Consider the following 57,413-nt stretch of genomic DNA (forward strand, 5'->3'; position numbering starts at 1 on the left):
TCGGCGCGCATTGCCCCATCCTCTCAGCAATACATGACAGGAGATGTCGTGATTAGGGACGAGAGTGGGCGCGGTCCGCACACGTGCACTCGATCGAAAGGCCCCACCATGACCGACATCACCGATCCCCGCCCCCTGTACCGCGAGGCCCTGGCCTGGGTGACCGCCTTGATTGCCGAGGTGCGGCCGGACCAGCTGACGGATCAGACGCCGTGCGACGAGTTCGACGTCGCGACCCTGATGGGCCACCTGGTCGCTACCGTCGACCGGGCGCGCGTCATCGGGGAGGGCGGCGACCCGACCACCGTGCCGTTGGTCGCGATCGCCGTCGACGGCGATCGGTGCGCCGCGTACCGGATCGCCGGCGAGAGGATGTGGGCCGTCTGGAGCGACGACGCGCTGCTCGACGTCACCGTCACCGCGCCGTGGGGCCGCGTACCCGGCCGCGCCGCGATCTGGGGATACCTCAACGAGACGCTGGTCCACGGCTGGGATCTGGCCGCCGCGACCGGGCAACCCACCGAGACCGACTCCGCACTCGCCGAATCGGCACTCGCGGTGGCCCGCCGCGCGATCCCCGCCAACCCCCGCGGTGGGCACGTGCCGTTCGGCGCGGTGGTCGAGCCGGCCGAGGGAGCGGGACCGACGGAACGCCTCGCCAACTGGTCCGGCCGGACCGGCATCGGCCGGCCCACGATCTCGGCCTGACACACGACGACGCCCCGCACGCTGCTGCGTGCGGGGCGTCGTCGTGCCTGTGAACCTACTCGGCGGAGCCACCCTCGGACGGGGCGTCGCCGGCACCGGCCAGCGCCTCGGCGGGCGAGTCCGGCACCTTGACCGGCTTCGGGTTGGGCGTGAACGTGAACTTCGCGTCCTCGCCCGCGCTCTCGCCGTCCCAACCCTCGACGTCGACGAGCACGATCTGACCGGGGCCGACCTCGTTGAAGAGGATCTTCTCCGACAGCTGGTCCTCGATCTCGCGCTGGATGGTGCGACGCAGCGGCCGCGCGCCGAGCACCGGATCGAACCCGCGCTTGGCGAGCAGCGACTTGGCCTGCTCGGTCAGCTCGATGTCCATGTCCTTGTTCTTCAGCTGCTTCTCGACGCGGCCGATCATCAGGTCCACCATCTGGATGATCTGATCCTTGGTCAGCTGGTGGAAGACGATGATGTCGTCGATGCGGTTGAGGAACTCGGGGCGGAAGTGCTTCTTGAGCTCGTCGTTGACCTTGAGCTTCATCCGCTCGTAGTTCGACTCGCTGCCCGTTCCGGCGGAGAAGCCCAGACCCACGGCCTTCGAGATGTCGGAGGTGCCCAGGTTCGAGGTGAAGATCAGCACGGTGTTCTTGAAGTCGACCGTACGACCCTGACCGTCGGTGAGACGGCCGTCCTCGAGCACCTGCAGGAGGGTGTTGTAGATCTCCTGGTGAGCCTTCTCGATCTCGTCGAACAGGACCACCGAGAACGGCTTGCGGCGCACCTTCTCGGTGAGCTGGCCGCCCTCTTCGTAGCCGACGTAGCCGGGAGGGGCACCGAACAGACGCGACGCGGTGAACCGGTCGTGGAACTCGCCCATGTCGATCTGGATGAGCGCGTCGTCGTCGCCGAACAGGAAGTTCGCGAGCGCCTTGGACAGCTCGGTCTTACCGACACCGGACGGACCGGCGAAGATGAACGAACCGGACGGACGCTTCGGATCCTTCAGGCCGGCGCGGGTGCGGCGGATCGCCTTGGAGACGGCCTTGACGGCGTCCTCCTGGCCGATGATCCGCTTGTGCAGCTCCTCCTCCATGCGGAGCAGACGCGTGGTCTCCTCCTCGGTGAGCTTGAAGACCGGGATACCGGTCCAGTTGCCCAGCACCTCGGCGATCTGCTCGTCGTCGACCTCGGCGATGACGTCCAGGTCACCCGAACGCCACTGCTTCTCGCGCTCGGCACGCTGTGCGACGAGGGTCTTCTCCTTGTCGCGCAGGTTCGCGGCCTTCTCGAAGTCCTGCGCGTCGATCGCGGACTCCTTCTCGCGACGGGCGTCGGCGATCTTGTCGTCGAACTCGCGCAGGTCCGGCGGTGCGGTCATCCGACGGATGCGCATCCGGGCGCCTGCCTCGTCGATGAGGTCGATGGCCTTGTCCGGCAGGAAGCGGTCGTTGATGTAGCGGTCGGCCAGGGTGGCCGCCGCGACCAGCGCACTGTCGGTGATCGAGACACGGTGGTGCGCCTCGTAGCGATCGCGCAGACCCTTGAGGATCTCGATGGTGTGCTCGACCGTCGGCTCGCCGACCTGGACCGGCTGGAACCGGCGCTCGAGGGCGGCGTCCTTCTCGATGTACTTGCGGTACTCGTCGAGCGTGGTGGCACCGATGGTCTGCAGCTCGCCGCGGGCCAGCTTCGGCTTGAGGATCGAGGCCGCATCGATGGCGCCCTCGGCCGCGCCGGCACCGACGAGGGTGTGCAGCTCGTCGATGAACAGGATGATGTCGCCGCGGGTGTTGATCTCCTTGAGCACCTTCTTGAGGCGTTCCTCGAAGTCACCGCGGTAACGGCTGCCGGCCACCAGGGAGCCCAGGTCCAGCGTGTAGAGCTGCTTGTCCTTGAGGGTCTCCGGGACCTCGCCGTTGACGATGGCCTGTGCGAGGCCCTCGACCACGGCGGTCTTACCGACGCCCGGCTCACCGATGAGGACAGGGTTGTTCTTGGTGCGGCGGCTCAGCACCTGCATGACGCGCTCGATTTCCTTCGAGCGGCCGATGACCGGGTCGAGTTTGCCTTCGAGGGCGGCCTGGGTGAGGTTGCGGCCGAACTGGTCGAGGACCAGCGACGTCGACGGGGTGCCCGCCTCGCCACGGCTGCCGCCGGCCTCGGCCGGCTCCTTGCCCTGGTAGCCCGAGAGCAGCTGGATGACCTGCTGACGGACACGGTTGAGGTCGGCGCCCAGCTTGACGAGCACCTGAGCCGCGACACCCTCGCCCTCGCGGATCAGGCCGAGCAGGATGTGCTCGGTGCCGATGTAGTTGTGGCCGAGCTGCAGCGCCTCGCGCAGGCTGAGCTCGAGGACCTTCTTGGCACGGGGGGTGAACGGAATGTGGCCGGACGGGGCCTGCTGGCCCTGGCCGATGATCTCCTCGACCTGGCTACGGACACCTTCGAGGGAGATACCCAACGACTCCAGCGACTTCGCCGCCACGCCCTCACCCTCGTGGATGAGACCGAGCAGGATGTGTTCCGTGCCGATGTAGTTGTGGTTGAGCATCCTGGCTTCTTCTTGCGCCAGGACAACAACGCGCCGCGCGCGATCGGTGAACCTCTCGAACATCGCTCTCCCTCACACTCTCCGGCGGTCCAGGTCCGAGGCCCCGCTTGTCACAGTGTCTCGTACCCGCCCGCCGCGTTTCGCTCCGGCACAACAGGCTGACGGCCTCCGGAACCGACGAAGGTTCCACGACCCCACCTCATACTCTAGTGGGCTGCCATTCGACCCGCCGCTCCTCCACCCGTCAAACGTGCGGAGTCAACCTGCTCGAAGTCTTCAACGCCGCAGGTGGCGGAATCGTTTCCCGCCGGCTGTACGCCTGAAGCGAACACTTCCGCAATGACCGCCGACACAGGGAATCGGCGAGGTTCGTAACGGTGATCCCGCTGGACGGCGCGTCGCGGCACCGTCAATCGACTCGACTGGGAGTAGCCCGGGTCGCCGCCGCGTCGACGTCGGGCACCGCCGAGTCCACGACGGATGCGCGCCGGGTGACGGTCATCGCCCGCCGCTCCGCCCGCGGGCCGGTGGGCAGCACGCGTTCCAGCGTCCGGTGCAACACCCACGCGATGGGGACGGAGAAGGCGACGGTGACGATGAAGACGCCCACGGTCGAGCCCTGGAAGGTGCGGTAGCCGAGCATCTCCATCACGAACTCCATCACCACGAGGTGCACCAGGAACAGTTCGTACGAGATCTCGCCCAGCCACACCATCGGTCCGGACGCGCACAGCTTGCCGAGGGGACCGGGCCGGTCGCCGATCACCAGTGGCGCCATCAGCGACATCGCGAACAGCAGGTAGAGCGTCGATTTGGTGACGGCCTCGGTGACGTCCATCGGGATGATCGTCGCCTCGCCCGCCAGCGGCGTGCATGCCAGCAGCAGGAAGTACAGCGCCAGCAGACCCATCGCGTACGGGTTGCACCGCTTCACCGTCAGCGACGCCACCGCGAGCAGCATGCCGCCCGCGAACCACGCGATGAATCCCGGCAGCCACAGCCGTGCGGTGTACGTGAGGTCGGTGTTGTGCGTGATCAGCGTCCACAACGGCGTGATCGCGACGACCACGAGCAGCGCGATCGCGAGCCGGACCGGATGCCACGAGCGGCGGCAGACGACCACGACGAGGAACCACCCGAGCACCGGCAGCAGCAGATAGAACGTGGCCTCCACCGCCAGGCTCCACATCTGGGTGAGCCCGGTGTGCAGGTGCCCGGTCCCGTAGATCTGGGTGAGCGTCATGTTCCGCGCGAACCCCGACCAGCCCAGACCCGTCTCCCCCGGCTCCCGGAACAGATAGATCACGTAGGTCGCGACGACGGTGATCCAGTACGCCGGCAGGATCCGTCGGACCCGGTGCCACAGGTACGTGCGCGCCGACGGCAACTCCTGCTGCCCGGCCGCCGCCCGTAGCCACGGACGGAAGAGCAGAAAGCCCGACAGCGCGAAGAACACCGCGACGCCGATCTCGAGGCGGGAGAACGCGCCGCCCGCCAGGTCGTTCGTGTACCGGCCGGTCCAGAACGCGGCGTGCGCGCCGACCACGAGCAGCGCGGCGACCGCGCGCAGGCCGGTGAGCGACGCCAGATACCCGGCGTCCCCGTCCGTTCTCACGAGCCGGACCCCGCAGCCGGGACGACGGCACCGACCGGACCGGCTCCGACGCACAGCGCCAGTCCAGGATTCACCGGTTGCACGCGCACCGCGGTGCCGGGGCCGAAAAGCCGCACGAACACCTGGTTCAGCCCGGCCTGGACGGGGACAGTCACAGCGTCGGCAGCCGGGCCGCTGCCGCTGAGCCCGACCTCGATCGTCCCGTCGGCGCTCGCGAAGTAGTTGAGCTGGGCGGTCCACTCCCAGTCGATCAGCGGGCCGTCGAGCGGGATGTCGGTGGCGCCGTCCTCGACGCGGTAGCCACAGCCCGGCACCGGCCCCTGACCGATGTTGCGGATCGACGTCACGGCGGCGGGGATCAGCCGGCCGGAGTCGTCGAGGAGTTGCAGGTAGTTGGTGGACCGGCCGAACTCGGGGCGCTCGTCCAACGGGGCGAAGATGTGGCTGGTCGTGTTGTGCGGGTACGCGACGGGCAGCAGCACCCAGATGGACACCGGCTGATCCAGCAGCGGCGAGCCCTGATTCGCGGCCAGCGAGGCGCGGGCGTTCGCGAGGTAGTCGACGGTGGGGTTGTCGCGCCACCGCTGGACGAACGTGAACGTCGACCACACACTGCTCACGACGAACAGGACGGTCAGGGCCAGCGCGACGACCGCTCGTCTCTCCGGCTTCTGGAGCGCAGCCGGGGTGCGCAGCCGAGGATTCTCGCGACGCGGTGCGCGGACGATCAACGCCCAGCCGATCGCGATGACGACGGCACTGTCGGCGACGTAACGGAGCGTCTGCGCCAGCTCGTAGGCGGTACCGGGACCGGACCGGGTCAGCACCATCGCCGCCTCCGACGCCGCGACGTAGGCCACCAGCGCCAGCCACACCGCACCCGTGCGCTTCCGGCACAGCAGCGACCACGCCAGCGCCGCCAGCAGCACCGCCCAGGCGAGCACGACCAGGACGGTCGGCGGCGTCGCCCACGGCGGGCTCGGCGGCCACCGATCCCACGCCCACGGTCCGCCGAGCAGTGTCGGCACCAGGCCCAGCGACGTGCCGTGGTGGGCGAGGCCGACGGTCTGCGCCGGACTCGGGACGACGAACCTCGACTCGGTGAAGTACAGGTACGCCGCCGCCCACAGCGCGGTGACGGCGACCAACGGAATCCACAGCACCCGACCCCGGCGCCACGCCGAACGCAGCGGCCGCTCGATTCCGTCCAGCCGGAACAGCAGCACCACGGTCGCGAACGCGACGATCGGCACCAGCACCGATTTCTCGAAGAACGCCAGCGACAGCGCGGTCACCACGGAACCGGACACCGCGAACCGGACGCGTCCGGTCCGACAGAGCCGGATCGCGTCGCCCGCCACCCAGGCGAGGGCGATCTGCATCGGCAGCGAGTTCAGTCCCGCGGCCCACCACGCGAACGACGGCAGGGTCAGCGGAGAGAACAGGTAGAACGCGAGCGGCAGCAGCACGATCGGGCGCATCCCGAGCAGCAACCGCAGGACGCGAAGGACCGCGAGCGACGCCAGCAGTTGCAGAAACAGCAACATCAACGCAGGGACCGCCCAGGTCAGCGGTGCCACCGTGGTCGCGAACCAGGCCGCCAGGAACGCGGCAGGCATGAAGTGACCGTCGTGGTCGTAGAACAGGAACTGCCCCGACAACGCCGGGTACTGCCCCGAGCGGCTGATGAGGATCAGGTCGTCCCAGTAGAAGTCGCCCGAGAAGGCGACGATGCCCCGCACCACCATCTGCAGGGCGACCATTGCGGCGGCCACCGCAACGACTCGTCGGGAATCGAGCAGCCACCTGGGATTCCGCGTCGGTGTGGGCGAGTCGATCTCGTCGCCGAGGCCCGCCTCCGGAACTGCTCGCACCCGCACACGCTCCTTCCCGTCGGCCCGATCGCCGGAGCGGAACCTTACTGACGCAAATTAATGCGAGTCTGAGGAGCCGCCGGAGTGCTGTGCGAGGTGCTTCAGCCTCCTGTGATCGGTGCGACGAACTGGCACGGAATCGGACGCGGGCGGCCGCGGTCCAGCGCATTGAGCATGCGCGCCGCCATCGACTCCGCGGCGATCGCCGCATGCCCACCGTAATCGGTGCCCCGCCGGCGTGTCCTCTGCTCGATCGGCTTCATTCCGTCGAACGCCGGAATCGACCAGGAGAGATCGGCGAATGGAACGGGAGGAAGCGAGAAGACGCAATATTCCTCGGTCGCCGGGGGCGGGGCATACGTGGCCCCATTGTCCGGGCCGGTTCCCCCCGGTGCCGTGTACCGGCACAACCGGATTCGGATGACTGTCGAGCGGATTACGCGACGAGTGGTTCGATCCCGGCCCGGACCCACCCGGATTGTCCAATATCGAAGGCACTGCGTCGGTAAACAATCGCCTCAGCCGCACATCGCGGACACTAGCAGCGCGCCTTTACACGCGGGGCCGAATCGGCGGAGGCGACGTCCGGCCGTAATCAGTGCGCCTTGTTGTACGCCTCGGTGATTTCCGCCGAGATTCGACCGCGAGAGGACACCGGATAACCGTTCCGGCGTGCCCATTCGCGAATCGCCGCACTCTGCTCGCGGTCTACCGAAACACGCGACGAGGTCGCACTGCTACTGGAAGTACCCTTGCCGCCACGACGACGAGCCGTCGCCTTGCGGGCATGCGAAACCCAAACATCCAACTGTTCACGAAGCTTCGCGGCATTCTCCGAAGACAGATCGATCTCGTACAGAACCCCATCCAGGCCGAACTCGACCGTTTCATCGGCAGTGGCGTCCTGATCGACGTCGTCGATGAGCGTTACAGTGACCTTCTTTGCCATGGGGTCAATTCCTTCCGAATGACGCGACGTTGCTCAGACGCGATGCGCCCCAGCCGGTAACACGAATGCAATCGTACCCCTGAATCACCAAAAGTGATGACTCGGCAATAGGAGCGAATTGAAACTCCCGGTCAGCGCGCGCTCGGTCGGACAATTGGGAACAAGATGGTTTCCCTGATTCCCAATCCGGTGAGTGCCATCAGCAGACGGTCGATTCCCATGCCGGTTCCGGTCGTCGGCGGCATACCCTGCTCCATCGCCGCCAGGAACTCCTCGTCGAGAGCCATCGCCTCGTCGTCGCCGGCCGAGGCGAGACGCGCCTGATCGACGAAACGCTCACGCTGAATGATCGGATCGACCAACTCCGAATATCCGGTGGCGAGTTCGAATCCGCGGATGTACAGATCCCACTTCTCCGTGACACCCGGCAGGGTGCGGTGCTGGCGGGTCAGCGGCGACGTCTCGACCGGGAAGTTCCGCACGAACGTCGGCGCGTACAACTGGTCACCGCACTGGTGCTCCCACAGTTCCTCGACGAGCTTGCCGTGGCCGTATCCCTTGTCCTTCGGGACCTCGAGACCCACCTTGGCGGCCAGCGCCAGCAGCTCCTCGACCGTGGTGTCCGGGGTGACCTGCACGCCGATGGCCTCGGACAGCGACGGATACATGTCCATCGTCTTCCACTCGCCACTGAGGTCGTACTCGGTGCCGTCCGCGAGGGTGACCACCTGCGTGCCGAACGCCGCCTGCGCGACCTCCTGGACCAGCTCGCGGATCATCTTCGCGGAATCGTCGTAGGTGCCGTAGGCCTCGTACGTCTCGAGCATCGCGAACTCCGGCGAATGCGTCGAGTCGACGCCCTCGTTGCGGAAGTTGCGATTGATCTCGAAGACCTTCTCGATGCCGCCGACCACGCAGCGCTTGAGGAACAGCTCGGGCGCGATACGCAGGTACAGGTCGATGTCGAGCGCGTTGGAATGCGTCACGAACGGGCGGGCCGCGGCGCCGCCGTGCAGCGTCTGCAGCATCGGCGTCTCGACCTCGAGGAACCCGCGCCGCTCGAGGGCATTGCGCAGCTCACGAACGACGGCAACACGCTTGCGGGCGTTGTCCCGGGCCTCGGGGCGGACGATGAGGTCCGCGTAGCGCTGACGCACGCGGGACTCCTCACTCATCTCCTTGTGCGCGACGGGCAGCGGACGCAGCGACTTGGCCGCCATCTGCCACGAGTCGGCCATGACGCTGAGCTCACCGCGACGGGAGCTGATGACCTCACCCTGCACGAACACGAAGTCGCCGAGGTCGACGTCGGACTTCCACGCGGCCAGGGCCTCTTCGCCGACGTTGGCCAGGCTCAGCATCGCCTGCAGCTGGGTGCCGTCGCCTTCCTGCAGCGTCGCGAAGCAGAGCTTGCCCGTGTTGCGCACGAAGATGACACGGCCCACGACGCCGGCCTGCTCACCGGTAGCGGTGTCGGGCTCCAGATCGGGGTACTTCGCGCGCACCTCCGCGAGGCTGTGAGTGCGGGGAACGGACACCGGGTACGGCTCCTGCCCCTGGGCAAGCAGACGCTCCCGCTTCTCGCGGCGGATCCGGAGCTGCTCGGGGGTGTCGTCTACTGGCTGGGCGGGTGCTTCACTCACGGGATACAAGACTATAGGGCGGCATCTGCCGAGCGTGTGGCCGGTAGCGCGGCAGCGATCGCGAGCACCACGCCGGATGCGAAGTAGAGGCCGACCCGGACGTGATTCCAGAGCGTCCATCCGGTTCGGTAGCTCTGCCAGGCGGCCGCGTCGGCCAGGTCCGCCGACGCGAACGCGTCGTTGCGCGGAACGTGGTAAATCGCGGTGACGGCGAAGGCCGCGATCGTCCCGACGACACCCACCAGCACCAGGACCCATCCTGCGGGGCGGGCGATCACAGCCCACACGCCGCAGACCGCGGCGGTGAGCGCGGATCCCATCAGCGGAACCATCAGTGCACTGCGCGGAGCCGCGACGTTGATCGCCTGCATCGACTCGATCGCCGAGGGCACGGGGATCGAACTCAGCGCGGGCATCACGAACGCGGAGAACGCGAACAGGGCCCCGCCGGCGATCACGGCGCCCAGCGCGGTCACTCCGACGAGGATCTCGAAGGCGACTGCTCCCGACGACGACGTGCTGTCCGCTGTTGTGGTCATGAATCGATACCACCGCAACAATGCGAGACGATCCATGGCGCAGCGTCGCAGAAACATACTCGAGCGTCTACCGTCGCGGGCATGGACGCACTGTCGATGGTGCTCTCCGACTCTCGGGCGGAGGGGGCATTCCTACTGCGCTCGGTGCTCGCTCCGCCGTGGTCGCTGCGCATCGAGGACCACGCGCCGGTGACGGTAGTGGCACTGCTCCGGGGATCCGCGGTCGTCGTCTCGGATACCGGCGCCGGCGCGACTCTCACACCGGGCGACATCGCACTCGTGCGCGGACCCGACGCCTACACGGTCGCCGACCGCCCGGACACGCCGCCGCACGTGATCATCGACGAGAACCAGGCCTGCCACACTGCCGCCGGAGCACCGGCCATGAGGATGACCGACCTCGGCGTCCGAACCTGGGGCAACGCGCTCGACGGCCCGACCGTGATGCTGACCGGCACGTACCGGCTCGACAGCTACCTCAGCCGGCAACTGCTCGACTGCCTCACCCCGATCGCGGTGGTACCGCGCAGCACCGACACCGAACCGATGACCGCCCTGCTGGCGCAACAGATCACCTTGGACAGTCCCGGCCAGAGCGTACTGCTCGATCGGCTGCTGGACCTCGTCCTGATCGCATCGCTTCGGGAATGGTTGGCCCACAACTCATCACGGTCACCGAACTGGATCGCAGCCTACGACGACCCGATCATCGGGAACGCCCTGCGGCTGATCCACAACCAGCCGGAGCAGCCGTGGACCGTCGAGGGCCTGGCCCGCGAATGCAACTGTTCCCGAGCCGCTTTCGCACGACGGTTCTCGGCGCGCATGGGCGTCGGGCCGGTCGGCTACCTGACCGGATGGCGCCTGTCCGTCGCCGCGGACCTGCTGTCGGATCCCGGGCGGACGGTGTCGTCGATAGCCGCCGCGGTGGGCTACTCCAGTCCGTTCGCGCTCACCGCAGCGTTCACCAGACACCACGGTGTGAGCCCACGCGAGTTCCGCCGCCGGCCGAATGTCACACGCGTTCAGTCCAACTGAACGTATGTGACATTCGGCCGAGCGGCCGGTGACCTCAGTGGGCGGAGACCGTCGCCAGCTCGCGGGCGCAGTGACGCTCCCCCATCAGCGCGCCGAGCAGACCGGCCGACTTGATCGCCTTGTAGCCGCCGACGAGGTCGGTGGCCTTGTTCAGCCCGAGCTGCCGCAGCGACGCCGCAGCCAGGCTGGAGGTGTACCCCTCGGAGCACACGATCACCCATTCGACGTCGTGGTCGACCGCGAGCGCCAGGTGCGCGCTGCTGGTGGGGTCGAGTCGCCATTCGAGGACGTTGCGTTCGATCGCCAACGCGCCGGGCAGCGTGCCCTCGAGCGCGCGCTGCGCCTGCGGGCGGATGTCCACGAAGATGGCGCCGCGCCGGTAGGCCTCGGTGAGTTCGAAGACGTACATGCGGTCGATCTGCGAACGAGCGTCGTCGAGCATCTGGTCGATGGTCACTTGGAGCCCCCTTCGGGCAGATCGGTCAGCTCGGTGCGGGTGCGGCGCAACGCCCCGCGATCGGTGACCTCGTAATAGGAGATGGCGGTGAGCGGCGGCGAGTACGCGTGCACGCTCAGCGTGGGTTCGGTGGCGACGGTGACCGGGCCCGGAGCCCGCATCACGTCGTGCACCCATCCCAGCGGGAACGACGCCTGGTCGCCGGCCTCGAGGGTGCGGCGACGCAGCTCGCCACCGGTCCAGCGGTACTCCGCGAGGTTGCCGCTGAGCACCGTCAGAGCCCCGAAAGAGCCTGCATGGTCATGTAATTCGATGGACCTGTCGGGTACCCAGCTGATCAACCAGACGTCGACGTCGTCGTCGGCGTAGAGGCGGGTCGACCACCGCTCCCGCGTCGGGAACGCGCCCGGCAGCAGGTGGTCGTGACGGCCTTCGAGGACGTCGGAGGCACCCTGGTCGGTGATACGCAGCAGGTCGGCGGGGCGCAGACGGGAGGGCGGCGCGGCATCGAAGCGGCGAGCACCGCGGTCGGAAGCAGACGTGAAGACGTCAAAAGAATATGCAGAAAGCATGAGTAGAGCTCCAGGAAGTGGAATTGGTCAAGGCAGCGTTCAGCCTCGACAACACTCCTGGGCACTCATGCAACGGGACACGTCGAACAGTGTGACACAACATCAGCAACGACGGAAGCCCGCGGAACCGTGGACGCGCAGTGACGCCGGTTACTCCGGCGCTCAGACCTCGGTGCGCCGTGCGCGTCGGGCGAGGTTGCGCTCGTACACCAGCCGCAGACCCTCGAGCGTCAGATCCGGCTCATGATGCTCCACGGTGGCGCACTCCGGCATGATGAGCGGCGCGCTGTCCCCGGTCGCGATCACGGCCACGTTCGAGCCCGCGAAAGCGGTGAGTTCCGAGCGCACCCGGCTGACCAGACCGTCGACCAGGCCGGCGAACCCGAAGATCGCCCCCGACTGCATGCACTCGACCGTGTTCTTGCCGACCACCGAGCGCGGCCGCACCAGTTCCACCTTGCGGAGGGCTGCCGACTGGGAAGCCAGTGCGTCCGTGGAGATCTCGATCCCCGGCGCGATCGCCCCGCCGAGGAACTCCCCCTTCGCGGAGACGACGTCGACACACGTCGAGGTGCCGAAGTCGACGACGATGCACGCACTGTCGTAGAGGTGGTGCGCGGCCAGACTGTTGACGATACGGTCGGCGCCCACTTCCTTCGGATTGTCGACCAGCAGCGGGACACCGGTCCGGACACCGGGTTCCACCACGACATGCGGCACGTGATCCCAGTACCGGCCGAGCATCACCCGGATCTCGCGCAACACCGACGGCACCGTCGACAGCGCGGAGACTCCGGTGACCTGTTCTGCGTTCACGCCGAGCAGTCCCCGGATCTTGAGCGCCAACTCGTCGGCGGTCAACCGGGGATCGGTACGCATCCGCCAGTCCTGCACCAGCTTCGAGTGCGAACCGCTGCCGGTGAACAGCCCGAGAACGATGTTGGTGTTCCGGACGTCGACGGTGAGGAGCACCGTCTACACCAGACTGGAGAGCATCCGCGGGGTGATCAGTCCGGAGCCCTCGGGCGCGTGCGCCGGATCCGAACCGAGTTCCACCGGCTTGTTGTCGGCATCGACGAACACCACGCGCGGCGCGTACTCGCGAATCTCCTGCTCGTCCATCACGCCGTACGCGATAAGGATCACCAGGTCGCCCGGGTTCACCAGATGCGCTGCGGCACCGTTGATCCCGATGACACCCGAACCGCGCTCGCCGGTGATGACGTACGTCTCGAGGCGGGCGCCGTTGTCGATGTCGACGATCGTGACCTGCTCACCCTCGAGCAGGTCGGCCGCCTCCATCAGATCCTGATCGACGGTCACCGATCCCACGTAGTGCAGGTCCGCGTGCGTGACCGTGGCACGGTGGATCTTCGACTTCATCATGGTGCGCAGCATCTTCGGCCCTTCGGTTTCAGTGGAAGAGGAGGTCGTCAGTAGCCGGATCGCCCGGCTGGGGGTCGCGCTCGAGGAATCCGGTTCCCACCGCGACGCCGACGTTGTCGATCAGTCGAGTGGTACCGATGCGGGCGGCGACGAGCAATCTGCCGTCACCGCGCTCGGGAGCCGGGCCGAGGTCCACGCCGCGCACCTCGAGGTAGTCGACCTCGACGCCGGGAACGGACGCGAGCACGTCGCGGGCGACGGCCAGGATCCCCTCCGCACCGCCGGCGGCCGCGTGGGCCCCCGCGACGAGCGCAGCCGACAGGACGGTCGCCAATTCGCGCTGCTCCGCGTCCAGGTAGCGATTGCGGGAGGACAGCGCCAGGCCGTCCTGCTCGCGGACGGTCGGCACGCCGACGATCCGGACGTCGAAGTTGAGGTCGCGCACCATCTGCCGGATCAGCGTCAGCTGCTGGTAGTCCTTCTCACCGAAGTACGCGGCATTGGGCGCCGCGATCTGCAGCAGCTTCGCGACGACGGTGAGCATGCCGGCGAAGTGCGTCGGGCGGCTCGCACCCTCGAGCTCGGCGCCGAGCGGACCCGGCAGCACCGTGGTGCGCGGGCCCTCCGGGTACATCGCCTTCGCGCTGGGCGCGAATACCAGCTCGACGCCCTCCGCGCGCAGCAACTCCAGGTCCGCGTCGAGGGTGCGCGGGTAGGCGTCGAGATCCTCGTTCGCACCGAACTGCAGCGGATTGACGAAGATCGACACGATCACGACCGCACCGGTCAGCTTCGCCTGGCGGACCAGCTCGATGTGCCCCGAATGCAGAGCACCCATCGTCGGGACGAGCGCGACCTGACGGCCCACGCCCCGCAGCGCCTTCGACACCCGCGTCACGATCGCGGGGTCGTGGTGCACGGTCAGTTCGCCGCGCTTGTATCCGCCCTGCAGTGCAGAAGCTTCGGTCACAGTGCCCATTCCCTGCTCATTCCCGATCATCGAGTACTTCCATCAGTTCCGGCTTGGCCCCCGTGCGCTGCGCCGTCCGCAGCGACAGGGCCCGATATCCGGCGGCCAGTTGCGGGTCGACGTCCCCGAGCACCTCGAGGTGCTTCGCGACCGCCGCCGCGTCCCCACGCGCCACGGGCCCGGTCAGTGCCGACTGCCCGCGCCGTAGCGCGTTGTCCAGCGCCGCCGACAGCAGCGGCTGCAGCACCCGCTCGGGCAACCCGTTGGGCTCGTCGCCGACGAGTTCCTGACCCATCAGTTCCTGCCCCTCGAGGGCCACCCGCAGCGCCGCGACCGCGTCGACGACGAGCGTCACGAGGTGATTGCTGCCGTGCGCGAGGGCCGCGTGATAGAGCGGGCGGACGTCCTCGCGGACCCGCACCGGCTCGCCGCCGATCTCCAACACGAGGGACTGCCCGATCGCGTAGCCGATGTCGTCGGCCGCAGTGATGCCGAAGCAGGCGTCGGACAGACGCGCGGTGTCCTCGGCGTGACCGGTGAAGGTCATCGCGGGATGGATCGCGAGCGGAACGACGCCCTGCGCGGTGAGCGGCTCGAGAATCCCGATGCCGTTGGCGCCGGAGGTGTGCACGACGATCGTGCCGGGGCGCACCGCTCCGGTGGCGGCCAGGCCGTTGATCAGGCCCGCGAGCTCATCGTCGGGGACGGCAAGAATCAGCAGTTCGGCGCCGGCCGCGACGTCGGGCACCGGCAGGATCTCGGTGTCGGGAAGCCGGGTCTCGGCACGGAGGACGGACGCGTCGGACACCGCGGAACAGGCGACGACGATATGACCGACCCGCTCGAGCGCGGCGCCTACGGCAGTTCCGACCCGGCCCGCCGAGACGATTCCTACCGTCAATCGTGCAGGCGCAGGCCCGTTGGTGATCCCGAAAGAGGTCACACTTGTCCTCTCGTTCGTTCCAGTCCCGCTCGGCGGGTACCAGACGTTCTGCGGAGAGAATAGCCCCGCGCGAAGACACGCCGCCACGGGCTAGTGACGTGATCTACAGCTCACTTCACGACCGACAGCCGCGGGACCTCGACGATCACTCGGCGCGGCGACGGCGACGCGGCTCGGCGTCACCCGAATCCGCCGACTTCATGTTCGCCATGATCTCGGCGACCGACAGCCCATTCGAGTGCGCGCCCCCGGCGTCCCCGGCGTCCTCGGCGCGGCGACGCGACCGCCGCGACGCGGGCACTTCGCCGCCCGCGTCCGCATCGGCGTCGGCCCCGGTGTCGGGATCCGGAACGAGAGTGGGAACGGGTGCGGGCTTCTTCTCCTGAACGCGCTCCTGGACGGCGGGGGCCGGCTTCCGCTCTTCTCGCGTGACTCGCTCGACGGGCGTGGCCCGCTCGACCGGCTTGACCCGCTCGACCGGCTTGACCTGCTCGACCGGCTTGACCTGCTCGACCGGCTTGACCTGCTCGACCTTCTCGGCCCGCACGACCGGCTGCGGCACCACCGGCTCGGCAACCTCGTCGACCTCGACGTCGATCGGCTCGGGTGGAACGACCGATGTTTCGGCGGTCACCGGATCGTCGTACGGCGACGCGAACGACGGCCTGTTCGGTGCCGGCCGCGGGGCGTTGTTCCGCGCCGGTGCCTGAGCGCCCGGCCGGAACAGGCCCGGCGCCGACGGCTGAGGGCCACCTGCCAGCTCCTGGACCCGCATCGACTCCGCGCGCAACGCCACCCGCTCCTCGGGCAGGCGTCCGTCGAACAAGACCTCGAGGTTCTTGCGCAGCGCCGCAAGCTCTTCGCGCAACGCGGCGATGTTCTCGGCCTCGGCGCCCAGTTCTCCACGAACCCGGGCCTCGACGCCCAACTCGTACTCGCGGCGAGCGCCGATCTCGCGCTCCAACTGCAGCTCGTACACCTTCTGCAGGTCGCGAACCTTCGCCTTGTCGAGGGCGGATTCGCGCCGGTACTTCGTCATCGCGATTGCACCGAGTGTCGCGGCCCACAGCGCGATCACCAAACCGACCCGCAGCAGCTGGACGCTTTCGCTGAAGATCATGAACAAAGAGGCGGCGACGGCGAGCACAACGAGACCTGCAATGATCATCTGGCTCGCACTGCGCCGGTTGCGGCGTACTGACTTGGCGCGACCCGGAACCGTCATGCAGATCAGGGTAGCCGCACTCAGAGGGAACCTCCGCCCGGACACATCCGGGCGCCAATCCCGTTTGTCCGGTTGCGCAGATCAGTGCGCGGGTTCGTCCGGCGGCTCGTCCGGAGTCCGGCAACAGTGCTCGAGCCACATCGCGGCCACCACCAGCAAGACCGCGGCAACCAGCCCGACGATCGCGCCGGGACTGTCCGACACCGCCGCCCGGAACTCCGAACGCTGCGGCCACAGGAACACCAGGAAACCTGCCCACACGCCGGCACTCGCCGCACCGACCAGTGCCGACGCCTTCGCCAGCGCCGCCGCTCGGGCCGCGGTGATCGGGTGCAGCTGACGCGGCCCCGGGCCGATCGCGTGCCCACGAACCCGGGCCCGGATCACGAACGCCAACACCACCTCGATGAGCGCCACCGGGTACAGCGATGCCCCGGCGTAGATGGGAATCGGGGGCAGCGAGCCATACGAGACACGCACCAGCAACCATGTCGCGACTGCGGCCAGCAGTGCCAGCGACAGCAGGTCCCAGATCCGGGTCGGCTTCATCACGGCTACCGTAGTTCCAGTTGCAGCGCCGTCCGGCGAACTCCGGCTCTTTCGGCCGCGTCGAGGCCCGTGACCAGCTCATCGACGCGGACGGTGATCCCGCCCACATCGAGCGTCGCATCCGGGTCCACATCCAGCCAGGGCACCAATACGAAGGCGCGTTCGTGCGCGCGGGGATGCGGAAGAGTCAGCTCCGGATCGTCGCTGCGCACCCCGTCACACGTGACGACGTCGACGTCCAACGTGCGCGGTCCCCACCGCTGCTCACGAATCCGATCGGCCGCGGCCTCGAGTTGCTGTCCGCGTCGAAGCCAGCCCCGGCAGTCGGTGCCGGGATCATCGACGATCACCGTCGCGTTCAGAAAGTCCTGCTGCTCGACACCGCCCCACGGAGCGGTCGCGTAGACCGGCGAGACCACCACGATCCACTCGCGGAGCCCGTCGACGACACCCTGCAGATGCGCGAGGCTGTCCCCGATGTTGGAGCCGATCGACAGGACCGCCCGACTCACCGGGAGCCCTCGGCGGCCGCGCGCGATCGACTCGCGACCACCGCGACATCGGCGAATGTCAACGGGATCGGCGCGGACGGCTTGTGCAGCACCACCTCGACGCGCCGGACGCGGGCGTCGCGCATCACGTCGTCCGCGATCTCCGCGGCCACCGTCTCGATCAGGTCCCGCGCAGGTCCCCCGACGATCGTCGCCGCACGCTGAGCGAGGTCGCCGTAGTCGAAGGTGTCCTTCAGATCGTCCGACGCGGCAGCCGGCGCCAGATCCATCCACAGCGTCACGTCGACGAAGAAGTCCTGACCGTCCCGCTTCTCGTGATCGAACACACCGTGGTTGCCGCGGACCTTCAGCCCCCGCAACTCGATGCGATCGCCCGAGACATCACTGCCATCACTCACCGCCGCCTCCTGGCACATCACCGCTGGGACTCGGGCTCTGGGAACCCCGCGCCCACGCCCCCGCGACCGCGATCGCGTCGAGCGAGGCCTGCGCGTCGTGCACCCGCACGCCCCACGCACCGTGGGTCACCGCGAGCGCGGACACGACCGCCGTCGCGACCTCGCGGCCGGCCGGTGGGCGCACGGTGCCGTCGGCGTCCGCGAGCAGCGAGCCGAGGAAACGCTTACGGGACGCGCCGATCAGGACCGGGAAACCCAGATCGACCAGTTCCGGGAGCCGATTGAGCAGCTGCCAGTTGTGGTGCGGATCCTTGACGAAACCGAGGCCCGGATCGAGGGCGATCGCCTTCGGGTCCACCCCGGCCGCGACGGCCGCGTCCACCTGGACCATCAGCTCGTCCCGGACGTCGCGGACCACGTCGTCGTAGTGGGTCGACCCGCCGGCGTGGACGAACCCGCCGGTGGGCCGCCAATGCATGAGGATCCAGGGCACACCGGCGTCGGCGACGACCCTGGCCATGTCCGCGTCAGCGCGTCCACCCGACACGTCGTTGACGATGGTGACACCGGCCTCGATCGCGGCCTGCGCCACCGATGCCCGCATCGTGTCGACGCTGACGGTGACACCCTCCGCGACGAGCGCGGCGATCACCGGCGCCACCCGGGCCGCCTCGACCTCCGGGTCGACGCGGGCGGCCCCGGGCCGGGTGGACTCACCCCCCACGTCGACGATGTCGACGCCGAGATCGTGCAGGTGCACTCCGTGTGCGACGGCGGCGTCCCGGTCGAGGAATCGGCCCCCGTCGGAAAACGAATCGGCGGTCACGTTGAGGACGCCCATCACGACGGGGCGGCCCGGGTTCGGTAAGGCGATCACTTGCGGAGGATCAGATCCAGAGCCTCAGCACGGGAGGCGGAGTTCGACTGGAACAGCCCCCGCACCGCCGACGTCGTAGTGCTGGCACCGGGCTTGCGGATGCCGCGCATCGCCATGCACAGGTGCTCGGCCTCGACCACGACGATCACGCCGCGGGGATCGAGCTTGCGCATCATCGCGTCGGCGATCTGGCTCGTGAGCCGCTCCTGCACCTGCGGGCGCTTCGCGTAGAGATCGACCAGACGTGCCAGCTTCGACAGGCCCGTCACCCGACCGGTCGGGCCGGGGATGTAGCCCACGTGCGCGACGCCGTGGAACGAGACCAGGTGGTGCTCGCAGGTCGAGTACATGGGGATGTCGCGGACCAGCACCAGTTCCTGGTGGCCCTCGTCGAACGTCGTGTTCAGTACGTCGTCCGGGTCGGTGTAGAGACCCGCGAACACCTCACGGTATGCGCGCGCAACGCGCGCCGGAGTATCGAGCAGACCCGGGCGGTCGGGATCCTCACCGACCGCAATCAGGAGTTCGCGAACCGCGGCCTCGGCCCGTGCCTGATCGAAAGGCCTTCCCGTCATGAGCGCGACCGGCTCACTCCCCAGCTGATTCACCGACAACCGACCGCACCTCCAGTATCGGGGCTGAATGCCCTGACCCACACCGAAACGGGGTGAGCCAGGGCTAAGCCTAGTTCCGAGCCGACTACTGCGGGCCGCTCGGCCCCTCCCATGCCTGCGTCCGCGCATCGTCATCAGACCGTCCGGTCCCCTGATCGCCAGGTCGGTGGACCGGACGTCCCTCGGGATCGGTGGGCCGCTGCTGCTGCGGCGGCTCCCACTGCGGATACGGTTGCCAGCCGCTCGGGTTCTGCGGGCGACCCCGGCCGTCCGGTTCCTGCGGAGGCCAGCCCGGGGCCGACCAGCCCGCGGGGGCGCCGTAGTCCGGTCGCGTGCCCTGCACCGGCGCGGCCGGCTGCTGCGGGTGCGCCTGCTGCTGGTGCCGTGACGGATCGGGTGCCGCGTGCCCGTTGGCGGGCGGGGTCGGCACCGTATCGCGCTTGACGAAGGTCGGCTGCGGCACCTCCGGCGTCGGCTCGGGCTCGACGGTCGGCGGCCACGTCTCGCCGCGCTCCACCGCGAGTTCGCGCGGCGTCTTGATCGGCGGCTTGTCCGACGGCGTGCGCTCACCGAAGACGTTGAACGCGGTGATCCGCGGACGCTTCTCGACGCTCGTGAAGATCTGCTCGAGATCCTTCCGGGTGAGCGTCTCCCGCTCGAGCAGCTCGCGCGCCAGGATGTCGAGGACGTCGCGGTACTCGTTGAGGATGGACCACGCCTCGGTGTGCGCGGCCTCGATCAGGTTGCGCACCTCCTCGTCGATCTCGCGGGCGACCTCGTGCGAGTAGTCGGAGTTCATGCCCATCGACCGACCCAGGAACGGATCGCCCTGTTCCTGGCCGTAGCGGACCGCACCGAGCTTGGCGCTCATGCCGTATTCGGTGACCATCGCGCGCGCAATCTTGGTGGCCTGGTCGATGTCGGAGGACGCGCCCGTCGTGGGCTCGTGGAACACGAGCTCCTCGGCGGCACGACCGCCCATCGCCATCACCAGTCGAGCGATCATCTCGGACCGCGTCATCAGGCCCTTGTCGTCCTCGGGCACGGTCATCGCGTGACCGCCCGTGCGGCCGCGGGCCAGGATCGTGACCTTGTAGATCGGCTCGATGTCCGGCATCGCCCACGCCGCGAGCGTGTGACCGCCCTCGTGGTACGCGGTGATCTTCTTCTCGTGCTCGGAGATGATCCGGCTCTTGCGGCGCGGACCACCGATCACGCGGTCGACGGACTCCTCGAGCGCCGCCTCGGTGATCACGGTGCCGTTCTCGCGCGCGGTGAGCAGCGCGGCCTCGTTGATGACGTTCGCCAGGTCCGCACCGGACATGCCGACGGTGCGCTTCGCCAGACCCTCGAGGTCGGCGTCCTGCGCGATCGGCTTGCCCTGCGAGTGGACCTTGAGGATCGCGCGGCGGCCGGCCAGGTCGGGCGCGCCGACCGGGATCTGCCGGTCGAAACGTCCGGGACGCAGCAGTGCGGGATCGAGGATGTCGGGGCGGTTGGTCGCGGCGATCAGGATGATGCCGGTGCGGTCGCCGAAGCCGTCCATCTCGACCAGCAACTGGTTGAGGGTCTGCTCGCGCTCGTCGTGGCCACCGCCGAGGCCGGCGCCACGCTGGCGGCCGACCGCGTCGATCTCGTCGACGAAGATGATGCACGGGCTGTTCTGCTTGGCCTGCTCGAACAGGTCGCGGACACGCGAGGCGCCGACACCGACGAACATCTCGACGAAGTCCGAACCGGAGATCGTGAAGAACGGCACGCCGGCCTCACCGGCGACGGCGCGCGCCAGCAGCGTCTTGCCGGTACCAGGAGGACCGTAGAGCAGCACGCCCTTCGGGATCTTCGCGCCCAACGCCTGGTAGCGAGCCGGATTCTGGAGAAAGTCCTTGATCTCGTAGAGCTCCTCGACCGCCTCGTCGGCGCCCGCGACGTCCGCGAAGGTGGTCTTGGGCATGTCCTTCGACAGCTGCTTGGCCTTGGACTTGCCGAAGCCCATCATTCCGCCGCGCCCGCCGCCCTGCATGCGGTTCATGACGAAGAAGAAGATGCCCAGCAGGATGATCATCGGCAGCACGAACAGCAGGAGCGACGTCAGCCAACTCTCCTGCGTGACGCTGGTGTTGAACTCCTGCGCCCCGGATCCGGAGACCTTGTCGAAGATCTGCTCGGACGCCGCGTTCGGGTACTTGGCGATGATCTGCTTCGAATCCTGGGTCGCCTCGTTGCCGTCCTTGAGCCACAGGCGCACCTGCTGCTCGCGGTCGTCGATCTGCGCCTTCTCGACGTTCTTGGAGTCGAGCTGCGAGATCGCCACCGAGGTGTCGACCGACTTGAACCCGCGCGTGTCGTTACCGAAGTAACTGAAGGCGTAGATCACCAACAGGATTCCAGCGACTATCGCCAGGTTGCGGAACACAGTCTTGCGGTTCATACAGGTTCGGCCACGGCGGCCGGTCCTTTCGATAGTGCGGGCTACGCTCGTGCAGGTACGGGGTCGACCGTCCGGATCCCCGGACAGTCGGCGTTCGGGCTGCTCGGACACCTCAGATTACCGCGAACGATGATGCTCGACGCCTGGTAGCAGCCATCCACTCCGAGAAGTGGAGTCAATCCGTTCAACGCACGCCGGCCCCCCGCCGGTTCCCGCTGGCCGCCGAAATCACTCGACACAGGACGATACGTGCCGCAAGTCACACGGGTGCGTGGCGAGGCCAGGCCTGTCGCCGCTCGAGTTCGGCCGCGACCGCGAGCACCGTCGATTCCCCGCCCGGCGGTGCGACGATCTGGACCGCGATCGGCGTACCCGACGTGGGGTGCATACCGACCGGCACGCTGGCAGCCGGCCAGCCGAGCACGTTCCACATCGCGCTGAACGGGGCATATCGTACATTTGCGACAAGGTTGGCCGCCCACGACTTCTCGCTCCACGGGAGCGCCTCGATCGGCGGTTGGGCCAGCGACGGCGTCAACACCACGTCGTACGCGATGAAGAAGGACCGCATTCGCGCATCGAGACGGTCCACCTGCGACGACCGCACCAGCCCCGCCCGGTTGACGGCCCGCCCGATCGCGGCGTGCCACCGGGTCCGCGGCTGCAGCAACGCGGGATCGAGGTCGGCGGCGTCGTCGGCGGTGCCGGCGAACCAGCGCAGGAACGCCGCCGACATGTTCGGCGGGTACGGCACCCTCGTCTCGCTGGTCCGGTGTCCGGCCTCCGCGAGGACAAGCCGGGTCTGCTCGACACCGCGCGCCCAGTCCGCGTCGACGCGCAGGATCGGCGACGCCGTGTTGACCGCGACACCGACGCGCAGGGGTCGCGACTCCGGGATCTCAGCCAGCGACGGATCGTCGGCCAGCACCGACAGCATCAGCGCCGCATCCTCCACGGTGGTCGCGATCGGCCCGTTCTCCGACATCCCGAACCACGAGTGCGCGCCCAGCTCGGCCGGCACCAGACCACGGCCCGGCTTGATGCCGAACACTCCGCACGCGGCCGACGGGATCCGGATCGAGCCCATGCCGTCGGCCGCCAGCGCGATCGGCACCATGCCGTCGGCGACGGCGGCGGCGGAACCACCGGACGAGCCGCCGGGGACCCGGTCCGGATTCCAGGGATTGCGCGTGATCACGCCGGGTGAGTCGACGGCACCCCAGACGCACAGCTCGGGCACCGCCGTCAGCCCCACCGGGATCGCCCCGGCCGCGCGCAGCCTGGCCACCGTGGGGTGGTCGTGGGTGGACGGGCCCGGATCGGTCGCCGCTGACCCGTCACGCATCGGCTCGCCTTCGACCTCGACGTTGTCCTTGATCGCGACCGGCACCCCGGCCAGCGGCAGGCTCGACAGGTCGGGGTGCGAGGCCAGGGCCTGAGCCTCGGCGCGAGCCCGCTCCCCCAGCACGCGCACGAACGCGTTGATCCGCGGGTTGCGTTGCTCGATGCGGCGGAGCGCGTCCGCGACGACATCTACCGGCGACAGCGCACCGGAACGCACGCGGGCAGCGATGGAAACTGCGGTGAACTCCTCGACCAGGTGATCCTGCACCTGCCGAGTATGCCGCCGACGGCGATATCATTTCGAGTACCCCGAGGGGTGAGTTCACCCCACCCTTCCGGCCGCTGCCCTCTCCCGAACGGTGACGAGTGATGGATGGCCCAGGTTCGGCAAGCGCTGGTTCGGCGGACCTCGCTGCGACGACGGCTCCCACGGCCGCAGCCGGGGCGCCGCCGGATCTCGGCGCGCAGACCGTCTCGTTCCTGGCGGACGTGGTGGCCCGGTTCGCGGCCGAGTGGGAGACCACCGGCGAGCCGCCCGACATCGAGACGTTCCTGCCCGGCGGGCTGGCCGTGGGCGACGCGTTGCGCCGTGCCGCGCTGGTGGAGTTGATCAAGGTCGATCTCGACTACCGGCTGTTGCGGACCGACCGGCCGAAGCCGCTGACGGACTATCACTCCGAGTTCCCGGACCTGCACGCGAAGCCGCTGCCCCTCGACCTGATCTACGAGGACTTCCACCTGCGCCGACGCTGCGGCCGGGTCGCCGACGCGGAGGCGTACGCGCGCGAGTTCCCCGCACTCGCCGAGCAGCTGGCCCGGGTCGGCAACGGCGCGGGCGACTACCGCAGCACGCTGATCGCACAGCCCGGCGCGCAGCACGCCCTCGACCAGGTGGACGTCGGCGACTGCATCGACGACTTCGATCTGCTGACCGGGCTCGGCCGCGGGTCGTTCGCACGCGTGTTCCTGGCGCGGCAGCGGTCGATGCAACGACTGGTCGCGGTGAAGATCTCGCACGACCACGGCACCGAGCCGCAGACCCTCGCCCAGCTGGACCACGACTACATCGTGCGGGTGTTCGACCAGCGGCTCCTCACGGACCGCGAGCTGAAGCTGCTGTACATGCAGTACGTGCCGGGCGGCACGCTGCTCGGTGTGCTGCGCCGCGTGCGCGAGGAGCCGGACGATCCCGAGCACCCGCGCACCGGCCGGCTGCTGCTCGACGCGATCGACGAGACCCTCGAACGCAAGGGCGAGATCCGTCCCAGCGACTCGAGCGTGCGGGACGAGATCGCCGGGCTGACGTGGCCCGAGACGGTGGCATGGCTGGGCCGACGGCTCGCCGACGCCCTCGACTACGCCGACAGCCGCGGCGTCCTGCACCGGGACATCAAGCCCGCGAACGTGCTCCTGACGTCGGAGGGCGTCCCGAAGCTCGCGGACTTCAACATCAGCTTCAGCGACTGCGTCGCCGGCACCAGCCCGGTCGCGTACTTCGGCGGCTCGCTGGCCTACATGTCACCGGAGCAGTTGGAGGCCTGCCATCCCGACATGGCCGGATCGGCGGCCGACCTCGACGTCCGCAGCGATGTCTACGCGCTCGGTGTGATGCTGTGGGAGCTGCTCACAGGTCGCCGGCCCTTCGCGGACGAGCAGGGCGCCGGCGAGTCGGCGACGTCCCTCGAGCGGATGCTCGCGCTGCGCCGACGCGACATCGACCCGCAGTTCCAGTCCGATCTGCCCGACGACTGTCCCGCCGCGCTGCGACGCGTACTGCTGACGTGCCTGGCCCCCGATCCCGAGGGGCGCTGGGCGACCGGCGCCGAACTGGCGCAGCAGTTCGACCTGTGCCTGGACGCGCGCGCCCGCGACCTCGTCGATCCGCCGCCGAACAGCTGGCGGGCCCGGCTGCGGCCGTGGATGATCCCCATCGTCGCGGTCGGGGTGGGCGTGCCGAACGCGCTGGCCGCGATGTACAACTACCACCACAACCAGACGCTGATCATCGAGGAACTCTCCCCGGAGGCGCAGCAGCGGTTCGTCGAGATCTCGCAGGTGATCAACAGCACCCTGTTCCCTCTCGGGTTCCTGCTGATCGTGTACTTCTGCCGGCACGTCATCTCGGTGCCCCGTGGCCTGCGCAAGGGCAAGTCCTACGACGCCGCGACCCTCGCGCGGGCCCGCGCCGACACGCTGCTGATGGGCGACCGGATCGTGGCCGTGGTGTTCACGCTGTGGCTGGTCGCGGGGATCGTCTTCCCCGTCTCGCTGCAGTTCGCGGCGGGCAGCATCCCGCATGGCGCGTACGTGCACTTCTTGGGATCGCAGATCGTGTGCGGCGCGGTCGCCGTCGCGTACCCGTTCTTCGTCGTCAGCTTCTACGCCGTCCGCTGCCTGTATCCGTCGCTGCTGCCGCACGGCATCACCAGCAGCAGCGACGAGCGCCGGCTACGCGGACTGGACCGCCGCAGCACCCTGTATCTGGCGGTGGCCGCATCGGTGCCGTTGGTCGGAGTCGCCGGGGTGACGTTCCTGTCCCCCGACGAAATCTCCGTCGTCATCTACGCGGTGCGGGTGCTGTGCGTCGGCGGTGTGGTCGCCTTCGTGCTGGTGTACTGGCTGTTCCGCCTGCTCGAAGAGGACCTACGCGCCCTCGAGCGCGTGGTGTCGCAGGGGAACTATCCGCCGTACACCTTGGGGTCGAGGGTGCCGATGTAGGGCAGGTCGCGGTAGCGCTCGGCGTAGTCCAGGCCGTAGCCGACGACGAACTCGTTGGGGATGTCGAAGCCGACGTGCGCGACCTCGATGTCGACCTTGCACGCCTCGGGCTTGCGCAGCAGCGTCACGACCTCGAGCGACGCCGGGTTGCGGGTCTTGAGGTTGCGCATCAGCCACGACAGCGTCAGACCGGAGTCGATGATGTCCTCGACGATCAGCACGTGGCGACCGGCGATGTCCTTGTCGAGGTCCTTGAGGATCCGCACGACACCGGACGACGACGTCGACGAGCCGTACGAGCTGACGGCCATGAACTCCATCTGGGTGGGGATCGACAGTGCCCGCGCGAAGTCGGTCATGAAGAAGATGGCGCCCTTGAGGACACCCACCAGCAGCAGGTCACCTTCCGGCGCGCCCACCGGATAGCGCTCGGCGATGGCCTCGGCCAGTTCGGCCGTGCGCTCCTTGATCTGCTCCTCGGAGATGAGTACCGATGCGATGTCGCCCTCGTACACGGAGCATTCCCTTCAGTCGTTCACGAACCCCGCCGACAGCCTGCCACGCCGCCGGGATGCAACCAACCTGACTCCCGGTCTTCCGCCCCCGACTGCGACACCACCCTGCCCCCGCCACCGCCCGACCAGTTCGTCCACGGCGCGTAACTGCCGGTCGGTCAACGCCTTCGCACCGCGGTCGTGGAGCCACAACCGCAGGACACGGCGCCGCACCGCGACCGGGACATCGATCAGCCGCTCGACTACGAGGTCGTCGCCGTCGCGGGCCGCCGCCAGCGCCTGTCGGGAAAGTGTGTCGAGCACCTCGCCGTCCTCGCGGAGCTGCTCGGCGGTGCGGGCCAGGGCCGGGGCGACACCGCCCCCGAGGACGTCCTCGAGCAGCGGCAGCACCTCGGTGCGCAGCCGCACCCGGGTGAACCCGGGATCGGAGTTGTGTGGGTCCTCGTGCGGTTCGAGCCCCAGTTCGGCGCACGCGGTCCGTGTCGTCGCGCGGCGCACCCCGAGCAACGGACGCCCCCACGGCGCGTCGTACTCGGCCATGCCACGGATCGAACGTCCCCCGGAACCCCGGGCCAGACCGAGCAGCACCGTCTCGGCCTGGTCGTCGAGGGTGTGCCCGAGCAGGACGGGCCGGCCGCTCCGGCCCGCATCGAGAGCGGCGTACCGGGCGGCGCGGGCGGCGGCCTCGAGTCCTCCCGGGCCCGTCACGTCCACCGCCACGACGTCGGCGCCGGCGCAGCCCAGTGCGAGCGCCCGGGAGGCCGCGACGGCGGCGACGTCACCGGACCCGTCCTGCAGGCGGTGGTCGACGACCAGTGCCCGCACCGCGGGTGCCTCGGCGACGGCGGCCGCGGTCAGCGCGAGCGAGTCCGCCCCGCCCGAGAGCGCGACGACGACACCACCGGCCGGTTCGTGCCGCGCCAGCCACGCACGCACCGCGTGCCGGATCTCGAGGATCGCGGGGGCCTCGGGCAGGACGGCGGGCACCGTCACCCCAGCACCCGGGTGATCCAGGCGTCGGGGTTGTCGATCTCGTCGACGGTCGGCATGGCCTCGGCCCCGGACCAGACGGCGTTGAACTGCTCCATACCCACGCGCGCGACGACGGCGTCGACGAAGCTCTTGCCGCGCACGTACTGCGCCATCTTGGCGTCCATGCCGAGCAGTGCCCGCACCAGTCGCTGCACCGGGTTGCTCTTGCGGCGGCGGCGCGCGTCGAACGCATTGCGGATCCGCACCACCGACGGCACGACCTCGGGCCCGACGGCGTCCATCACGTGGTCGGCGTGCCCTTCGAGGACGGTGCCGAGCATCAGCATCCGGTCCAGCGCTCGGCGCTGCGGTTCGGCCTGGGTGGCCCGCAGGAGCCCGATGACTCCGCGCTGGTCGGCGGGCAGGTCCTCGCCGCGGCGGCGGTCGCGCAGTGCCCCGGACAGCCGGGCGACGAACTCGCCCATCGGCTCGTCGGTCGACTCGCCGAGGGTGGCGACGGACTGGCGCATGTACTCGCCCATCCACGGCGCCGACGAGAACTGCACCCGGTGGGTCACCTCGTGCAGGCACACCCACAGCCGGAAGTCGCTGGGCGGCACCTTCAGGGTGCGCTCGACCTGCAGCACGTTGGGCGCCACCAGCAGCAGGGTGCCGTGTTCGCCGGTGAACGGGTCGTACTGGCCGAGAATCGCGGACGACAGGTAGGCCAGCATCGCTCCGGCCTGCACACCACCGGGCTTGCCGGCGATCAGCGTGCGCTGCGCGGCATCGATGTCGGTCCCGGTCAGCTGCGCCATCGAGTGCGCGGCGGCACGGATCCAGCCGGCCCGGTCCACGACCTGCGCGGTCGGGATCGGCAGCCCGTCCGCGAGACCGGTGACCTCCCGGACCGGGCCCTCCGCCCGGATCGACGCGGACTCGAGTTCCGCCACCACCGACTGCGCGGTGTACCGGGACGTCGACGGCCCGGCCGGAGCCAGCCGCGCACCCGTCCGGGCGGCCAGACTCCAGTCCACCGCATTCCCGAATCCGCTCTCCGGCTCCGTCACCTCACCGCTCACTTCCCCTCAACTCACCGGCATCCGCACAGCCGCAGCGCCCCGGCGACCGCGTCCAGCGCGGGACGGCTCGCCTCCGGTGGACTGTTGTTGGACATCAGCGCGAAGGTGAGGACCCGGCCGTCGACGTCGACGACATATCCGGTCAACACGCTGGCGACCGAGAGAGTTCCCGTCTTGGCCCGCACCCAACCCGCGCCGGTCCGGTCCCCCGAGGCGTACCGGTCCGAGAGCGTGCCGGTGGCGCCGGCGACGGGCAGGTCGTCGAGCATGGGCCGCAACTGCGGCTTGGTGTCGCCGGCCGCGGCCGTGAGCGTCTCGTTGAGGAGCCGGGCGGGAATGCGGTTGTCGACGGATAGGCCGCTGCCGTCGTGCAGGGTGAGCCCGTCCATCCCGAAACCGGCGTCGTACAGCGTCTGCGAGATGGACGCGGTGGCACCCGCGAACGATCCTTCGGCGTTCTTCGCGCCCGCGACCTCGCGGGCGATGGCCTCGGCGAGCACGTTGTCCGACTTGCGCATCATCTGACCGAGCCGGTCGCGCAGCGGCGCCGACAGCACGCTCGCGACGGGGGCGGCACCGGATTCGGCCTTGCCGAGGGTGACACGGGCGGGGTCGATGCCGAGGGCCTGCGCCAGGACGCGGCCGGCGTCGAGCGCGGGGGTGGCGCTGCGCGGCGACTCGTCGGCGAGCGGCGAGATCCGGCCACCGTCGATCATGAGCGGTTCGGTGGGCGCGATGTAGCCGGCGGCGACGTCGTCGGGCATCCAGCCCTGTGCCATCGTCGGGCCGGTGTACGCGCTGGTGTCGACGACGATGCTGTCCACCGGCGCGCCCGCGCGCTGGATCTGCTCGACGAGGTCCGCGATGCGCGGTGCCCCCGGGTAGTAGCCCGGCTGCCCTGCCGGCTGCGCGGTGAGCGTCGGGTCGCCGTCGCCGACGAGGACGATCTCACCGGGCCGCGAGCCCTGCACCACCTGCGTCGCGACCCGGTGGTCGGCGGGCAGCGCGAGCATCGCGGCGGCCGCGGTGAGGATCTTGGTGGTCGATGCCGGCGTCATCGGGGTGTCCGGGTTCTGGCTCCACAGCACGTTGCCGGTGAGGGCGTCGGCGACGGAACCGGTGAACGCGCCGAGCGCGGGGTTGGCCACGACCGGCGCGAGGGCCGCCGCCAGTGCCTGCGGCGTCGGCATCGGGGCGTCGTCGGACAGCGGCGCCACCTGCGGTGTCGCGCTGATGGGCGACGGCTCCGGGGGCACGGCGACCACGTCCTCGGCGGCGGTGGCGGTCCCGCGCTGCATCACCACGATCGTGGTGCCGGCGGCGGCGAGGACGAGCACAGCCGCCAACGCCATCAGGATCCGGATATTTCGGCGTCGACGCCCCGCCAGGGTGCCGATCTTCTTCTTTCCCTCGCCCGCCAACATCCCTCCGGGTTCTCGCTCCACCGACTTCTCGGACTACTCAGACCGTTTCGCGCGAGGGGCCGACCAAGTGCCCGGCACCTGCACAACACAGTATCGCCGACCCGCTACCCTTTTCCCGAACCGTCTACCGAGGCGGCAGCCGCAGACAGGACAGTGAGGACAAGACGTGGAGTTCGACGTCACCATCGAAATCCCCAAGGGCCAGCGCAACAAGTACGAGGTCGATCACGAGACCGGCCGCGTGAAGCTGGACCGCTACCTCTACACCTCCTTCGGCTACCCCGCCGACTACGGCTACATCGAGAACACCCTCGGCGAGGACGGCGATCCGCTGGACGCGATGGTGCTGCTGCCCGAGTCCGTGTTCCCCGGCGTCATCGTCGAGGCTCGCCCGGTCGGCATGTTCAAGATGGTCGACGAGGCCGGCGGCGACGACAAGGTGCTGTGTGTCCCCGCGGGTGACCCGCGCTGGGATCACATCCAGGACCTGGCCGACGTCGCGCAGTTCGAACTGGACGCGATCAAGCACTTCTTCGTGCACTACAAGGATCTCGAGCCGAACAAGCACGTCACGGGCGCCGACTGGGTCGGTCGCGCCGAGGCGGAGAAGGTCATCGCGGAGGCCGTCGAGCGTCTGAAGGCGAACGGCGGACACTGAAGTAACCACCGGTGAAGGTGTGGGATCACGTTCGTGGTCCCACACCTTCGCTGTTTCCGGGGGTGTCCCCGGCCCCCACTACCATTCGCCGGGTGACCGGTTACGACGATCTCGACATGTTCGGTGGCCTCGACGCCTCCACCCTGCCGCCCCGCCGGCAACGGATCCTGCTGACGATCCGGGACTGGGTCGACGCGTACGGGTGCCCGCCGAGTACCCGTGAGATCGCGGACGCGGTGGGACTGCGTTCGACGTCGACGGTGTCCAAGCATCTGCGGATCCTCGAGGACAGCGGTTTCCTGCGCCGCGGCGGGGCGATGACCCGCCAGCTGGACGTGCGCCCCTTCCTCGCCGGTTCCGCGCCGGGACGGGCGACGGAGAACACGGTGGCGGTTCCCGTCGTCGGTGACATCGCGGCCGGCGCACCGATTCTCGCGGAGGAGCACGCCGACGAGGTACTGGCCCTGCCGCGTGAGCTCGTCGGCTCCGGCACCGTGTTCGCGCTGCGGGTGCGCGGCGAGTCCATGGTCGACGCCGCGATCTGCGACGGCGACACCGTCGTGGTGCGCCGCCAGGACGAGGCCCATTCCGGCGAGATCGTCGCCGCGATGATCGACAGCGAGGCCACAGTGAAAGTGCTGCGCCGACGGAACGGCCACGTGTACCTCGAGCCCCGCAACCCCGCCTACGAGGTCATCGACGGCGACGAGGCCGTCATCCTCGGCAAGGTGGTGTCGGTGATGCGGCGGATCTGATCCCGCTACGCACGCGAACGAACGTCCCTCGGCTCGACTTCGCGCGCTGCGCTCGCAAATCTCGACCGCGAGTTGCGGCCGACGTCCCGGATGCGCCCTCGGTATTTGGCCACTTTCGGCTATCTCTCCTGATTGCCACTTATGCCCTCCGATTTGCCCTGTTATGGTGCGAATTTGCAGTGGGCCGACTATCCGGTTTTGCCTGCTTCCGAGTGGTGCCGCCGCTACGTCCGCCTGCTGGTGGTCACCGTTCACCACTCTCATACGAAGGAACCGATCTCGATGCTGCTCGCCGCCCCGGCCTCACCACACGGTGGGGACGCTCCGCCCCGACACTCGACCGGCCGCCGCGCGCCCCGATTCCGGCGTACGGTCCTGACGGCTCTCGCCGCGACCGGTATCGCCGTGGCGCTGGCCGCTCCCGCGGCCGCGGCCCCGGTCGGGGTCCCGGTCCCGCCCGGCGGCCAGGTGATCGCCTGGGGATACAACTACGACGGGCAGACCGCCGTGCCGACGCCGCCTACCGGGCAGACCTACACCGCGATCGCCGCCGGCCTCTACCATTCCCTCGCGTTGACCTCCGCCGGGCAGGTGGCCGCCTGGGGAAACAACGACAACGGGCAGGTGGCCCCCGAGGGCGACAACGGTCAGAACGCCGTGCCGGCCCCGCCGGCCGGGCAGACCTACACCGCCGTCGCCGCCGGCGGCTCCCATTCCCTCGCGTTGACCTCCGCCGGTCAGGTGATCGCCTGGGGAGACTACAAGGGTCAGACCGCCGTGCCGGCCCCGCCGGCCGGGCAGACCTACACCGCGATCGCCGCCGGCGGCTTCCATTCCCTCGCACTGACCTCCGCCGGACAGGTGATCGCCTGGGGATACACCAACGAGGGTCAGACCGCCGTGCCGGCGCCGCCGGCCGGGCAGACCTACACCGCGATCGCCGCCGGCTACTCCCATTCGCTGGCACTGACCTCCGCCGGGCAGGTGATCGCCTGGGGATACAACTACGAGGGTCAGACCGCCGTGCCGGCGCCGCCGGCCGGGCAGACCTACACCGCGATCGCCGCCGGCTACTCCCATTCGCTGGCACTGACCTCCGCCGGGCAGGTGATCGCCTGGGGAAGCAACGAATTCAAGCAGACCGCCGTGCCGGCCCCGCCGGCCGGGCAGACCTACACCGCGATCGCCGCTGGCCGCGCCCATTCCGTCGCGTTGACCTCCGCCGGACAGGTGATCGGCTGGGGAAACAACGCCTACGAGGTGTCCGTCGTGCCGGCGCCGCCTATCGGGCAGACCTACACCGCCGTCGCCGCCGGCGGCTTCCATTCCCTCGCGCTCGCGTCGGTCACCTCCGAATCCTCGGCAACCGGCTCCCTCGGCCCGATCTTCGGATCCTGACCGGCTCCCACCACACCACCAACTCTGTGGCCGCCCACCCTGCGGGGTGGGCGGCCACGAGTGTCACAAACAGCGAGTGACCTCGAAGACATTCACCGACAAGCAACTTCCCATCGGCCGATCAGCGAAACCGCCTGCCCGGTAGCGTTCGCATTGGTTTCCAGTTTCTCCAGACCAATCCACGGAGACGGTGTTGAAGGGACGGTGAGCGTGCAGTCGCCACGGAAGCAGGGGCTGACAACTCTCGTGGTCGTTGCGGCAGTCGTGGTCCTCACCGCCGTGACGATCGGAGCGTGGAAGTACCAGTCCAAGGACACGTCCACCGCCACCAACAAACAGATCAACCACCCCGCGGCGCAGATCAATCACCCCGCGGCGAGCGCTGAACCACGCAGGGCATGTGCCCCCGGCGCCTCCGAAGGCGATGGACCCGCAGCCGCCGGCACAGCGCAGCGATTGACGGACGTCATGCAGCGCGCAGGAGAGTTGCTGCGCGTCCGCGGCGCCGCGTGGGGACCGCAGGTCGCTACCGGTACACAATTGTCCGCCAGCGAGGCGTTCGAGCTCGCGGCATCGGTTCCAGGTGATGCAACGGCCGTGGAGATGGAATGGCTTCGTCAAGCACAGCGGGACGGTGTGTACGACGACCCGAACAGATCGCTTGAGACGATCGTTCGACACATCGAGTCGACGACCATCACGGACGGTGATCTCCTCGACCATCTGGGGCAGAACTGGCCGGCGATCGTCAACACGGTCGGGGATGTCGCGGCTATCGGGTTCGACGACTACGTCGACCAGGTTCGCGCCTCCCCGCCGATGAGGTCCGCCGCTGCCCTCGACCTCCGTTCGCAGTTGCGGGTCAAGGCCGTCGCGTCCGGTCTGAAGGAGCAATGGGACCGGTCCCAGGAACTGGTCGGGGTCTACTTCCAGGAGTGCAGCAGCGATGCCGCGATGCGGCGGGACCCGTCGGTTCCCGTCGCGGACTACATCCAGGACTGGGACCTCGCGGAGGCGCTGGTCCGTGACGCGGTTGCCGCTGCCTTCTTCGCGGGTTCGTCCGGCGACGATCTCGAGCGAATAAACGTCCTGGAACGGGGATTGCAGATCGTCCAGACTCCCGACGATGTCGAGCGGGACGATTCGCTGACCCGCTCGGTGCAACCGAACGAGAACCTCCACCCGGACGATGCCGCACTACTCGAACTGGAAGAACCTTCCCTCGACGATGAGTGATCTGACTTCGCCATCCCACAGTATCGACTCGATAACAAAGGGCTCCGCGAAATCAGCAGCGAATCCCTGGCCAACACCCCGTTGTGGACATCGTCCATGACCCAAGAGCGCAGCTCAACGGACCAGTGCCGCCGCAGGCTAAAGATATCGTTCGTTCTTCGACCTCGGTCAGCGAGCGTCGAACACGACAGTCTGTGAAGGAGAACTCGGAGAGTAGAAAGGAAAGGTGGGAAGACAGGCAACCGTCGTGCTCTACGTGCTCGCGCTGGTAGCCGTAGTGGTTGTTAGTGGACGTCCTGTTCTTCAGGCACCATTTCTGGGGGCGGTTGATGGTGAATGTCGGGATCGTCCTGGTGTTCACGGCGTTCTATCTGAGATTCCTGCAGCGTTCATGAACGAAGGAGTGCTGGCAGGTTTCCGTGATCTCGCCGGCTCTCACTGGAACGCATCAGTTCTGGGACGCACCGCACACAACTTCCACGACGACGGTGAGGTCATCCATCCAGCCCAGCTTGCGGTCGGCATGTCGAGCGCAGAACCCTTTGTCGGCGAGTCGAATTCGTTGTTACGCCCGATATCGGTCCAACCGTATCGAACTCGATTACGCACAAGTCCCTGTCGGTCGCCGGGCCTGCTGTCCAGCGATCTGGTGGATGCAGATGCCGCGGACGTCATGGGCACACGTCAGCCGATGTCGGATCGTGCCTCGTCGATGCCCGACTTCTGACGCAGCGGCACCTCGCGCCAGATCAGGATCAGCACCAGCGACGCGACGGCGAGGACGACGATCGGCGGGTAGACCGTCTCGAACGCGGTCGCGAAGCCGTCCTTGAACGGTGCGGCGAGCGTCGGATTCAGTTGCTCGATGAACGACGTGTCGTTCATCGCGGCTTGTGCGGCGGTCGGGTCTCCGCTCATGAGGCCGCGCGCGATCCCGGCTTCGACGGGGTTGGCACTGTTCACCCCGGCCGCGACGGCCTGCTGGAACTCGGGCGACTGGGCAGCGTCGTGCAGTTGGGTGGTGATCGCCGGCGTCAGTTGGGCGAACAGGATCGACAGGAACAGCGCGACGCCCAGCGTGCCGCCGATCTGCCGGAAGAACGTGGCGGCTGCGGTCGAGACGCCCATGTCCTTGGGCGGCAACGCATTCTGGATCGCGAGGGTCAGCGGCTGCAGCAGATTACCGAGGCCCAGGCCGAGCACGAAGATGAACACCATGAACACCGGCAGGCTGGTCTGCGCGGTCACGGTGTGCAGCAGCAGGGCTGCGACGGCGATCAGCACGGCGCCGACGATCGTGAAGATCCGGTAGCGGCCGGTTCTGGCGATCAGCTGACCGGACAGGATCGATCCGAGCGCTATGCCCAGCACGGCGGGCAGCATCTGGAAGCCGGCCATCGTCGGACTCGACCCCTTCACCACCTGCAGGAACTGCGGGATCACGGTGATGGCACCGAACATCACGGCACCGACCAGGAAGCTGATGAGCACGCCGAGGGCGAAGGTCTGGCCGCGGAAGAAGTGCAGCGGGAACAGCGCCGCGTCGCGCATGGCGTATTCGACGGCGACGAATCCGAGCACGCCGACGACGCCGATTCCGTAACAGATCAGGGCCTTCTCGCTGCTCCAGCCCCAGGTGCGCCCCTGCTCGGCGACCACCAGCAGCGGCACCAGCCCGACCGCGAGGACCAGCGCACCCCACCAGTCGATCCGCATCATGCGGTGCACGGGTGGCAGGTGCAGGACCCGCCACACCACCGCGAGCGCGACCAGTCCGATCGGCACGTTGACCAGGAACACCCACCGCCAGCCCGCGATCCCGAGGATCTCGTCCTGCCCCGCGAGCACGCCGCCGATCACCGGCCCGAGCACGCTCGACGTGCCGAACACCGCCAGGAAGTAGCCCTGGTATTTCGCGCGTTCGCGCGGCGGGACGATGTCGCCGACGATGGCCAGCGCCAGCGAGAACAGGCCGCCGGCACCGAGTCCCTGAATTGCCCGGAACACCGCCAGCATGTACATCGACTGCGCGAACGTGCACAGGATCGACCCGATCACGAACAGAACGATCGCGGCCATGAAGTACGGCTTGCGCCCGTGGATGTCGGAGAGCTTCCCGTACAGCGGGGTGACCAGGGTCGCGGTGATGAGATAGGCGGTGGTCACCCACGCCTGCAGCGCATACCCGTCGAGGTCGTCGGCGATGGTGCGCATCGCGGTGGCGACCACGGTCTGGTCGAGCGCCGCGAGGAACATTCCGAGCAGCAGGCCACTGAGGATCGCCAGGATCTGGCGGTGCGTGAACGTGACCTGCTGCCCGGAACCCTCCGGCGCGACGGCGGGCTCGACGTCCCGATCAGAATCCTGAGGTTCCTCGGCCATGTCGGTCCCTCGCCGTCGCTCTCACAACTGCAGTGGCAAACGCCTTTCGAGCCTAGCGACCCTTGAACTCGGGCGGACGCTTCTGGAACACCGCCGTGATGGCCTCGGTCAGGTCTTCCGACGGCAGGAAGGCCGCATTCCACGCGGCCACGTAACGCAGGCTGTCGTTCACCGCCGCGGAACGGCCGTGGTCGAGCACGTCCTTGACGCCGTGCACGACGAGCGGCGGGTTCGCCGCGATGTCGGCGGCGGTCGCGTGAGCCGCGGCCAGGACCGCGTCGGCGTCCTCGAACACGTCGTTGACCAGACCGATCTTCTCCGCGCGGGCGGCGTCGATGTCCTTGCCGGTCAGCGCGAGCTCACGCAGGTGCCCGTCACCGATGATCGCGGGCAGGCGGGCGAAACTGCCCATGTCGGCGACGATGGCCACCTTGACCTCGCGGATGCTGAACTTGGCATCGGCGCTCGCGTATCGGATGTCGGCGGCCGAGATCAGGTCGACGCCGCCGCCGATGCACCAGCCCTGGATCGCGGCGACGACGGGCTTGCGGCAGTCCGCGACGGCGTTGATGCCGGACTGCATCCGCTTGATGAGGTTGTGGAAATCGGTACGAGGTCCGGCCTGGGCCTTGTCGGCGAGGACGGCGCCGAAGCCGCCGCTCATCGCGGGCAGGTCCAGGCCGAAGGAGAAGTGCTTACCGGATCCGGCGAGCACGACGGCACGGACCTCGGGGTCGGCGTCGAGTTCGGCAAAGATGTCGGGCAGTTCCTCCCAGAAGTCCGGGCCCATCGCATTGCCCTTGCCGGGGCCGATGAGCGTCACCTGGGCGACGTGGTCCTTGCGCTCGACTGTGAACGCCTTCCAGCTCTGCTTTTCCGTCATTACTCGAGAGTAACCTTTGCGGCTCGGGCAGGCGAAGACCCGGTCGTCAGGGGGCAACCGGGTAGTGGCTGGTGATCGCGACCCTGTTCCACGCATTCATCACGACGGCGAGCCAGCTGACCGCCGACGCCTGCTCGGCGGTCAGGGATCCGTCGTCCCACGTACGTGTGTCCGGGACCGAGAGCCTGGTGACCTGTTCCGCCAGGGCCAGGGCGGCGCGCTCCTGCGCACTGAAGTACTGAGACTCCCACCACGCCGCCACGACCGCCAGACGATCGCTGGTCTCCCCCTTCGAGATGGCGTCGCGGGTGTGCATGCGCAGACAGAACGCGCAGCCGTTGATCTGCGAGACGCGGATCTTGACCAGTTCGGCCAGCAGCGGGTCCAGCCCCGACTCCTGCACGGCCGTTTCGGCCCGCGCGTTCAAGGCGCCCAACTGCTTGTACGCATCCGGGTGCTGCTTGCTGAGGTTCACGGAGCTCATGCGGATTCCTTTCGACGCAGGCACGTCCGACGGGGTCGTTACCGATGTGGCCCTTCCCGGTGTCTCACGATATTCAGAATGTTGCCGTCCGGTGCTCGGACGAAGAATCTGCGAACTCCCCACGGCTCGGTGGTCAGCGGGTACACGATCTCGTAACCGTGCTCCTGCGCTTCCGCGTATGCCGCGTCCACGTCGTCGATGTGAACCGATACGACCGAATCCTCAGGAGCGGAAGCATCTTTCGTGACGAGCTGGACGCTCGCCCCGGTGCCCGGCGCGGTGCAACGAGCGACCCAGCCCATGTCGAATTCCTCGGTGCTCAACCCGAGGTAGTCCGTGTAGAAGCGTTTGGCAGCATCGACGTCGGGCACACGAAGATTGGCGGTGATACGGGTGACGCGCATGAAGTCCTCCTGTCCCAGGCGTGGACGGACGCATTCGATTCTCCCCGTTCGAGGGAACCGGTGCGCCCGACTCGTGATTCCTCTGTCGGTGCCCGCCTGAAGAACTACCGGGGCAAGGCGCACGAAGGAGGCAGATCGGTCTTGGGCAAGCTTGTGAGGGGTCGAATCCCGGAGATCATCCGTTCGAACGGAGAGACGCCGGTGGTGCGGCAACTGACCGCAGCTCGGAATCGCCGCGTTCCACGGTTTCGACCTCGACGACATCCTGCGCATCGCAGCGAGCAAGCGCACCGTGCGATTTGGTTTCGCCGAGCGGACCCGGCTGGACCAGGCCGGCGGTTCGATCGTCACCGAATCCGCACAATCCGGTGCGACTCGTTAATTGTGTGCAAACATCAGCGCCGACCGGCCGGTTCCCGCCCGCCAACGGCGGATGATCGAACTGCCCGCACGGGCACGTCCGCGACGCCGAGCGGAGGATGCGCATGCTGATGCACCAGGGAATCGGCCTGGACCGGTTCAACGACCTGCCGCGCCGGCGCGCGGTGCACGCACTGTTCGAGTGCTGTTCCAGCCTGCCGTGGTCGGCCCGCCTGGCCGACGGCCGCGCGTATGCCACGCACACCGATCTGCTGAGCCGAGCGGAGAAGGAACTGCGAATCCTGCCCGAGCAGGAGATCCAGCAGGTCCTGCAGGGCCACCCCCGGATCGGGTCCCGGGCCCGGAGCCTGCAGTCGTATCGGGAGCAGTGCGCGGTGTGGGTCGAGGACGCGGCCGCGATGGGCATGCTCGACGAGGCCGGTTCCGCGTACGAGGAGCGGTTCGGGTTCCGGTACGTCTGGTGCGCCGACGGCCGGGACGGGCGCGCACTGCTGGCGAATCTCACGGCCCGGATGAGCCACGATCTCGAGACCGAGCGTGATGTCCGCACCGCGGAGCTCGCGACGATCACCCGCACACGGCTCGAACGGATGCTCGGACCGGAGGGCGGGTTCCCGGACTACTGACGACGGGTGGCCCGGGCGACGGCGCCGGCGAACAACGCGGTCACGGCGGCGCCCATCGCGCGCTGGTCCACTTCCTCGGGATCGACGGAGTGCTCGAGGACCAGGCCGGAGATGAGCGCCATCAACGAGATCGCGGTGGTCCGCACGTCGATGTCGACGCCCCACTCGCGGGCGCGGTCGCCGATCAGTTCGACGAGTTTGCCGCGCAGATAACGGCGTTCGCGTAGATAGGCCTGTTTGATGTTCGGGTCGCGGCCCGCTTGGACCCCGAACTCGAGGACCAGCAGCGACCATCCCGGATCCGCGATGAGGGCCGACGCCACCTCCGCGCCGCCCTTGCCCACCGCGTCGGCGGGGTCGAGTCCGGAGATCTCGGCGAGGACCCGGCCGGCGAGTTCGAGGGACCGCTGCGCGAACAGCTCCGCGAACAGGTCCTGCTTGGACTCGAAGTTCGAGTACACCGCGCCCTTCGTGAACCCTGCCCGACGCGCGATCTCGGCGAGGCGGGCGGCGGCGAAGCCGCGTTCGGCGAACTCGTCGGCGGCCGCGTCCAGAATGCGTCCGCGCACCACATCCCGGGCCGGACGCGCCGTTGCGGCCACCTCGTCTTGACGACTACCAGTCACGATACCTACGGTATTCAATACCCGCGGTATCGACAAGACCGCCGGGGCCCACCCAGACTTCGAGGACGCCCGTGACCACATCGACCGAGACACCGACCATCCCCGCGGCAACCGCCACGCCCCCGCCCACGCACCGCAGCCCGCTCGAGCGGTTCGGCAGCGGCAAGGTCATGGCCGCGCTGGTCATCGGCGTCCTGGCGCTGCAGCTCGGCTTCATCCTCAGTTACGTCGCCGCGTTCCATCAGCCGACGCCACGGGACATCACGGTCGCCGTCGTCACGGCCCGTGGCATCCCGGAGGGCGTCGGACAGCAGTCGGTGGACAAGCTGAACGCGCTCGACGGACATCCGCTGGACGCACGCGTCGCGTCCGACACCTCGGAGGTCCGACGGCTGCTGCGGGACCGCGAGATCCAGGGCGCATACGTCATCGACCCGAGCGGGACGGACACCCTGATCACCGCGAGCGCCGGTGGCAGCTCGATCGCATCCGCGCTCGAGGCGGTCTTCGACCGGGTCGCGGCGGATCAGGACCGGCAGCTGGTGGTGCGCGACGAGATCCCCGTCGGCGCCCACGACAACCGCGGGCTCTCGGGCTTCTACCTGTCGATCGGCTGGGTCGTCGGCGGCTACCTGCTGGCCGCGGCGATCGGCCTCATCATCGGAGCGCCGTCGACGATGCGTCAGGCGTGGACGCACATCGCGGTCCTGTTCGGCTATTCGGTGGTGTCGGGCGCCCTGGGCGCGCTGATCACGACGCACCTGCTGGGAACGTTTGCCGGACACTGGTTCCCGCTGTGGCTACTGGGCACGGGCGTGGTGTTCGCGACGGCGCTGTTCACGCTCGGACTGCGGGCCGCGGTGGGCATTCTCGCGGTCCCGCTCGCGATCGCGGTGTTCGTGGTGTTGGGCAATCCGAGCGCGGGTGGCGCATTCGGCGCGAACGTGATTCCCAGCTTCTACGCCGCGATCGGGCAGTGGATCACCCCCGGCGCGGGCACCGAGGGTGTGCGCAGCATCGTGTACTTCGACAACGTCGGTCTCGGCCAGCCGGCGCTCGCCCTCGCGCTGTACGCCGCGGTCGGTGCGGCGATGCTGCTCGGCTTCACCGCGCGGCGAACACGCCGGACCCGGACTTCGCTCACGCATACGCCTACCCATGCCGCGAGTTAGTCCTACCCTGAGAACATGCCCAGGCTGCTGCATCCCAATGCGGCGCACGTCGCCGACACGCTGATCGCGCGCGGACACCACGGGGTCATCGTCACCCAGCCCGCGCCGACGCACAGTGCCGCGGAGGCGGCGGAGGCGCTGGGCGTGCAACTCGGTGCCATCGTCAAGTCGCTGGTGTTCCTGCTCGACGACGAACCGGTGCTGCTGCTGGTGTCGGGGGCGCACGAGGTGGACGTGGCCGCCACGGGCGTCCGTCTGCAGGGCACGCTGTCGCGGGCCCCGCTCGACGTGGTCCGGGAGGTCACCGGCCAACCGATCGGCGGGGTCGCGCCGCTGGGGCATCCCACCAATCTGCCCACCTACCTCGACAGCGCCCTGGCCGGCCATCCGGATCTGTGGGCGGCGGCCGGGCACCCGGACACGGTCTTCCGGACCACCTTCCCGGAGTTGCTGCGGGTGACGGCGGGTCTGGCCGTCGACATGGGCCGACCGGCCGAGGACGCCGCGATGGGACACGAAAACCAGTTGCCCGCTGAGTGAGCGTAAGCATGCCTGGTCTGTGAGCCCGGCCCTATAGTGACGGCAGTCAATCAGGTCCGAATCGGAGAATGCCTTGTCACAGCACGTCGAGAATGCGCCCGACCTCACCGTCGTCCCGAGCGAGGAGGGCATCGGCAACGACGAGTACAAGGCGGCCATGCGCCGCCACCCGGCCGGCGTCACGATCGTCACCCTCGACTCGGAGTCCGGTCCGGTCGGCTTCACCGCGACGTCGTTCGCGTCGCTGTCGATGAATCCGCCGCTGATCTCGTTCAACATCGCGCTGAACTCGTCGAGCATCAACGCGCTGCAGGCCGCCGATTCGATCGTCGTGCACCTGCTGGGCGAGCACCAGCAGCACCTGTCGCAGCGCTTCTCACGCAGCGCCGACCAGCGTTTCAGCGACGAGTCACTGTGGTCCCGCCTCGAGACGGGCGAGCCGGTGCTGCACGGCACCCCGATCTGGATGCGCACCACGGTCCACCAGCTCATCCCCGCGGGCGATCACACCCTCGTGATCGGCCTGATCACCCGCATCCACAACGAGAACGACGACGAGGCCGCGGCCGCTCCGCTGCTGTACCACGAGGGCCGCTACCACCGCGCCGCACCGCTCGACTAGACGCTTCGACAGAGTTCCGGCCAGGCTCGTCCACGACGAGCCTGGCCGGAGCCGTTCACGGGCCGGAGCGTCACGCCGTTTCGGCGGCCGACCCCAGTCGGGGAAAGGGTTCGGTGGAGAACACGACCTCCACCGCCACGTCGAAGTAGGCGGCGATCCGCAACGCCAGATGCAGGCTGGGACTGTATTCGCCGCGCTCGAGGTAGCCGACGGTCTGATAGTGCACGCCGAGCGCCTCGGCCAGTTCCCGCCGCGATATCCCCCGCTCGGCGCGCAGCATCGCGATCCGGTTGTAGATGACTTCAGAAGGCACGCTGCATCGCCTTGTCCCGCCGCTCGGCCATGCTCGATCCTGATTCGTGACGCGCCATGCGTCGCAACACTACCGGCGCGATCAGCAGCCCCGCGACCGCCCAAACGCCCAGCACCGCGGCCGTCTCGAGGTGCCGCCAGGACTGGCCGATCTCGATCGCGGCCGCGTCGTCGGGCAGCAGCGCCGAACGCATGCCCAGGCCGACCCAGTAGATCGGGAACGCCTGACCCACGCCCTGGAGCCAGCCGGGCAGTGCGGTAATCGGATAGAAGATGCCCGAGATGGCGACGAGCGCCATCATCGGCATCGTCAGCAGGAAGGTGGCGCGCGGACCTTCGAGGACGCCGCCGAGGATCGCCCCGGCCGGCAGCGTGGCGAGCAGGCCGAGCAGCACCACCCAGACGAAGGTCGTCCACGCGCCCACCCCGTCCAGCGAAGACCCGCCGATGATCACCATCCCCGCCGCCACCACGATGGCCACCTGCACCAGAACCGATCCGGACGCGGAAAGGATCTTGCCGATGAAATAGCCGATCATGCCGTTGGGTGCCGCCTTGGCCCGCAGCAGTGTGCCGTCCTCCCGGTCGAGCACCAGCACGTTGGTTATCGCGAACACGCCATTGAACGCGATGATGCTGCCGATGAGGCCGGGCAGTGCCAGCTCGGCGATCGAGAGATCGCTGCCCGCGTATTCCCGGTTCCGCAGCAGGCAGAGCGCGGCGAGCGCGATCACCGGCATCGCGAACTGGCCGATGAGGTCGGGGGCGTTGGTGTACAGCTGACGGAACTCGATCCATCCACGGGTGAAACCGGCGCGGACAGCGGTACCTGTCGGGCTCATCGTGCGACCTCCGAGAGTGTGTGGACGGCGGCCTCGGCCTCGCCTGATTCCTGGCGGCGGACCAGCGTCATGTAGGTGTCTTCCAACGAGGCGCGGCGCACCTCCAGGTCCTCGATGCGCTCGCCGTGCTGCTTGAACAGTTCGTGGACGAACTTCGTGGACTCGGTGGTGGTGTGGACGAAACGCTGGTCGTCGACGGTCCATCGCACCTCGGCTTCGCCGGCGATCGTGCGTGACAGTTCGTCGGCGGAACCGTCGGCGATGATGCGGCCGCCCGCCAGGATCAGGATCCGGTCGGCGATCTTCTCCGCCTCGTCGAGGTCGTGGGTGGTGAGCAGCACCGTCGTGTTCTCGAGATCGGACAGGCGGTGCACCAGGTCGTGGAAGTCCCGGCGGGCCGCGGGGTCGAAGCCCGCGGTCGGCTCGTCCATGAACAGCAGTTCCGGACGGCCCACGATGCCGATCGCCACGTCCAGCCTGCGGCGCTGACCACCGGACAGTGTGGCGACCTTCGCGTCCGCCTGCGCGGTGAGCCCGACCAGGGCGATGAGTTCGTCTGTGTCCCAGGGCTCGCGAGATCGCTCCGCGAGATAGGGGCGGTAGAACGCGCCGAGATGGTCGAGCAGTTCGTGTACCCGCCACTTGGCGTGGTCGCGCCAGGACTGGAGGACGACACCGATCCGGGATCGCCACTGTTCGTCGCCGTGTTCGGGATCGGCGCCCAGGACGGCGACGCGGCCCGCCGAGCGTCTGCGGAAGCCTTCCAGGATCTCGATCGTGGTCGTCTTGCCCGCGCCGTTCGGGCCGAGCATGACCAGCACCTCGCCGCGCCGCGCCTGGAATGCCACGTCGCGCAGAACATCGACGTCGGCGTAGCGCATTCGCAGCGCGCCGACGTCGAGAACAACGTCGTTACTCAAAGCCATGAACCCTCCCCAGTCACGATCCTTCGATGATCTGTAGCATACCTACTACATTCTGCAGCGCTAGTGCTTCGTCGAATCCTCTCGAAACGGGCACGAGGACGTCGAGACCCGGGACCGCACACAACATGGAGATGGGGATGGCGTGGCAGCTCTATGCCCGGGATCCGTGCCGATCCGCGATCCCGCGCAGAGACCGGCAGTAGCATTGAGCCGACCACATCCGATCCACGGGATCGAGAAGTCATGGACCTGCACCTGGCCGGCAAGACCGCCGTCGTCACGGGCGCGAGCAAGGGCATCGGGCTTGCGGTGACCACAGCCCTGGCATCCGAGGGCACTCACGTCGTCGCCGGATCACGCACTCGCACTGCGGAAATCGAGTCGCTGGAGAACGACGGCAACGTCACGTTCGTTCCGTGTGACCTGTCCACGGCCGAGGGCCCGGTGGCCCTGATCGAGGCGGCCGCCGAGCGCGGCGGCGTGGACATCCTCGTCAACAACGCCGGCGCCGTGACGCCGCGGACCGGCGGATTTGCGAGCATCTCCGATGAGGACTGGCTGGCATCGCTGACCCTGACGTTCCTGTCCGCGGTGCGGACCACCCGCGCCGCGCTCCCCCAACTCGTCCGGCGCGGCGGCGGGGCCGTCGTGACCGTCAGCTCGGTCAACGCGTTCCTGCCCGATCCCGGGGTGGTCGACTACTCCGCTGCGAAGGCCGCACTCACCAACTTCTGCAAATCGCTTTCCAAAGAGGTTGCCGGTCAGAAGATTCGGGTCAACACGGTCAGCCCCGGACCGGTCACCACTGCGCTGTGGCTCGCCGACGACGGGGTCGCGTCCACCGTGGCCCGGGTCAGCGGCAGCACGGCGGAAGCGGTCGTCGAGGCCGCCGCCGCAGGGTCCGAGACCGGACGCTTCACCCGCCCCGACGAGGTGTCGGATCTGGTGCTGTACCTCGCGAGCGAGAGGGCCGGCAACATCACCGGGGCCGACGTCGTCATCGACGGCGGGCTGATCAAAACGCTGTGAGCACTGGGACAATCACGGACATGGAGCGCACGTTCGACAGTCTGGTTGCCGAAGCCGAGGCCGCATCGGTCGACGGCTGGGAATTCTCCTGGCTCGACGGCCGCGCCACCGAACAGCGCCCGTCGTGGGGCTATCAGCGCCTGCTGGGCGAGCGCCTCGCACGAGCGACGGCCGCACTCGATATCGAGACCGGCGGAGGGGAGGTTCTCGCGGGCGCCGGCGCGATTCCTCCGACGATGGCCGCGACGGAGTCCTGGCCAGCCAACCTCGCGAAGGCCACCGCGGTGCTGCACCCGTTGGGTGTGGTGGTGGTCGCGGCCTCGGACGAGCCACCACTACCGTTCGCGGACAACGCCTTCGATCTGGTCAGCAGCCGACATCCCAATACCGTGTCGTGGCCGGACATCGCGCGGGTGCTCGTCCCCGGCGGAACCTACCTGGCCCAGCACGTGGGTCACGAGAGCGTCTTCGAACTCGCCGAGTTCTTCCTCGGTCCGCAACCCGAGGCGCGGCGATCGAGGCATCCGGACACGGCCGCGTCCGAGGCGTGCGCCGCCGGGCTCGAGATCATGGATCTGCGTTTCGAGCGACTGCGCATGGAGTTCTTCGACATCGGAACGGTGGTCTACTTCCTACGGAAGGTGATCTGGATAGTTCCGGGCTTCACGGTCGATGCCTACCGTGACCGGTTGCGGGACCTCGACCGACACATCCGCGCGGAGGGGTCGTTCGTCGCCCATTCCACCCGATTTCTCATCGAGGCCCGCAAGCCGGACTGACGGAGCGGTCTCAGGACGCGCGCGCGGGACGATGCAGCCCGAACTTGGCCAGCGCCTCGTCGGCGGTCTCGGACGCGGTGACGAGCCCGCGGCGTTCGAGCCACGGCAGCGTGCCGTCGACCACACGCTCGAGCACCTTCGGGAGTGCGAGCGGCACCAGCGTCACCCCGTCCGCGACGTCGGCGGCGTGGATGTCGGCGATCAGGCTCGCGAGGCCGTCGGCGGTCCCGATGTAGGACAACGACGTCGGCAGGTGGGGCACTCCGAGGGTCTCGTCGAGCAACGCGAGTTCGGAACGCGCGCTTCGGGAATCGACGGCAAGGAGCGTCTCGACATCGACCAGCACGGTGATGCCGTCGGGGTCGCGCCCCTCGGCGGCCACCTCGGCTCGGATCCGGGCCCGGGTCTGCTGTGCCTCGCGCAGATCGGATGCCTGGACCCGGTAGACGACGGGCGGCTGCGCGGCCAGGTCGAGGTCATCGGGGCCGACGGTCAGGTCGACCCAGTAGTCGGGGTCGGTGAGCGGGACGTTGCTGGCGATACGGGCTGCGGCCGGGTGGTGTCCCGCGCCGGTCAGTTCGACAGCGACGCGGAGTGGGCGACGGTGCGCGGCCGTGGAGACGGAGGCAAAGAAGTTCTCGGACATGGCAATTCCTCGCAGGAAGGCAGGTACAGGGCGCGGAGCGATCAGCGCGTACACATGCCGGACGAGGTGCGGCACAGGTCGACGTGCCGGCGGGACCATTGACCGCCCGTGTTCGTCGACTCCATGTGCGTCACGCTAGCCGTCCCTTCGCGTCCCCACCACAGTTCGAATCACGGCGATTTCGGACGTGCCGTCTACACGCACTCGGCGGCGCCGGAGGTCCGCCCGGAGAACCCGCGGGTCTCGGGGACCGGGTTCCACAGTCCGTCGGTCTTGCCGTAGTTCCAGGTCTCCTCGCCGGCGGCGAGCTGGCGGACGGCCGCGATCAGGCGCTCGACGTCGGCCGAGCTGGTGCCCAGCCCGAGGCTGGCACGCACGGCACCGCCGGCGTGGCCGATGCGGCTGAGCAGCGGGTGAGCGCAGAAGCGGCCGTCGCGCACGCCGATTCCGTGTTCGGCGGACAGGAACGCGGCGATCCGGCCCGGCTCGAAGCCGTCGATCGTGAAGGTGACGATGCCGACGCTGTCCGGCGCATCCGACCACAGGCGCAGCAGGTGCACACCGTCGATCTCCGCGAGGCCGTCCGCGAGGCGGGTCGACAGCACACGCTCGTGCTCGACGACACGGTCGAAGTCCAAGGCGGACAGCGCGTCACACGCGGCCGCGAGCGCGGCGACACCGAGGACGTTGGGGCTGCCGGCCTCGTGGCGGGCGGGGGCGGGCGCCCAGCAGGTCTCGTCGATCGTCACCTCGCGGACAGCGCCGCCACCGGCGAGGTACGGCTGCGCGTCGTCGAGCCAGTCACGGCGGCCGACCAGTACGCCCGCACCGAAGGGTGCGTACAGCTTGTGGCCGGAGAAGGCCAGGTAGTCGACGCCGCACTCGGCGAGGTTCACGCGGCGGTGCGGGGTCAACTGCGCGCCGTCGACGAGGATCCGGGCGCCGCAGCGGTGCGCGATGTCGGCCAGTTCGGCGATCGGCAGCACCTCACCGGTGACGTTGGAGGCCCCGGTGATCGCGAGCAGCGCGGCGGGCTTGGCGCACAGTTCGGCGACCAGGCGACGGATCGTCTCGGCGACCGTGTCGGCAGCCTCGACGATGCGGGAGTTCTTCCACGGCAACAGGTTTGCATGGTGCTCGATGTCGAGGACGACGACATCGCCGGGCACGCAGTTCGCGAGCAGGTTGAGCGAGTCGGTGGTGTTGCGGGTGAAGACGACGACCTGGTCGGTGTCGGCTCCGACAAAGCGCTCCACCGATCCGCGGGCGTTCTCGTAGGCCTCGGTGCTCACGCGGGAGGCGTAGCCGGCGCCGCGATGCACGCTTGCGTAGAAGGGCAGCAGTTCCTGGACCCGGTCGGTGACCTGCGCCAGGGCCGGCGCGCTGGCCGCGTAGTCGAAGTTCGCATAGGTGCAGGTTCCACCCCCGACAAGCGGAACCTGCAGGTCACAGCCCGACACCCGAGCAATCGGGGCGGTGGCGCAGCAGGTATCGGCAGTCAGTACAGCAGTCATCACGACATCCTTCGAGTTCAGGACTCGTCGGCGATGAGAGTTGACGCCATCGGAGTCCGCGCTTGCCGCGGCCTTGTGGCCGACAGCCTGGTCGTCACCCGGAGCACCCCACCGCGGTTGGAGGGTTGCCGACCAGCTAGCCGGGGCTTGACGCTGGTACTCGTGACCTGGCAACGAGAATGGCAGAGGCGTCCGCGCCATGTCAACCCATCGTCAACCCTTCCGGAACGAGACGGTGGTCACATCTCGCCGAGTTCGGCGAGGCGCCGTTCGAGGAATCGTCGCGACGACGCGGTCCGCGCCGAGGACGCCGCGCGCCGATACTCGGCGACGGCGTCTCGGCGCCGGCCGGAGCGGCGCAGCAGGTCGGCTCGCACCGCGGCCACCGTGTGATCGAACCCGGCCGCACCCACTCCCCCGATCTCGTCCACCGCGACGATTCCGGCCTCGGGCCCATCCCGAAATCTCACTGCGACAGCCCGATTCAGTTGCACGGCGGGGGATTGTCCGAACCCGAGGAGACGGTCGTAGGCGGCGACGATCGCAGACCAGTCGGTATCGGCGAAGGTGGGAGCGACGGCGTGTGCCGCGGCGATGGAGGCCTCGACGGTATAGCGCCCGCCACCACCCGCGTAGGCAAAGATCAAGCGCGCCAATCCTTCCGAGATCCGAGACCGATCCCATCGGCCACGGTCCTGCTCGTCGAGCGGAACGGCTTCGCCGGAACTGTCGACGCGTGCGCGGCGGCGACTGTCCTGCAGGCACATCAGGGACGTGAGCCCCCCCAGACCTCCGGCGCGTCGGGCATCAGTTCACACAGCAGACGACCGAGCCGCAGCGACTCGTCACACAGCTCGCCGCGCACGCTCGCATCACCTGCGGTGGCCGAATACCCTTCCGTGAAAACGAGATAGACGCATGCGAGCACGGCGGGCAGACGTTCGGGGAGCAGGCCGTCGGACGGCACCCGCAGTGGGATGCCCGCGGTCCGGATCTTCGCCTTCGCCCGACTCAGCCGCTGCCCGACGGTGGGCTCCGGCTGCATGAACGCGCGGGCGATCTCGGCGGTGGTCAGCCCACACACCAGCCGCAGCGTCAGCGCCACCTGTGACGGTGCGGACAACGCCGGATGGCAACACGTGAAGATCAGCCGCAGCTGGTCGTCCGCCACCGGAGACACCTCCCCCGGGTCGCCGTCGTCCTCGGGCTGCTGCCGGAACGCGTCCTCCTCACGATCACCGCGCAGTCGCTCGCGACGTAGCCGGTCGATCGCGCGGTTCCGGGCGACCGTCGTGATCCATGCCCCCGGTTTGCGGGGCGTGCCGTCGACGGGCCACGTCCGCAGCGCCTCCGTGAACGCATCCTGCACCGCGTCCTCGGCGATCTCGATGTCCCCGACCAGGCGGGCGACGGTGGCCAGCGCCCGCCCGGATTCCTCCCGTAACACGCGCGTCAGTGCCACCGTCGCCGCCTCGGAGGTCATGCCTCGCTCACTCGGCGACGATCTGCCGGAGTTCGACGCACCCCTTGGGCCCGAGCGGGATCTGCGAGGCCAGCGCCACCGCGGTCTCCCGATCGGGCGCGGACAGCACGTAGAGACCGTTCGCGATCTCGTTGGCCTCGGTGAACGGCCCGTCCGTCAGCAGCATTTCCCCGCCGCGCAGTCGTACGGTCGTTGCCGACGCCGGCTGATACAGCGCCCCGGAACCCTTGATCCGGTCGCCCGCGATCTCGCCGAACCACTGATGTTCGGCCACGCGCGCGTCCCACTCGGCCGACCCCGGTTCGTTGGCGGACCCGAGAGGTTCACGCAGCAGCGCAGCCCACCACGTGTCATTCGGTTCGTCCACCGAATTCCAGAACACCATCGGCCACAACTCCACGTGCCCGGTCGAGACCTCGGGGATCTGCCGCACCAGGCTCAGCGCGGCGTCGAGGTCGGCGGCGTCGAACACGTAGTACCCGCCCACGACCTCGGCGGCGTCGGTGAACGGGCCGTCGGCGACGAGGGTGCGTCCGCCGTCGTGCCGAATGGCCGCTCCCTCGCTGGAGGGATACAGCCCGCCACCGGCAACGGCCTCCTGCGCCTTGGTCCAGAACTCCTGGTGCCGCGCCATCGACGCCTTGTGCTCATCGGTGCCCGGGATCGAGGTGCGACTGTCCTCCTCCGCTGCCAGCAATGCCAGGTAGTACATGTCGTCTCCTTCCGACGATGCGGGGCCCTTCACCCCACTTTCGTCAACACGACGTGCGCGACGCGCCGATTTCGACACAACCGGTGGAGAATCGTCACGAAGAACCGACCCCTGGAGGATGTCCACGCCGTCGGAGCGTGTTCATCAGCCGGACACCTGGTCGTGAGACAACCAGGTGCCCGCACAGCCAGGACCAGAGAGGGACGCCCCGGATTGTCTGCCCAGCCATCGACAAACCAGACTGATCCGCACCGGATGCACCGGATACCCGCCGAGATGCTCCGGTCCGCGCTCGCGCCCGCGCCACGCACGCTCATCGACATCCTCACCGCAACTGCCGAGGCGTACCCGGAGGCCACGGCGATCGACGACGGCCACCTGCCTCTGACGTACCGCGAACTGATCGGGCAACTGGAGACGGGCGCCCGCTGGCTCGCCGATGCCGGCGTCGGCGCGGGCGATCGGGTGGGTGTCCGGATGCCGTCGGGCTCCCGCGACCTGTACGTCGCGATCCTGTCGGTGCTCGCGGCCGGCGCGGCGTACGTGCCGGTGGACGCCGACGATCCCGACGAGCGCGCCGACCTGGTGTTCGGGGAGGCGCAGGTGGCGGCGATCCTCACCGCCGACGGCGTGCAACCCGGCACCGCACCTGCGCGTGCGGCAGCCCCGGAGGTCCGTCGTCCGACACCCGACGACGACGCCTGGATCATCTTCACGTCCGGCTCCACCGGCACCCCGAAGGGGGTCGCGGTCACGCACCGCAACGCCGCGGCCTTCGTCGACGCCGAGGCTCGGATGTTCCTGCAGGACAGCCCGATCGGGCCCGAGGATCGCGTCCTCGCGGGCCTGTCGGTGGCGTTCGACGCGTCGTGCGAGGAGATGTGGCTGGCGTGGCGGCACGGCGCCGCCCTGGTGCCGGCACCGCGCTCGCTGGTGCGCAGCGGCATGGATCTCGGCCCGTGGCTGGTCTCGCGCGATGTCACGGTCGTCTCCACCGTCCCCACGCTCGCGGCGCTGTGGCCGGCCGAGGCGCTCGAGGCCGTGCGGTTGTTGATCTTCGGCGGCGAGGCCTGCCCGCCGGACCTGGCCGAGCGGCTCGCGGTGCCCGGACGCGAGGTGTGGAACACGTACGGGCCCACCGAGGCCACCGTCGTCGCGTGCGGCGCGCTCATGGACGGCACCGGCCCGGTCCGGATCGGCCTGCCGCTCGACGGCTGGGACCTCGCCGTGGTCGACGGGTCCGGCGAACCGGTCGCCGAGGGCGACGTGGGCGAACTCGTCATCGGGGGTGTCGGGCTCGCCCGGTACCTCGACCCGGCGAAGGACGCCGAGAAGTACGCGCCGATGCCGACCCTGGGCTGGGACCGCGCGTACCGCAGCGGCGACCTGGTCCGCCTCGACACGGCCGGTCTGCTGTTCCAGGGCCGCGCCGACGACCAGGTGAAGCTGGGTGGCCGGCGCATCGAACTGGGCGAGGTCGACAACGCGCTGCAGAACCTGCCCGGCGTCAGCGGCGCCGCGGCCGCGGTCCGCAAGACCGCGGCGGGCACCTCTGTCCTCGTCGGGTACCTCGCGAGCACCGATCCGGACTTCGACGTCAGGGCGGCGCGGGACCAGCTGGCCGAGCAGCTGCCCGCGGCCCTGGTGCCGCGGCTCGCGCTGGTCGACGAGCTGCCCACCCGTACGTCGGGCAAGGTCGATCGGAACGCGCTGCCGTGGCCGCTGCCCGGTGCCCGCGAAGACACGGTCGATCCGGCCCTCAGCCTCGACGGCACCGCCGCCTGGGTCGCCGGGCTGTGGGCGTCGATCCTCGGCGCGGGTGTCACCGGCCCCGACGACGACTTCTTCGAGATGGGCGGCGGCTCACTGTCCGCGGCGCAGCTCGTCACGGCGCTGCGCGAGCGCTTCCCCGAGATCACCGTCGCCCAGCTGTACGACCATCCGCGGCTCGGCTCGCTCGCCGGCTTCCTCGACGAACTCTCCCCCACCGAGACCGTCGAACCGCGCCACGTCGCGCCGACGCCGCTGCGCGCGCAGCTCGCGCAGATCGCGGCCACGGTGCCGCTCACGACGCTCACGGGTCTGCAGTGGATCACGTGGCTGGCGATCGCCGGCAACGTGCTGTCGTGGCTGGATGTGCCGTGGGCACCGACACTGTCGTGGTGGTGGGTGGCGCTCGCCTTCTTCCTGTTCATCACCCCGCTGGGACGGATGGGCATCGCGGTACTCGGGGCGCGCACGCTGCTGCGCGGCCTGAATCCGGGCACCTATCGACGCGGCGGCAGCGAACACCTGCGGCTGTGGATCGCGCTGCGCCTGGTCGAGGCCAGCGGTGCCGACAACCTGTCGGGTGCGCCGTGGATGCTGTACTTCGCGCGCGCCCTCGGCGCGCGGGTGGGTAACGGCGTCGACCTGCACACCCTGCCACCGGTCACGGGCATGCTCGTACTCGGCGACGGCTGCTCGGTCGAACCCGAAGTGGACCTGTCCGGGCACTGGATCGACGGCGACGTCGTGCACATCGGTGAGATCCGGATCGGCAACGGCGCCACCGTCGGCGCCCGCTCCACGCTGTTGCCCGGCGCCCGGATCGGCCGCGGCGCCGAGGTCGCGCCCGGCTCGGCGGTGTTCGGGAAGGTCAAGGCCGACCAGCACTGGGCCGGGTCCCCGGCGGTGAAGGTAGGCAAGGCGACGCACCCGTGGCCCGACCACACACCGCGCCGCGCCCCGCACTGGGTGCCGATCTTCGGCGTCACGTCCGTGGTGCTGGCGGGCATGCCGATCTTCGGCCTCGCCGCCGGCATCCTGCTCGTCGGCTGGTGGATCCGCGACGCCGCCGACCTCGGGGATGCGGCCCTGTGGTCCCTGGCGATCCTGCCGGTCGCGACGGTCCTGTCGCTGTTCGTCTTCGCCGCGCTGACGGTGATCGCGGTGCGGCTGCTGTCGATCGGACTCACCGAGGGCTACCACCCCGTCCGCAGCCGGGTCGGCTGGCAGGTCTGGGCCACCGAGCGGCTCATGGACTCGGCCCGCACCTTCCTGTTCCCGCTGTACGCGAGCCTGCTCACGCCGCTCTGGCTGCGACTGCTCGGCGCCAAGGTCGGCCGCAACACCGAGATCTCGACGGCGCTGGTGCTGCCGAAGTTCACCACCGTCGCCGACGGCGCATTCCTTGCCGACGACACCATGGTCGCGAGTTACGAACTCGGCGGCGGGTGGATGCGGGTCGAGCCCGCGAAGGTCGGCAAGCGCGCGTTCCTCGGCAACTCCGGCATGGCCGGCCCGGGCCGACGCGTGCCCAAGAACGGCCTCGTCGCGGTGCTGTCCGCAGCGCCCAGCAAGGCGAAGTCGGGATCGTCGTGGCTGGGCAGCCCGCCGGTGCGGCTGCGCCGGGCGGCCACCGAGTCCGACGCGTCCCGCACGTTCGCCCCGCCGCTGCGGCTCAAGATCGCCCGCGCGGTGGTCGAGACGTGCCGGCTGATCCCGGTGATGGTGACGTTCGGGATCGGTCTCGGCGTCCTGTTCGCCCTCGCGTGGCTGGTGTCGGTCGGCGGGTTCGCTCTCGCGGCGCTCGGCGGCGGCGTGGTCCTGATGATCGCGGGCGCCGTCGCCGGCGCGGTATCGGTGGCGGCCAAGTGGCTGGTCGTCGGCCGGATCGGCGCGGTCGAACATCCGCTGTGGAGTTCGTTCGTGTGGCGCAACGAGGTGTCCGACGCGTTCGTCGAAACCGTTGCCGCACCGTGGTTCGCGCGGGCCGCCAACGGCACCGCGGTGATGAACGTATGGCTGCGCGGACTCGGCGCGACGATCGGCCGCGGCGTGTGGTGCGAGACGTACTGGCTGCCCGAGGCCGACCTGGTGACCCTCGGCGACGGCGCCACCGTCGAGCGAGGGTGCGTCGTGCAGACGCACCTGTTCCATGATCGGATCATGTCCATGGACACCGTCACGCTGGGCGCCGGCGCCACCCTCGGGCCGCACTGTGTCGCACTGCCCGCCGCGGGACTGGGCGACGGCGCCACCGTCGGCCCGGCCTCGCTCGTGATGCGCGGCGACACCGTCCCGCCGTCCACCCGCTGGCAGGGCAATCCGATTGCACCGTGGCCGGATTCGACGACGAACGGGGGCACTCGATGAAGCCCGGCAAGTTCTACGAGGAACCGATCGATCCGTACCTGCCGCAGAACGGCAACCGCGGCTACCGGGTCTCCCGATACGAACTCGACCTCACGTACAAGGTCCCCAGCAACCGGTTGTCCGGCAAGGCGTCGATCACGGCCACCACCACCGACGTCCGAGGCAAGTTCTCGCTCGATCTCGCGCAGACGATGCAGGTGTCGAAGGTGTCGGTCAACGGTGGCCGCGGCGCCAAGTACACGCACCGTGACGGCAAGCTCACGATCACGCCGGCACAGAAGATCCCAGCGGGCGGCCTGCTCGCGATCACCGTCCAGTACGGGGGCAACCCCGAACCGATCACCACCATGTGGGGCGACGTCGGCTGGGAGGAGCTGGACGAGGGGTCCCTCGTCGCGAGCCAGCCCAACGGCGCCGCGTCGTGGTTCCCGTGCGACGACCATCCGAGTTCCAAAGCCAGCTACAACATCTCGATCACCACCGACTCGCCGTACCACGCCGTCGCGAACGGGACGCTGGTCAGGAAGCAGACCCGCGCGAGCCACACCACGTGGGTGTACGAGCAGGCCGAGCCGATGTCGAGCTACCTGGCGACCATCCAGATCGGACCGTACGAGCGCCGACGCGTCGGCCACGGCAGGGTGCCGATCCACGCACTGCACCCCAAGGAACTGCGGGTGCCGTTCGACCACGACTTCGCCCGGCAGCCCGAGATGATGGACGTCTTCGAGAGGCTCTTCGGCCCCTACCCGTTCGAGGACTACTCCGTGGTCGTGACCGGCGACGAACTGGAGATCCCGATCGAGGCGCAGGGCCTGTCGATCTTCGGCGCCAACCATTGCGACGGCGTACGCGGCTCCGAACGTCTTGTCGCGCACGAGCTTGCGCACCAGTGGTTCGGCAACAGCCTCACCCTCGGCATGTGGAAGGACATCTGGCTGCACGAGGGTTTCGCCTGCTACGCCGAGTGGCTCTGGTCGGAGAACTCCGGTGGCCCCGACGCCCACACCCACGCGCAGCAGGCGCACCGCGGGCTCGCCGGTAAACCGCAGGACATCCTGCTCGGCGATCCCGGACCGCGGCTGATGTTCGACGACCGCATCTACAAGCGCGGCGCCCTCACCCTGCATGCGTTGCGGCAGCAGATCGGCGACGACGCCTTCTTCGCGCTGCTGCAGAAGTGGACCGCGAAATACCGGCACTCGACGGTCTCCACCGAGCAGTTCACCGACCTGGCAGCGCATTTCACCGACAAGCCGCTGCGCCCGCTGTGGGACGCGTGGCTCACGGCGAAGCCGCTACCGGCGCTCTGACGCCTCCGCGGCGACCGCCGCCGGCAGGTCCGCACGCCACTTCACGACGACCAGGACGAGGCTCGCGGCAGCCACGATCGCGCCGATCACGAACATCATCGGGTACGTCAGCGCCGGGTTGGTCTCGGCGATCACCGCCATCACCGCGGGCACGGCGAACCCCAGGTAGCTCAGCGAGTAGAAGACCGCGGTGAGACCGGCGAGATCGTCCGGGCCGGCGATCCGCTGGATCTCCTGCAGCCCCGACACCAGCGCCATGCCGTAGCCACAGCCGAGGACCGCGGCCGCAATCATCGCGAGCGGCACCGTCAACGCACTGGATGCGACGGCTGCGAGCGACATGCCCGCGACCAGGACCGCGAGCGCCACCGCGACGGCCCGCGCGTTCAGCGGGGTGTCGATCCGACGGCCGACGGCCTGGATCGCGAACCCGGATCCGAGTCCGATCACGCACAGCAGCGCCGAGAACGCGATGGGCGCCCCACCGCTGCGCGACGTCATCAGCGCGGGCAGCACCGCATACGCCGACGCGGCCGCACCGAACACCCACGGCGCCACCGGCGCCGCGACGTACAGGAACCGGCGGTGTCCGGCGGACGGGATCTTCAGATCGGCGGCCAGTCGTCCGCGGTCGGCCTTCGGCACCGCCGCCCGGGTCTCCGGTGCGCGCAGCATCGCGATGCCCGCGGCCAACGCGATCGCGATGTGCACCGCGTACGGGAACGCACTGGGCCACGGCCCCCACTGCGCGAGCACACCGGCGATGCCGGCGCCGACACCGAATCCGGCGGTCAGGCTCATCGCGGCCCGTCGCGCACCCGACCCCGGCCCGGCCTTCGGGTCGTATTCCGGACTCGAGAGTTCCTTGACCCAACTGCCGCCGACGGCCATGCCGAGGCCGAGCGCCACACCGGACAGGATGCGACCCACGATCAGCATGGGTGCCGAATCGGGCGCGGACGCCAGCACCAGCGACCCGGCCACCGCGATGAACGGCGCGGGCAGCATCAGCGCCCGCCGACCGAGTCGATCCGACAGCGGTCCGCCGATCAGCAGCGCCGGAACGATGCCGAACACGTACGCGAACAGAAAGGTGTCGACGACGACCTGCGTGAAACCGTGATCGAGCTTGTACATCACCAGCAACGGGGTGAACTCGTTGCCGCCCCACGCGACGGCGAACATGCCCGCGGCCACCAGCGCCCAGGACCGCGTCCGGGTCGGCTTCGCCGACGCGGTGGTGGTGGTGGACTCGTCGACCGCGGTCATCGGATCCCTCCGTTCCCCAGTGAGTGCACCTCACGCATGTGTCGTCCGACAGCCGACGCGAAGCCCTCGGCATCACCGGCCTCGATCAGGTCCGCCAGGCGGGTGTGATCCTCGACGATCTTGGTGATCTGGTCGGGATCCCGAGCCAGGGAATGCGCGGTCATCCGGCGTTGCCGCTCGCGCAGACCGTCGTAGAAACTCTCGAGCAGCGGGTTGCCGCCGGCGCGCACCAGCGCGCGGTGGAAGTCGGCATCCAGCGTGCTGAACCGCGCGGCATCCCCCCGCGCGGCCGTGTCGCGCTGCTCCTCCAGATTGGCCCGCAGCGCCGCGACCAGCGCCTCTCGGGCACGCGGGCTCGCGGCGACGGCCTGCGCGGCATGGACC

General features: G+C 69.0%; 55 protein-coding genes, 1 pseudogene and 1 riboswitch (2 of these 57 cut by a window edge). Of the genes and pseudogenes, 16 read left to right on the top strand and 40 right to left on the bottom strand.

What is annotated here, in order from left to right:
• A protein-coding gene (locus tag J2X34_RS16220) for a helix-turn-helix transcriptional regulator (protein WP_429518347.1) crosses the window boundary here: on the bottom strand, nt 1-11 show its 5' end (the start). Its footprint begins 961 nt before the window's first position; only the first 11 of its 972 coding nucleotides appear in the window; its start codon is at nt 9-11; its stop codon lies off the left edge, out of view.
• Between the two features lie 97 nt (nt 12-108).
• Here J2X34_RS16220 and J2X34_RS16225 point away from each other — a divergent pair, with 97 nt between their 5' ends.
• Entirely contained in the window at nt 109-708 is a 600-nt protein-coding gene (locus J2X34_RS16225) for a TIGR03086 family metal-binding protein (RefSeq protein WP_114723424.1), read from the top strand.
• 55 nt (nt 709-763) lie between these two features.
• Here J2X34_RS16225 and J2X34_RS16230 read toward each other — a convergent pair whose 3' ends face one another.
• The 6 genes from J2X34_RS16230 to J2X34_RS16255 all read right to left on the bottom strand — a co-directional run bounded on the left by J2X34_RS16230 (nt 764) and on the right by J2X34_RS16255 (nt 9,873).
• Nucleotides 764-3,316, bottom strand: a complete 2,553-nt coding sequence (locus J2X34_RS16230) for an ATP-dependent Clp protease ATP-binding subunit (protein ID WP_114723425.1) — start codon at nt 3,314-3,316, stop codon at nt 764-766.
• Between the two features lie 346 nt (nt 3,317-3,662).
• Entirely contained in the window at nt 3,663-4,868 is a 1,206-nt protein-coding gene (locus J2X34_RS16235; RefSeq protein ID WP_429518350.1) for an acyltransferase family protein, read from the bottom strand.
• Nucleotides 4,865-6,742 carry a hypothetical protein gene (locus J2X34_RS16240; protein WP_429518352.1) on the bottom strand — a complete coding sequence of 626 codons (1,878 nt, stop codon included), beginning with the start codon at nt 6,740-6,742 and terminating at the stop codon, nt 4,865-4,867. Before J2X34_RS16240 ends, J2X34_RS16235 begins: the two co-directional genes overlap by 4 nt.
• A gap of 595 nt (nt 6,743-7,337) precedes the next feature.
• Nucleotides 7,338-7,691, bottom strand: a complete 354-nt coding sequence (locus tag J2X34_RS16245; protein ID WP_114723429.1) for a histone-like nucleoid-structuring protein Lsr2 — start codon at nt 7,689-7,691, stop codon at nt 7,338-7,340.
• A gap of 131 nt (nt 7,692-7,822) precedes the next feature.
• Nucleotides 7,823-9,334, bottom strand: coding sequence for a lysine--tRNA ligase (gene lysS / locus J2X34_RS16250; protein WP_429518354.1), 1,512 nt, complete (start codon nt 9,332-9,334; stop codon nt 7,823-7,825).
• Nucleotides 9,335-9,345: 11 nt separating this feature from the next.
• Complete coding sequence (locus J2X34_RS16255; protein WP_429518356.1) at nt 9,346-9,873, bottom strand: anthrone oxygenase family protein; 528 nt, start codon at nt 9,871-9,873, stop codon at nt 9,346-9,348.
• An 81-nt stretch (nt 9,874-9,954) separates the two neighbouring features.
• Here J2X34_RS16255 and J2X34_RS16260 point away from each other — a divergent pair, with 81 nt between their 5' ends.
• Nucleotides 9,955-10,911, top strand: a complete 957-nt coding sequence (locus tag J2X34_RS16260; protein WP_114723431.1) for an AraC family transcriptional regulator — start codon at nt 9,955-9,957, stop codon at nt 10,909-10,911.
• 34 nt (nt 10,912-10,945) lie between these two features.
• On the opposite strand, the gene J2X34_RS16265 is transcribed toward J2X34_RS16260, so the two are convergent.
• The 14 genes from J2X34_RS16265 to J2X34_RS16330 form a co-directional block, all read right to left on the bottom strand.
• Nucleotides 10,946-11,368: a rhodanese-like domain-containing protein gene (locus J2X34_RS16265; protein ID WP_114723432.1), complete on the bottom strand. Its 423-nt coding sequence runs from the start codon at nt 11,366-11,368 to the stop codon at nt 10,946-10,948.
• Nucleotides 11,365-11,940, bottom strand: coding sequence for a cysteine dioxygenase (locus tag J2X34_RS16270; protein ID WP_429518359.1), 576 nt, complete (start codon nt 11,938-11,940; stop codon nt 11,365-11,367). The genes J2X34_RS16265 and J2X34_RS16270 overlap by 4 nt, the downstream gene beginning before the upstream one ends.
• A 162-nt stretch (nt 11,941-12,102) precedes the next feature.
• A complete protein-coding gene (locus tag J2X34_RS16275; protein WP_429518361.1) occupies nt 12,103-12,912 on the bottom strand; it encodes a type III pantothenate kinase in 810 nt (269 codons plus the stop codon).
• A 3-nt stretch (nt 12,913-12,915) separates the two neighbouring features.
• Nucleotides 12,916-13,338: an aspartate 1-decarboxylase gene (panD, locus tag J2X34_RS16280; protein WP_114723435.1), complete on the bottom strand. Its 423-nt coding sequence runs from the start codon at nt 13,336-13,338 to the stop codon at nt 12,916-12,918.
• Nucleotides 13,339-13,354: 16 nt separating this feature from the next.
• Complete coding sequence (panC, locus tag J2X34_RS16285; protein ID WP_429518363.1) at nt 13,355-14,305, bottom strand: pantoate--beta-alanine ligase; 951 nt, start codon at nt 14,303-14,305, stop codon at nt 13,355-13,357.
• A gap of 7 nt (nt 14,306-14,312) precedes the next feature.
• On the bottom strand, nt 14,313-15,239 hold the full coding sequence (locus J2X34_RS16290; RefSeq protein ID WP_114723437.1) for a Rossmann-like and DUF2520 domain-containing protein: 927 nt from the start codon (nt 15,237-15,239) through the stop codon (nt 14,313-14,315).
• A 145-nt stretch (nt 15,240-15,384) separates the two neighbouring features.
• Nucleotides 15,385-16,464, bottom strand: a complete 1,080-nt coding sequence (locus J2X34_RS16295; RefSeq protein WP_429518365.1) for a DUF6779 domain-containing protein — start codon at nt 16,462-16,464, stop codon at nt 15,385-15,387.
• 81 nt (nt 16,465-16,545) lie between these two features.
• A complete protein-coding gene (locus J2X34_RS16300; protein ID WP_429518367.1) occupies nt 16,546-17,013 on the bottom strand; it encodes a DUF3180 domain-containing protein in 468 nt (155 codons plus the stop codon).
• 5 nt (nt 17,014-17,018) lie between these two features.
• Nucleotides 17,019-17,525, bottom strand: coding sequence for a 2-amino-4-hydroxy-6-hydroxymethyldihydropteridine diphosphokinase (gene folK, locus J2X34_RS16305; protein ID WP_114723439.1), 507 nt, complete (start codon nt 17,523-17,525; stop codon nt 17,019-17,021).
• Complete coding sequence (folB, locus tag J2X34_RS16310; RefSeq protein WP_258558090.1) at nt 17,522-17,923, bottom strand: dihydroneopterin aldolase; 402 nt, start codon at nt 17,921-17,923, stop codon at nt 17,522-17,524. Before folB ends, folK begins: the two co-directional genes overlap by 4 nt.
• Entirely contained in the window at nt 17,916-18,764 is an 849-nt protein-coding gene (folP, locus tag J2X34_RS16315) for a dihydropteroate synthase (RefSeq protein ID WP_114723441.1), read from the bottom strand. The genes folB and folP overlap by 8 nt, the downstream gene beginning before the upstream one ends.
• Nucleotides 18,765-18,796: 32 nt before the next feature.
• Nucleotides 18,797-19,414 carry a GTP cyclohydrolase I FolE gene (folE, locus tag J2X34_RS16320; RefSeq protein ID WP_114723442.1) on the bottom strand — a complete coding sequence of 206 codons (618 nt, stop codon included), beginning with the start codon at nt 19,412-19,414 and terminating at the stop codon, nt 18,797-18,799.
• Nucleotides 19,415-19,499: 85 nt separating this feature from the next.
• The gene (gene ftsH / locus J2X34_RS16325) at nt 19,500-21,845 is read right to left on the bottom strand and encodes an ATP-dependent zinc metalloprotease FtsH (protein WP_114723443.1); all 2,346 of its coding nucleotides are present in this window, start codon (nt 21,843-21,845) and stop codon (nt 19,500-19,502) included.
• Nucleotides 21,846-22,104: 259 nt separating this feature from the next.
• A complete protein-coding gene (locus J2X34_RS16330) occupies nt 22,105-23,457 on the bottom strand; it encodes an amidase (protein ID WP_429518371.1) in 1,353 nt (450 codons plus the stop codon).
• 101 nt (nt 23,458-23,558) lie between these two features.
• Here J2X34_RS16330 and J2X34_RS16335 point away from each other — a divergent pair, with 101 nt between their 5' ends.
• Complete coding sequence (locus J2X34_RS16335; protein ID WP_429518372.1) at nt 23,559-25,907, top strand: serine/threonine-protein kinase; 2,349 nt, start codon at nt 23,559-23,561, stop codon at nt 25,905-25,907.
• On the opposite strand, the gene hpt is transcribed toward J2X34_RS16335, so the two are convergent.
• The 4 genes from hpt to dacB are packed head-to-tail and all read right to left on the bottom strand — an operon-like array spanning nt 25,868 to nt 29,900.
• Nucleotides 25,868-26,422, bottom strand: coding sequence for a hypoxanthine phosphoribosyltransferase (hpt, locus tag J2X34_RS16340; protein ID WP_114723446.1), 555 nt, complete (start codon nt 26,420-26,422; stop codon nt 25,868-25,870). The genes J2X34_RS16335 and hpt overlap by 40 nt on opposite strands.
• A 12-nt stretch (nt 26,423-26,434) precedes the next feature.
• A complete protein-coding gene (gene tilS / locus J2X34_RS16345; protein ID WP_429518427.1) occupies nt 26,435-27,409 on the bottom strand; it encodes a tRNA lysidine(34) synthetase TilS in 975 nt (324 codons plus the stop codon).
• A 2-nt stretch (nt 27,410-27,411) separates the two neighbouring features.
• Nucleotides 27,412-28,464: a zinc-dependent metalloprotease gene (locus J2X34_RS16350; RefSeq protein WP_429518375.1), complete on the bottom strand. Its 1,053-nt coding sequence runs from the start codon at nt 28,462-28,464 to the stop codon at nt 27,412-27,414.
• Nucleotides 28,465-28,487: 23 nt separating this feature from the next.
• The gene (gene dacB / locus J2X34_RS16355) at nt 28,488-29,900 is read right to left on the bottom strand and encodes a D-alanyl-D-alanine carboxypeptidase/D-alanyl-D-alanine endopeptidase (protein WP_429518377.1); all 1,413 of its coding nucleotides are present in this window, start codon (nt 29,898-29,900) and stop codon (nt 28,488-28,490) included.
• Nucleotides 29,901-30,066: 166 nt separating this feature from the next.
• On the opposite strand from dacB, the gene J2X34_RS16360 reads away from it, so the two are divergent.
• The 5 genes from J2X34_RS16360 to J2X34_RS16380 all read left to right on the top strand — a co-directional run bounded on the left by J2X34_RS16360 (nt 30,067) and on the right by J2X34_RS16380 (nt 34,674).
• Nucleotides 30,067-30,558 carry an inorganic diphosphatase gene (locus J2X34_RS16360; RefSeq protein WP_114723448.1) on the top strand — a complete coding sequence of 164 codons (492 nt, stop codon included), beginning with the start codon at nt 30,067-30,069 and terminating at the stop codon, nt 30,556-30,558.
• Between the two features lie 92 nt (nt 30,559-30,650).
• Nucleotides 30,651-31,313, top strand: coding sequence for a transcriptional repressor LexA (lexA, locus tag J2X34_RS16365; protein WP_429518379.1), 663 nt, complete (start codon nt 30,651-30,653; stop codon nt 31,311-31,313).
• A 198-nt stretch (nt 31,314-31,511) separates the two neighbouring features.
• Nucleotides 31,512-32,711, top strand: a complete 1,200-nt coding sequence (locus J2X34_RS16370) for an RCC1 domain-containing protein (protein WP_429518381.1) — start codon at nt 31,512-31,514, stop codon at nt 32,709-32,711.
• 210 nt (nt 32,712-32,921) lie between these two features.
• Nucleotides 32,922-33,947 carry a hypothetical protein gene (locus J2X34_RS16375; RefSeq protein ID WP_429518383.1) on the top strand — a complete coding sequence of 342 codons (1,026 nt, stop codon included), beginning with the start codon at nt 32,922-32,924 and terminating at the stop codon, nt 33,945-33,947.
• 226 nt (nt 33,948-34,173) lie between these two features.
• Nucleotides 34,174-34,674: a hypothetical protein gene (locus tag J2X34_RS16380; RefSeq protein ID WP_174907140.1), complete on the top strand. Its 501-nt coding sequence runs from the start codon at nt 34,174-34,176 to the stop codon at nt 34,672-34,674.
• Here the strand turns inward: J2X34_RS16380 and J2X34_RS16385 are convergent.
• From J2X34_RS16385 to J2X34_RS16400, 4 genes are read right to left on the bottom strand one after another with little or no spacing between them, the layout of a single operon-like run.
• On the bottom strand, nt 34,632-36,329 hold the full coding sequence (locus tag J2X34_RS16385) for an MDR family MFS transporter (protein ID WP_429518385.1): 1,698 nt from the start codon (nt 36,327-36,329) through the stop codon (nt 34,632-34,634). The genes J2X34_RS16380 and J2X34_RS16385 overlap by 43 nt on opposite strands.
• Nucleotides 36,330-36,381: 52 nt before the next feature.
• Entirely contained in the window at nt 36,382-37,212 is an 831-nt protein-coding gene (locus tag J2X34_RS16390; RefSeq protein ID WP_114723453.1) for a crotonase/enoyl-CoA hydratase family protein, read from the bottom strand.
• A gap of 46 nt (nt 37,213-37,258) precedes the next feature.
• A complete protein-coding gene (locus J2X34_RS16395) occupies nt 37,259-37,696 on the bottom strand; it encodes a carboxymuconolactone decarboxylase family protein (RefSeq protein WP_429518387.1) in 438 nt (145 codons plus the stop codon).
• A 38-nt stretch (nt 37,697-37,734) separates the two neighbouring features.
• Nucleotides 37,735-38,100, bottom strand: coding sequence for a glyoxalase superfamily protein (locus J2X34_RS16400; RefSeq protein ID WP_174907935.1), 366 nt, complete (start codon nt 38,098-38,100; stop codon nt 37,735-37,737).
• A gap of 485 nt (nt 38,101-38,585) precedes the next feature.
• Between J2X34_RS16400 and J2X34_RS16405 the strand changes: the two genes are divergently transcribed.
• Nucleotides 38,586-39,107: a 2-oxo-4-hydroxy-4-carboxy-5-ureidoimidazoline decarboxylase gene (locus tag J2X34_RS16405; RefSeq protein WP_429518389.1), complete on the top strand. Its 522-nt coding sequence runs from the start codon at nt 38,586-38,588 to the stop codon at nt 39,105-39,107.
• Here the strand turns inward: J2X34_RS16405 and J2X34_RS16410 are convergent.
• Nucleotides 39,101-39,676, bottom strand: a complete 576-nt coding sequence (locus J2X34_RS16410) for a TetR/AcrR family transcriptional regulator (protein WP_114723482.1) — start codon at nt 39,674-39,676, stop codon at nt 39,101-39,103. The two genes, J2X34_RS16405 and J2X34_RS16410, sit on opposite strands and share 7 nt — an antisense overlap.
• Nucleotides 39,677-39,804: 128 nt before the next feature.
• Here J2X34_RS16410 and J2X34_RS16415 point away from each other — a divergent pair, with 128 nt between their 5' ends.
• The 3 genes from J2X34_RS16415 (at nt 39,805) to J2X34_RS16425 (ending at nt 42,067) form a co-directional block, all read left to right on the top strand.
• Nucleotides 39,805-40,905, top strand: coding sequence for a hypothetical protein (locus J2X34_RS16415; RefSeq protein ID WP_429518391.1), 1,101 nt, complete (start codon nt 39,805-39,807; stop codon nt 40,903-40,905).
• A gap of 15 nt (nt 40,906-40,920) precedes the next feature.
• Nucleotides 40,921-41,445: a YbaK/EbsC family protein gene (locus tag J2X34_RS16420; protein WP_174907931.1), complete on the top strand. Its 525-nt coding sequence runs from the start codon at nt 40,921-40,923 to the stop codon at nt 41,443-41,445.
• Between the two features lie 73 nt (nt 41,446-41,518).
• Nucleotides 41,519-42,067 (top strand): flavin reductase family protein, encoded by a 549-nt coding sequence (locus tag J2X34_RS16425; protein WP_174907929.1) that lies wholly within the window; start codon nt 41,519-41,521, stop codon nt 42,065-42,067.
• A 70-nt stretch (nt 42,068-42,137) separates the two neighbouring features.
• Here the strand turns inward: J2X34_RS16425 and J2X34_RS16430 are convergent, their stop codons facing one another.
• Genes J2X34_RS16430 through J2X34_RS16440 form a run of 3 tightly spaced genes read right to left on the bottom strand, consistent with a single transcriptional unit; the run spans nt 42,138 to nt 44,147 of the window.
• Entirely contained in the window at nt 42,138-42,380 is a 243-nt protein-coding gene (locus J2X34_RS16430; protein WP_174907927.1) for a helix-turn-helix transcriptional regulator, read from the bottom strand.
• Nucleotides 42,370-43,221, bottom strand: a complete 852-nt coding sequence (locus J2X34_RS16435) for an ABC transporter permease (RefSeq protein WP_429518394.1) — start codon at nt 43,219-43,221, stop codon at nt 42,370-42,372. The genes J2X34_RS16430 and J2X34_RS16435 overlap by 11 nt, the downstream gene beginning before the upstream one ends.
• Entirely contained in the window at nt 43,218-44,147 is a 930-nt protein-coding gene (locus tag J2X34_RS16440) for an ABC transporter ATP-binding protein (protein WP_114723461.1), read from the bottom strand. Before J2X34_RS16440 ends, J2X34_RS16435 begins: the two co-directional genes overlap by 4 nt.
• Nucleotides 44,148-44,390: 243 nt before the next feature.
• Between J2X34_RS16440 and J2X34_RS16445 the strand changes: the two genes are divergently transcribed.
• Nucleotides 44,391-45,176 (top strand): oxidoreductase, encoded by a 786-nt coding sequence (locus tag J2X34_RS16445; protein WP_429518397.1) that lies wholly within the window; start codon nt 44,391-44,393, stop codon nt 45,174-45,176.
• Nucleotides 45,177-45,196: 20 nt separating this feature from the next.
• On the top strand, nt 45,197-45,955 hold the full coding sequence (locus tag J2X34_RS16450; RefSeq protein ID WP_429518399.1) for a methyltransferase domain-containing protein: 759 nt from the start codon (nt 45,197-45,199) through the stop codon (nt 45,953-45,955).
• Between the two features lie 10 nt (nt 45,956-45,965).
• Here the strand turns inward: J2X34_RS16450 and J2X34_RS16455 are convergent, their stop codons facing one another.
• The 5 genes and pseudogenes from J2X34_RS16455 to J2X34_RS16475 all read right to left on the bottom strand — a co-directional run bounded on the left by J2X34_RS16455 (nt 45,966) and on the right by J2X34_RS16475 (nt 50,310).
• On the bottom strand, nt 45,966-46,601 hold the full coding sequence (locus J2X34_RS16455; protein WP_429518401.1) for a hypothetical protein: 636 nt from the start codon (nt 46,599-46,601) through the stop codon (nt 45,966-45,968).
• Nucleotides 46,602-46,642: 41 nt separating this feature from the next.
• Nucleotides 46,643-46,726, bottom strand: coding sequence for a putative leader peptide (locus tag J2X34_RS16460; RefSeq protein ID WP_368077044.1), 84 nt, complete (start codon nt 46,724-46,726; stop codon nt 46,643-46,645).
• A gap of 69 nt (nt 46,727-46,795) precedes the next feature.
• The gene (locus J2X34_RS16465; protein WP_174907916.1) at nt 46,796-48,115 is read right to left on the bottom strand and encodes an aminotransferase class V-fold PLP-dependent enzyme; all 1,320 of its coding nucleotides are present in this window, start codon (nt 48,113-48,115) and stop codon (nt 46,796-46,798) included.
• A 53-nt stretch (nt 48,116-48,168) separates the two neighbouring features.
• A riboswitch (SAM riboswitch) is annotated at nt 48,169-48,283 on the bottom strand.
• A 71-nt stretch (nt 48,284-48,354) separates the two neighbouring features.
• Nucleotides 48,355-49,598 (bottom strand): annotated as a pseudogene (locus J2X34_RS16470) (RNA polymerase sigma factor).
• 7 nt (nt 49,599-49,605) lie between these two features.
• Nucleotides 49,606-50,310 (bottom strand): YciI family protein, encoded by a 705-nt coding sequence (locus J2X34_RS16475; RefSeq protein ID WP_429518403.1) that lies wholly within the window; start codon nt 50,308-50,310, stop codon nt 49,606-49,608.
• Between the two features lie 255 nt (nt 50,311-50,565).
• Here J2X34_RS16475 and J2X34_RS16480 point away from each other — a divergent pair, with 255 nt between their 5' ends.
• Nucleotides 50,566-54,447 carry a Pls/PosA family non-ribosomal peptide synthetase gene (locus J2X34_RS16480; protein ID WP_181818891.1) on the top strand — a complete coding sequence of 1,294 codons (3,882 nt, stop codon included), beginning with the start codon at nt 50,566-50,568 and terminating at the stop codon, nt 54,445-54,447.
• Nucleotides 54,444-55,760, top strand: coding sequence for a M1 family metallopeptidase (locus J2X34_RS16485; protein WP_429518429.1), 1,317 nt, complete (start codon nt 54,444-54,446; stop codon nt 55,758-55,760). Before J2X34_RS16480 ends, J2X34_RS16485 begins: the two co-directional genes overlap by 4 nt.
• On the opposite strand, the gene J2X34_RS16490 is transcribed toward J2X34_RS16485, so the two are convergent.
• Complete coding sequence (locus J2X34_RS16490) at nt 55,746-57,029, bottom strand: MFS transporter (protein WP_114723466.1); 1,284 nt, start codon at nt 57,027-57,029, stop codon at nt 55,746-55,748. The two genes, J2X34_RS16485 and J2X34_RS16490, sit on opposite strands and share 15 nt — an antisense overlap.
• Nucleotides 57,026-57,413, bottom strand: the 3' portion of a protein-coding gene (locus tag J2X34_RS16495) for a GntR family transcriptional regulator (protein ID WP_114723467.1). 263 nt of this gene lie beyond the right edge of the window; only the last 388 of its 651 coding nucleotides appear in the window; the start codon falls outside the window, past its right edge; its stop codon occupies nt 57,026-57,028. The genes J2X34_RS16490 and J2X34_RS16495 overlap by 4 nt, the downstream gene beginning before the upstream one ends.

The organism is Rhodococcus sp. BE178, from assembly GCF_050433545.1.
Lineage (GTDB): Bacteria > Actinomycetota > Actinomycetes > Mycobacteriales > Mycobacteriaceae > Prescottella.

Excerpts from the sequence above, each read along its gene's own strand:
- J2X34_RS16225 (WP_114723424.1), top strand. The coding sequence starts at position 109 with ATGACCGACATCACCGATCCCCGCCCCCTGTACCGCGAGGCCCTGGCC.
- J2X34_RS16230 (WP_114723425.1), bottom strand. The coding sequence starts at position 3,316 with ATGTTCGAGAGGTTCACCGATCGCGCGCGGCGCGTTGTTGTCCTGGCG.
- J2X34_RS16245 (WP_114723429.1), bottom strand. The coding sequence starts at position 7,691 with ATGGCAAAGAAGGTCACTGTAACGCTCATCGACGACGTCGATCAGGAC.
- J2X34_RS16255 (WP_429518356.1), bottom strand. The coding sequence starts at position 9,873 with ATGACCACAACAGCGGACAGCACGTCGTCGTCGGGAGCAGTCGCCTTC.
- J2X34_RS16260 (WP_114723431.1), top strand. The coding sequence starts at position 9,955 with ATGGACGCACTGTCGATGGTGCTCTCCGACTCTCGGGCGGAGGGGGCA.
- J2X34_RS16270 (WP_429518359.1), bottom strand. The coding sequence starts at position 11,940 with ATGCTTTCTGCATATTCTTTTGACGTCTTCACGTCTGCTTCCGACCGC.
- panD (WP_114723435.1), bottom strand. The coding sequence starts at position 13,338 with ATGCTGCGCACCATGATGAAGTCGAAGATCCACCGTGCCACGGTCACG.
- panC (WP_429518363.1), bottom strand. The coding sequence starts at position 14,305 with ATGGGCACTGTGACCGAAGCTTCTGCACTGCAGGGCGGATACAAGCGC.
- J2X34_RS16295 (WP_429518365.1), bottom strand. The coding sequence starts at position 16,464 with ATGACGGTTCCGGGTCGCGCCAAGTCAGTACGCCGCAACCGGCGCAGT.
- J2X34_RS16300 (WP_429518367.1), bottom strand. The coding sequence starts at position 17,013 with ATGAAGCCGACCCGGATCTGGGACCTGCTGTCGCTGGCACTGCTGGCC.
- folP (WP_114723441.1), bottom strand. The coding sequence starts at position 18,764 with ATGGGCGTCCTCAACGTGACCGCCGATTCGTTTTCCGACGGGGGCCGA.
- ftsH (WP_114723443.1), bottom strand. The coding sequence starts at position 21,845 with ATGAACCGCAAGACTGTGTTCCGCAACCTGGCGATAGTCGCTGGAATC.
- J2X34_RS16335 (WP_429518372.1), top strand. The coding sequence starts at position 23,559 with ATGGATGGCCCAGGTTCGGCAAGCGCTGGTTCGGCGGACCTCGCTGCG.
- dacB (WP_429518377.1), bottom strand. The coding sequence starts at position 29,900 with ATGTTGGCGGGCGAGGGAAAGAAGAAGATCGGCACCCTGGCGGGGCGT.
- J2X34_RS16385 (WP_429518385.1), bottom strand. The coding sequence starts at position 36,329 with ATGGCCGAGGAACCTCAGGATTCTGATCGGGACGTCGAGCCCGCCGTC.
- J2X34_RS16390 (WP_114723453.1), bottom strand. The coding sequence starts at position 37,212 with ATGACGGAAAAGCAGAGCTGGAAGGCGTTCACAGTCGAGCGCAAGGAC.
- J2X34_RS16395 (WP_429518387.1), bottom strand. The coding sequence starts at position 37,696 with ATGAGCTCCGTGAACCTCAGCAAGCAGCACCCGGATGCGTACAAGCAG.
- J2X34_RS16400 (WP_174907935.1), bottom strand. The coding sequence starts at position 38,100 with ATGCGCGTCACCCGTATCACCGCCAATCTTCGTGTGCCCGACGTCGAT.
- J2X34_RS16405 (WP_429518389.1), top strand. The coding sequence starts at position 38,586 with ATGCTGATGCACCAGGGAATCGGCCTGGACCGGTTCAACGACCTGCCG.
- J2X34_RS16420 (WP_174907931.1), top strand. The coding sequence starts at position 40,921 with ATGCCCAGGCTGCTGCATCCCAATGCGGCGCACGTCGCCGACACGCTG.
- J2X34_RS16435 (WP_429518394.1), bottom strand. The coding sequence starts at position 43,221 with ATGAGCCCGACAGGTACCGCTGTCCGCGCCGGTTTCACCCGTGGATGG.
- J2X34_RS16440 (WP_114723461.1), bottom strand. The coding sequence starts at position 44,147 with ATGGCTTTGAGTAACGACGTTGTTCTCGACGTCGGCGCGCTGCGAATG.
- J2X34_RS16445 (WP_429518397.1), top strand. The coding sequence starts at position 44,391 with ATGGACCTGCACCTGGCCGGCAAGACCGCCGTCGTCACGGGCGCGAGC.
- J2X34_RS16450 (WP_429518399.1), top strand. The coding sequence starts at position 45,197 with ATGGAGCGCACGTTCGACAGTCTGGTTGCCGAAGCCGAGGCCGCATCG.
- J2X34_RS16455 (WP_429518401.1), bottom strand. The coding sequence starts at position 46,601 with ATGTCCGAGAACTTCTTTGCCTCCGTCTCCACGGCCGCGCACCGTCGC.
- J2X34_RS16460 (WP_368077044.1), bottom strand. The coding sequence starts at position 46,726 with ATGGAGTCGACGAACACGGGCGGTCAATGGTCCCGCCGGCACGTCGAC.
- J2X34_RS16465 (WP_174907916.1), bottom strand. The coding sequence starts at position 48,115 with ATGACTGCTGTACTGACTGCCGATACCTGCTGCGCCACCGCCCCGATT.
- J2X34_RS16475 (WP_429518403.1), bottom strand. The coding sequence starts at position 50,310 with ATGTACTACCTGGCATTGCTGGCAGCGGAGGAGGACAGTCGCACCTCG.
- J2X34_RS16480 (WP_181818891.1), top strand. The coding sequence starts at position 50,566 with ATGCACCGGATACCCGCCGAGATGCTCCGGTCCGCGCTCGCGCCCGCG.
- J2X34_RS16485 (WP_429518429.1), top strand. The coding sequence starts at position 54,444 with ATGAAGCCCGGCAAGTTCTACGAGGAACCGATCGATCCGTACCTGCCG.
- J2X34_RS16490 (WP_114723466.1), bottom strand. The coding sequence starts at position 57,029 with ATGACCGCGGTCGACGAGTCCACCACCACCACCGCGTCGGCGAAGCCG.